This window comes from Bradyrhizobium sp. UBA2491 (genome assembly GCF_002341725.1).
Classification (GTDB): domain Bacteria; phylum Pseudomonadota; class Alphaproteobacteria; order Rhizobiales; family Xanthobacteraceae; genus Bradyrhizobium.
Map to the genome: position 1 here is coordinate 111,960 of NZ_DDOP01000066.1, position 54,977 is coordinate 166,936.

55 protein-coding genes, 3 tRNA genes and 1 pseudogene (2 of these 59 cut by a window edge) are annotated in these 54,977 nt (G+C 64.3%); 20 read left to right on the plus strand and 39 right to left on the minus strand.

The window, feature by feature from the left end; all coding sequences use genetic code 11:
• A protein-coding gene (locus B2W55_RS22280) for a DUF2946 domain-containing protein (RefSeq protein WP_244442289.1) crosses the window boundary here: on the minus strand, nt 1-29 show its 5' end (the start). 475 nt of this gene lie to the left of the window's left edge; only the first 29 of its 504 coding nucleotides appear in the window; the start codon lies at nt 27-29; its stop codon lies off the left edge, out of view.
• A gap of 333 nt (nt 30-362) precedes the next feature.
• Between B2W55_RS22280 and B2W55_RS22285 the strand changes: the two genes are divergently transcribed.
• From B2W55_RS22285 to B2W55_RS22300, 4 genes are all read left to right on the plus strand, one after another.
• Nucleotides 363-788, plus strand: coding sequence for a globin (locus B2W55_RS22285; protein ID WP_024583495.1), 426 nt, complete (start codon nt 363-365; stop codon nt 786-788).
• An 88-nt stretch (nt 789-876) separates the two neighbouring features.
• Nucleotides 877-1,914: a sugar ABC transporter substrate-binding protein gene (locus B2W55_RS22290; RefSeq protein ID WP_024583494.1), complete on the plus strand. Its 1,038-nt coding sequence runs from the start codon at nt 877-879 to the stop codon at nt 1,912-1,914.
• A gap of 9 nt (nt 1,915-1,923) precedes the next feature.
• Complete coding sequence (locus B2W55_RS22295; protein ID WP_024583493.1) at nt 1,924-3,426, plus strand: sugar ABC transporter ATP-binding protein; 1,503 nt, start codon at nt 1,924-1,926, stop codon at nt 3,424-3,426.
• Between the two features lie 12 nt (nt 3,427-3,438).
• Nucleotides 3,439-4,473 (plus strand): ABC transporter permease, encoded by a 1,035-nt coding sequence (locus B2W55_RS22300; RefSeq protein WP_024583492.1) that lies wholly within the window; start codon nt 3,439-3,441, stop codon nt 4,471-4,473.
• A gap of 249 nt (nt 4,474-4,722) precedes the next feature.
• Here B2W55_RS22300 and mtnK read toward each other — a convergent pair whose 3' ends face one another.
• The 22 genes from mtnK to B2W55_RS22410 form a co-directional block, all read right to left on the minus strand.
• On the minus strand, nt 4,723-6,027 hold the full coding sequence (mtnK, locus tag B2W55_RS22305; protein WP_024583491.1) for an S-methyl-5-thioribose kinase: 1,305 nt from the start codon (nt 6,025-6,027) through the stop codon (nt 4,723-4,725).
• A gap of 76 nt (nt 6,028-6,103) precedes the next feature.
• Nucleotides 6,104-6,403 carry a DUF1467 family protein gene (locus tag B2W55_RS22310; RefSeq protein WP_024583490.1) on the minus strand — a complete coding sequence of 100 codons (300 nt, stop codon included), beginning with the start codon at nt 6,401-6,403 and terminating at the stop codon, nt 6,104-6,106.
• A 4-nt stretch (nt 6,404-6,407) separates the two neighbouring features.
• A complete protein-coding gene (gene mce, locus B2W55_RS22315) occupies nt 6,408-6,812 on the minus strand; it encodes a methylmalonyl-CoA epimerase (protein WP_024583489.1) in 405 nt (134 codons plus the stop codon).
• Between the two features lie 77 nt (nt 6,813-6,889).
• Entirely contained in the window at nt 6,890-8,560 is a 1,671-nt protein-coding gene (locus B2W55_RS22320; RefSeq protein WP_024583488.1) for a ribonuclease J, read from the minus strand.
• Nucleotides 8,560-9,366 (minus strand): biotin--[acetyl-CoA-carboxylase] ligase, encoded by an 807-nt coding sequence (locus B2W55_RS22325; protein ID WP_024583487.1) that lies wholly within the window; start codon nt 9,364-9,366, stop codon nt 8,560-8,562. The genes B2W55_RS22320 and B2W55_RS22325 overlap by 1 nt, the downstream gene beginning before the upstream one ends.
• A 61-nt stretch (nt 9,367-9,427) precedes the next feature.
• Nucleotides 9,428-10,864, minus strand: a complete 1,437-nt coding sequence (gene nuoN / locus B2W55_RS22330) for an NADH-quinone oxidoreductase subunit NuoN (protein WP_024583486.1) — start codon at nt 10,862-10,864, stop codon at nt 9,428-9,430.
• Nucleotides 10,865-10,874: 10 nt separating this feature from the next.
• On the minus strand, nt 10,875-12,389 hold the full coding sequence (locus B2W55_RS22335) for an NADH-quinone oxidoreductase subunit M (RefSeq protein ID WP_024583485.1): 1,515 nt from the start codon (nt 12,387-12,389) through the stop codon (nt 10,875-10,877).
• Nucleotides 12,390-14,477, minus strand: coding sequence for an NADH-quinone oxidoreductase subunit L (gene nuoL, locus B2W55_RS22340; RefSeq protein ID WP_024583484.1), 2,088 nt, complete (start codon nt 14,475-14,477; stop codon nt 12,390-12,392). It lies immediately after the preceding gene.
• A 65-nt stretch (nt 14,478-14,542) separates the two neighbouring features.
• The gene (gene nuoK / locus B2W55_RS22345; RefSeq protein ID WP_016841823.1) at nt 14,543-14,851 is read right to left on the minus strand and encodes an NADH-quinone oxidoreductase subunit NuoK; all 309 of its coding nucleotides are present in this window, start codon (nt 14,849-14,851) and stop codon (nt 14,543-14,545) included.
• Nucleotides 14,848-15,486 (minus strand): NADH-quinone oxidoreductase subunit J, encoded by a 639-nt coding sequence (locus tag B2W55_RS22350; protein ID WP_024583483.1) that lies wholly within the window; start codon nt 15,484-15,486, stop codon nt 14,848-14,850. Before B2W55_RS22350 ends, nuoK begins: the two co-directional genes overlap by 4 nt.
• Nucleotides 15,487-15,495: 9 nt before the next feature.
• Nucleotides 15,496-15,990, minus strand: coding sequence for an NADH-quinone oxidoreductase subunit NuoI (gene nuoI, locus B2W55_RS22355; RefSeq protein WP_018271854.1), 495 nt, complete (start codon nt 15,988-15,990; stop codon nt 15,496-15,498).
• Between the two features lie 7 nt (nt 15,991-15,997).
• The gene (gene nuoH / locus B2W55_RS22360; protein ID WP_024583482.1) at nt 15,998-17,068 is read right to left on the minus strand and encodes an NADH-quinone oxidoreductase subunit NuoH; all 1,071 of its coding nucleotides are present in this window, start codon (nt 17,066-17,068) and stop codon (nt 15,998-16,000) included.
• 10 nt (nt 17,069-17,078) lie between these two features.
• Entirely contained in the window at nt 17,079-19,154 is a 2,076-nt protein-coding gene (nuoG, locus tag B2W55_RS22365) for an NADH-quinone oxidoreductase subunit NuoG (protein ID WP_024583481.1), read from the minus strand.
• A 4-nt stretch (nt 19,155-19,158) separates the two neighbouring features.
• Nucleotides 19,159-19,647 carry a hypothetical protein gene (locus B2W55_RS22370; protein WP_145987166.1) on the minus strand — a complete coding sequence of 163 codons (489 nt, stop codon included), beginning with the start codon at nt 19,645-19,647 and terminating at the stop codon, nt 19,159-19,161.
• Nucleotides 19,648-19,655: 8 nt separating this feature from the next.
• Nucleotides 19,656-20,981 carry an NADH-quinone oxidoreductase subunit NuoF gene (gene nuoF, locus B2W55_RS22375; protein WP_024583479.1) on the minus strand — a complete coding sequence of 442 codons (1,326 nt, stop codon included), beginning with the start codon at nt 20,979-20,981 and terminating at the stop codon, nt 19,656-19,658.
• Nucleotides 20,982-21,000: 19 nt separating this feature from the next.
• Complete coding sequence (locus tag B2W55_RS22380; RefSeq protein WP_371412441.1) at nt 21,001-21,189, minus strand: hypothetical protein; 189 nt, start codon at nt 21,187-21,189, stop codon at nt 21,001-21,003.
• A gap of 23 nt (nt 21,190-21,212) precedes the next feature.
• A complete protein-coding gene (gene nuoE / locus B2W55_RS22385; RefSeq protein WP_016847752.1) occupies nt 21,213-21,824 on the minus strand; it encodes an NADH-quinone oxidoreductase subunit NuoE in 612 nt (203 codons plus the stop codon).
• Between the two features lie 43 nt (nt 21,825-21,867).
• Nucleotides 21,868-23,064, minus strand: a complete 1,197-nt coding sequence (locus B2W55_RS22390; RefSeq protein ID WP_024583477.1) for an NADH-quinone oxidoreductase subunit D — start codon at nt 23,062-23,064, stop codon at nt 21,868-21,870.
• On the minus strand, nt 23,061-23,678 hold the full coding sequence (locus B2W55_RS22395) for an NADH-quinone oxidoreductase subunit C (protein WP_024583476.1): 618 nt from the start codon (nt 23,676-23,678) through the stop codon (nt 23,061-23,063). Before B2W55_RS22395 ends, B2W55_RS22390 begins: the two co-directional genes overlap by 4 nt.
• Before the next feature lie 10 nt (nt 23,679-23,688).
• Nucleotides 23,689-24,294, minus strand: a complete 606-nt coding sequence (locus tag B2W55_RS22400; RefSeq protein WP_024583475.1) for a NuoB/complex I 20 kDa subunit family protein — start codon at nt 24,292-24,294, stop codon at nt 23,689-23,691.
• Complete coding sequence (locus B2W55_RS22405; RefSeq protein ID WP_018271860.1) at nt 24,285-24,650, minus strand: NADH-quinone oxidoreductase subunit A; 366 nt, start codon at nt 24,648-24,650, stop codon at nt 24,285-24,287. The genes B2W55_RS22400 and B2W55_RS22405 overlap by 10 nt, the downstream gene beginning before the upstream one ends.
• A gap of 214 nt (nt 24,651-24,864) precedes the next feature.
• A complete protein-coding gene (locus B2W55_RS22410; protein WP_024583474.1) occupies nt 24,865-25,380 on the minus strand; it encodes a MarR family winged helix-turn-helix transcriptional regulator in 516 nt (171 codons plus the stop codon).
• Nucleotides 25,381-25,510: 130 nt separating this feature from the next.
• On the opposite strand from B2W55_RS22410, the gene B2W55_RS22415 reads away from it, so the two are divergent.
• Nucleotides 25,511-26,701 carry an aromatic ring-hydroxylating dioxygenase subunit alpha gene (locus B2W55_RS22415; RefSeq protein WP_024583473.1) on the plus strand — a complete coding sequence of 397 codons (1,191 nt, stop codon included), beginning with the start codon at nt 25,511-25,513 and terminating at the stop codon, nt 26,699-26,701.
• Between the two features lie 50 nt (nt 26,702-26,751).
• Complete coding sequence (locus B2W55_RS22420) at nt 26,752-28,044, plus strand: spinster family MFS transporter (protein WP_024583472.1); 1,293 nt, start codon at nt 26,752-26,754, stop codon at nt 28,042-28,044.
• Between the two features lie 64 nt (nt 28,045-28,108).
• Here B2W55_RS22420 and B2W55_RS22425 read toward each other — a convergent pair whose 3' ends face one another.
• Nucleotides 28,109-28,927 (minus strand): alpha/beta fold hydrolase, encoded by an 819-nt coding sequence (locus tag B2W55_RS22425; RefSeq protein ID WP_024583471.1) that lies wholly within the window; start codon nt 28,925-28,927, stop codon nt 28,109-28,111.
• Nucleotides 28,928-29,033: 106 nt separating this feature from the next.
• Nucleotides 29,034-29,257 (minus strand): annotated as a pseudogene (locus B2W55_RS22430) (autotransporter outer membrane beta-barrel domain-containing protein); the annotation flags it as partial.
• A gap of 254 nt (nt 29,258-29,511) precedes the next feature.
• Between B2W55_RS22430 and B2W55_RS22435 the strand changes: the two are divergent.
• On the plus strand, nt 29,512-31,143 hold the full coding sequence (locus tag B2W55_RS22435) for an FAD-binding oxidoreductase (RefSeq protein ID WP_204368038.1): 1,632 nt from the start codon (nt 29,512-29,514) through the stop codon (nt 31,141-31,143).
• Nucleotides 31,144-31,245: 102 nt separating this feature from the next.
• Here the strand turns inward: B2W55_RS22435 and B2W55_RS22440 are convergent, their stop codons facing one another.
• Complete coding sequence (locus B2W55_RS22440; RefSeq protein ID WP_024583469.1) at nt 31,246-31,623, minus strand: YybH family protein; 378 nt, start codon at nt 31,621-31,623, stop codon at nt 31,246-31,248.
• Nucleotides 31,624-31,746: 123 nt separating this feature from the next.
• Here B2W55_RS22440 and B2W55_RS22445 point away from each other — a divergent pair, with 123 nt between their 5' ends.
• Nucleotides 31,747-32,691, plus strand: coding sequence for a LysR family transcriptional regulator (locus tag B2W55_RS22445; RefSeq protein WP_024583468.1), 945 nt, complete (start codon nt 31,747-31,749; stop codon nt 32,689-32,691).
• A 24-nt stretch (nt 32,692-32,715) separates the two neighbouring features.
• On the opposite strand, the gene B2W55_RS22450 is transcribed toward B2W55_RS22445, so the two are convergent.
• Nucleotides 32,716-33,672 (minus strand): TRAP transporter substrate-binding protein, encoded by a 957-nt coding sequence (locus tag B2W55_RS22450; RefSeq protein WP_024583467.1) that lies wholly within the window; start codon nt 33,670-33,672, stop codon nt 32,716-32,718.
• 257 nt (nt 33,673-33,929) lie between these two features.
• On the opposite strand from B2W55_RS22450, the gene B2W55_RS22455 reads away from it, so the two are divergent.
• From B2W55_RS22455 to pepT, 7 genes are all read left to right on the plus strand, one after another.
• On the plus strand, nt 33,930-34,133 hold the full coding sequence (locus B2W55_RS22455) for a hypothetical protein (RefSeq protein WP_024583466.1): 204 nt from the start codon (nt 33,930-33,932) through the stop codon (nt 34,131-34,133).
• 215 nt (nt 34,134-34,348) lie between these two features.
• The gene (locus B2W55_RS22460) at nt 34,349-34,549 is read left to right on the plus strand and encodes a hypothetical protein (RefSeq protein WP_024583465.1); all 201 of its coding nucleotides are present in this window, start codon (nt 34,349-34,351) and stop codon (nt 34,547-34,549) included.
• A 56-nt stretch (nt 34,550-34,605) separates the two neighbouring features.
• Nucleotides 34,606-34,755, plus strand: a complete 150-nt coding sequence (locus tag B2W55_RS22465) for a hypothetical protein (protein ID WP_244442288.1) — start codon at nt 34,606-34,608, stop codon at nt 34,753-34,755.
• Between the two features lie 165 nt (nt 34,756-34,920).
• Nucleotides 34,921-36,222, plus strand: a complete 1,302-nt coding sequence (locus B2W55_RS22470) for a hypothetical protein (RefSeq protein ID WP_024583463.1) — start codon at nt 34,921-34,923, stop codon at nt 36,220-36,222.
• Nucleotides 36,223-36,439: 217 nt separating this feature from the next.
• Nucleotides 36,440-36,516 (plus strand) — tRNA-Asp (locus B2W55_RS22475).
• Between the two features lie 279 nt (nt 36,517-36,795).
• A complete protein-coding gene (locus B2W55_RS22480) occupies nt 36,796-37,119 on the plus strand; it encodes an HU family DNA-binding protein (protein ID WP_256372051.1) in 324 nt (107 codons plus the stop codon).
• A 162-nt stretch (nt 37,120-37,281) separates the two neighbouring features.
• Nucleotides 37,282-38,538 carry a peptidase T gene (pepT, locus tag B2W55_RS22485; protein ID WP_024583461.1) on the plus strand — a complete coding sequence of 419 codons (1,257 nt, stop codon included), beginning with the start codon at nt 37,282-37,284 and terminating at the stop codon, nt 38,536-38,538.
• A 455-nt stretch (nt 38,539-38,993) separates the two neighbouring features.
• Here the strand turns inward: pepT and B2W55_RS22490 are convergent, their stop codons facing one another.
• Nucleotides 38,994-39,848 carry a class I SAM-dependent methyltransferase gene (locus B2W55_RS22490; RefSeq protein WP_024583460.1) on the minus strand — a complete coding sequence of 285 codons (855 nt, stop codon included), beginning with the start codon at nt 39,846-39,848 and terminating at the stop codon, nt 38,994-38,996.
• A gap of 142 nt (nt 39,849-39,990) precedes the next feature.
• Nucleotides 39,991-40,278 (minus strand): hypothetical protein, encoded by a 288-nt coding sequence (locus B2W55_RS22495; RefSeq protein ID WP_024583459.1) that lies wholly within the window; start codon nt 40,276-40,278, stop codon nt 39,991-39,993.
• A gap of 325 nt (nt 40,279-40,603) precedes the next feature.
• Here B2W55_RS22495 and B2W55_RS22500 point away from each other — a divergent pair, with 325 nt between their 5' ends.
• A complete protein-coding gene (locus tag B2W55_RS22500; protein ID WP_145987165.1) occupies nt 40,604-40,816 on the plus strand; it encodes a hypothetical protein in 213 nt (70 codons plus the stop codon).
• 296 nt (nt 40,817-41,112) lie between these two features.
• On the opposite strand, the gene B2W55_RS22505 is transcribed toward B2W55_RS22500, so the two are convergent.
• The 3 genes from B2W55_RS22505 to B2W55_RS22515 form a co-directional block, all read right to left on the minus strand.
• Complete coding sequence (locus B2W55_RS22505) at nt 41,113-41,532, minus strand: hypothetical protein (protein ID WP_145987164.1); 420 nt, start codon at nt 41,530-41,532, stop codon at nt 41,113-41,115.
• Between the two features lie 162 nt (nt 41,533-41,694).
• Nucleotides 41,695-41,771, minus strand: a tRNA-Val gene (locus tag B2W55_RS22510).
• 69 nt (nt 41,772-41,840) lie between these two features.
• Entirely contained in the window at nt 41,841-42,245 is a 405-nt protein-coding gene (locus B2W55_RS22515; protein ID WP_024583456.1) for a GFA family protein, read from the minus strand.
• A 206-nt stretch (nt 42,246-42,451) separates the two neighbouring features.
• Here B2W55_RS22515 and B2W55_RS22520 point away from each other — a divergent pair, with 206 nt between their 5' ends.
• A complete protein-coding gene (locus B2W55_RS22520) occupies nt 42,452-43,120 on the plus strand; it encodes a GntR family transcriptional regulator (protein WP_024583455.1) in 669 nt (222 codons plus the stop codon).
• A 1-nt stretch (nt 43,121) separates the two neighbouring features.
• Nucleotides 43,122-44,333, plus strand: coding sequence for an MFS transporter (locus B2W55_RS22525; RefSeq protein WP_024583454.1), 1,212 nt, complete (start codon nt 43,122-43,124; stop codon nt 44,331-44,333).
• Here the strand turns inward: B2W55_RS22525 and B2W55_RS22530 are convergent.
• Nucleotides 44,330-45,007 carry an L-2-amino-thiazoline-4-carboxylic acid hydrolase gene (locus B2W55_RS22530; RefSeq protein ID WP_043855722.1) on the minus strand — a complete coding sequence of 226 codons (678 nt, stop codon included), beginning with the start codon at nt 45,005-45,007 and terminating at the stop codon, nt 44,330-44,332. The genes B2W55_RS22525 and B2W55_RS22530 overlap by 4 nt on opposite strands.
• 149 nt (nt 45,008-45,156) lie before the next feature.
• Here B2W55_RS22530 and B2W55_RS22535 point away from each other — a divergent pair, with 149 nt between their 5' ends.
• Entirely contained in the window at nt 45,157-45,747 is a 591-nt protein-coding gene (locus B2W55_RS22535) for a LysR family transcriptional regulator (protein WP_024583452.1), read from the plus strand.
• 135 nt (nt 45,748-45,882) lie between these two features.
• On the opposite strand, the gene B2W55_RS22540 is transcribed toward B2W55_RS22535, so the two are convergent.
• From B2W55_RS22540 to B2W55_RS22565, 6 genes are all read right to left on the minus strand, one after another.
• Entirely contained in the window at nt 45,883-46,407 is a 525-nt protein-coding gene (locus tag B2W55_RS22540) for a cupin domain-containing protein (RefSeq protein ID WP_029879733.1), read from the minus strand.
• 175 nt (nt 46,408-46,582) lie between these two features.
• A complete protein-coding gene (gene lon, locus B2W55_RS22545; RefSeq protein WP_024583450.1) occupies nt 46,583-49,012 on the minus strand; it encodes an endopeptidase La in 2,430 nt (809 codons plus the stop codon).
• Between the two features lie 321 nt (nt 49,013-49,333).
• Nucleotides 49,334-50,608, minus strand: a complete 1,275-nt coding sequence (gene clpX / locus B2W55_RS22550) for an ATP-dependent Clp protease ATP-binding subunit ClpX (RefSeq protein ID WP_024583449.1) — start codon at nt 50,606-50,608, stop codon at nt 49,334-49,336.
• A 454-nt stretch (nt 50,609-51,062) separates the two neighbouring features.
• A complete protein-coding gene (locus tag B2W55_RS22555) occupies nt 51,063-51,698 on the minus strand; it encodes an ATP-dependent Clp protease proteolytic subunit (protein WP_024583448.1) in 636 nt (211 codons plus the stop codon).
• A gap of 246 nt (nt 51,699-51,944) precedes the next feature.
• Nucleotides 51,945-53,306, minus strand: a complete 1,362-nt coding sequence (tig, locus tag B2W55_RS22560; protein WP_024583447.1) for a trigger factor — start codon at nt 53,304-53,306, stop codon at nt 51,945-51,947.
• A gap of 165 nt (nt 53,307-53,471) precedes the next feature.
• Nucleotides 53,472-53,556: transfer RNA gene (locus B2W55_RS22565), tRNA-Leu, on the minus strand.
• A gap of 135 nt (nt 53,557-53,691) precedes the next feature.
• On the opposite strand from B2W55_RS22565, the gene B2W55_RS22570 reads away from it, so the two are divergent.
• Nucleotides 53,692-54,977 carry the 5' portion of a multicopper oxidase family protein gene (locus B2W55_RS22570; protein ID WP_043855723.1) on the plus strand. The gene runs 52 nt beyond the window's last position, so the window shows 1,286 of its 1,338 coding nt (coding positions 1-1,286); the start codon lies at nt 53,692-53,694; its stop codon lies off the right edge, out of view.

Below are 54,977 nucleotides of genomic sequence, written 5' to 3' on the forward strand. Positions count from 1 at the left end.
ACGGCGCTTTGCCAATGGCCGTATCCCATTACTCTGCCACGTGTTTTGAAGCAGACGTCGCAACCGACGGTGGCGCCATCCCAATCATTTCGCAAACTGCTCGAAATTTGAACATTCGTTGCCGAAAATGATGACAAGCTTGGAAAGATGGTCTACCAATTCGGGCTCAGGCCAGCCGCGAGGTGTGTCCTGGTGGTCCAAGTCTCGGGAGGAGCCCGACGCGCACAAGCAGCGTCACCCCATCAATCAAGATCAAATCTAATTCTTGGGGCAAATAGGGTCGACACAATTTTTGGAGCAGGGCTTGGCGCCCTGCTCTTTTTTTTATGTGATGATCTTTTATGTGATGATCGCATCGCGCAATGACCTCATCATCGAATCCTATCGAGCACAGTTTCGAACTCGCAGCCGCGCGTTGTGATGATCTGACGCCGATCGTCTATCGGCGCCTGTTTCGCGAACATCCCGAAGCGCAGGCGATGTTTCGCACCGACGGCAGTGAGCCGGTGAAGGGCGCGATGCTCGCGCTGACCATCGAGGCAATCCTCGATTTCGTCGGCGAACGCAGCGGACGTTTCCGCCTGATCGAGTGCGAAGTGTCGTCGCACGATGCCTACGGCACGTCGCGCGAACTCTTTCTCGCCTTCTTCGCCGTAATCGCGGACAGCTTGCGCGAAATTCTCGGCGAGCAATGGTCCGCGGAGATCGATGCTGCGTGGCACAAGGCGCTCGCCGACATCGACGCCGTCGTGCTGCAGCAGACACATCTCGTGGACAAGAGAGCGTAGCGCCCCCGTTCCGATTGTGACACACTCGCTTTATCCGCGGCGCGTGCAACTGACGCCGACGGTCAGAAAAAACATGAGGGAGCAAGCAATGCCAAGGACCGACAAGGGGATGGACAAGGCGTCGACGACGCGGCGCGACCTTCTGCAATTGGCAGCGGCAGGTGGAGCAGCAGCCGGCCTGCTCGGCGGAATGGGCCTGACCACGTCCGCGCTCGCAGCCGAGATGGGACGCTCGGAAAAGCCGCTGAAAGCCGCATTCTCCAACGCCGGATTGCAGGCGACGTGGTGCGCGCAGGGCAAGCAGGCCGCCGAGTTCTGGGGCAAGCTGTTCAACGTCGAGGTCACCTGGTTCGACGGCCAGCTCGATGCGGTGAAGCAGCGCGCCGCGATCGACAACATGGCCTCGCAGAAATGGGACTTCGTCGCGATCCAGGCGTTCGGCATCGGTACGCTGACCCAGCCGGTGCAGAAGATGATCGACGCCGGCACGCCCGTCATCGACATGGACACGCTGATCGCGCCGCTCGATCAGATCAACGTCCATTCGTTCCTCGCGCCCGACAACGAGTTCATGGGCGCATCGGTGACGCAGGCGCTGTGCAACGCGATCGGTGGCAAGGGCAAGGTCATCATGACCCAGGGCGCGCTCGGCCACACCGGCGCGCAGGGCCGCGCCAAGGGTTTCAACTCGGTGGTGAAGCAGTTCCCGAACATCGAGGTGCTGGACACCCAGCCCGCCGACTGGGACGTCTCCAAGACCGCCCGGCTCTGGGAAACCTACCTGACGAAATATCAGCAGATCGACGCCGCGTTCTTCCACAATGACGACATGGCGCTCGCGGCCTACAACATCATGAAGGCGCGTAACCGCACCAACATCCTGATCGGCGGCGTCGACGCCATGCCGCCGGCGATCCAGGCAGTCAGCGAAGGCCGCATGTTCGCAACCGTCCGCAACCCGTCCTGCCGCATCCATGGCGGCGCGATCGTCGCGGGCGTCGCTGCCGTGGTCGGCGGCGAGAAGAGCGGCCAGGGCATTCCGAAGAACGTCGTGACCGACGGTCCCGTCGTGACCAAGACCAACGCCCCCGGCATGCAGTGGATGGAGGATCACTTCCTGATCTGAGCGGGCCGCATGTCGCAGGGACGCTCCCCGATCCTCGAGTTGAACCAGATCACGAAGGCCTTCGGCGGTGTCGAAGCCCTTCGTGGGGTCGACTTCGCGCTTCACGCCGGCGAGATCCATGGTCTCGTCGGCGAGAACGGCGCCGGCAAGAGCACGCTGATGAAGATCATCGCCGGCGTGCATCCAGAGTTCTCCGGCCGCTTCATGCTCGACGGCAAGGAGACCCGCTTCCGCTCCACCCGCGACGCCCATGCCGCCGGTATCGGCATGGTGCATCAGGAGCTCAGCGTCGCGCCCGACCTCACGGTCGCGGAGAACGTCTTCCTCGGCAACCAGCCGACCAACCGGCTCGGCTTCGTGCAGTGGCGACGGATGGCGCGCGAGGCCGGCGAGCAGCTATCGCGATTTGGCATCGACGTCGATCCGATGACCCGGCTCGGCGACCTGCCGATCGGCTTGCAGCAATTGATCGAGATCGCCCGCGTGCTGTTCTCGGGCGCACGCATCATCATCCTCGACGAGCCGACCTCCGCGCTCTCCCCACCCGAGGTCGAACGCCTGTTCGCAACGCTGCACAAGCTGCGCGACCAAGGCACCAGCATCGTCTTCATCTCGCATTTCATCGAAGACATCCTGCGGGTCTCCGACGTGGTGACCGTGTTCCGCAACGGGCGGAAGATCGCCGAGACGGCGTCCGCGGACACCACCAAGGGCGCGCTGATCGAGGCCATGATCGGCCGCGGCGGCGCGGCGCTGGAGCACAGCTACACCGACGACCTGATGCTGCCGCGATCGGGCGGCGGCGCGGCAGTGCTGAAGGTCGATCAGCTCTCGCTCCGCCGCAGCCTGCAAGACGTCTCGTTCGAAGCCCGTTCCGGCGAAGTGCTCGGCATCTACGGCTTCATGGGCTGCGGGCAATTGGAGCTGTCGCGGATCCTGTTCGGCAAGCTCAAGCCGGATGGCGGCACGCTCGCGGTCGACGGCGCCGTCAAGACATTCCGCAGCACCGCGGCGGCGCGGCGGGCCGGGGTTGCGCTGGTACCCGAGAGCCGCCGCGCCATGCTGTTCCACCAGGAGCCGGTGTTCAAGAACATCTCGATCAGCATCCTCGATCGCATTTCGTCCCTGCTGCTCAAGCCGGTGCGCGAGCGCGCCATCGCCCAGCATCAGGTCGAGCAATTGCAGATCAGGCCGCCGGTGGTCGGCCTCGATCTCGGCATGCTTTCCGGCGGCAACCAGCAGAAGGTGGCGCTGGCGAAATGGCTGACCTACCCGCCGCGCCTGCTGGTGCTGTGCGAGCCGACCCGCGGCATGGATGTCGGCGCCAAGAACGACGTGATCAACATCGTGCGCGACCTGCGCGCCAAGGGACTGGCGATCATCGTGTTGTCGACCGAGCCGGAGACGGTGCTGTCGCTGGCCGACCGGATCCTGGTGCTCAAGCGCGGCGCGGTGGTGCGCGAATTCGCCGGCGAAGCGGTCAGCAAGGATCGCTTGCTGGAGGCCGCGTAATGGAGATCTATAATGACGAGCAGTGACGGCGCGACGGCACGAGCGGATCACCAGCGGCCGCGTGGGCTGGCGCCGTTCCTGCGCTCGCAGATGCGCAACATCGCGCCGTTCCTGACGCTGATCTTCCTCAGCGCCTTCTTCGCGATCGCAAGCCCGTCGTTTGCGACCATCGACAATCTCGGCAATATCCTCACGCAAGTGTCGGTCACCGGCATCATCGCGGTCGGCCTGACCTTCGTGATCCTGTGCGCCGAGATCGACCTGTCGATCGCCAGTATCGCCAACGTCACCGGCATCGCGGTGGCGTATTTCACGTTGCAGGAATCCTACGTCAACATCGCCAACGTCCCGATGCCGGGTTTTGCCGCGATCCTGCTGGCGCTAGCGCTGTGCGCGCTGCTCGGCCTCGTCAACGCGCTGGGGCTGACCGTGATCGGCATCCCCTCCTTCATCATGACGCTCGCCATGATGCAGATCGCGGCCGGCGTCTCGGCGCTGCTGGTGCGCGGCCAGATCGCCTACAAGGTGCCGCCGCTGATCACGACGCTCGGCTCGGGCTCGATCGGCGGCATCCCCTGGATCGTGATCGTGGCCGCGGTGATGCTGCTCGGCGGCCATCTGGTGCTGACCTACACGCGGTTCGGCCGCTACGTCTACATGGTCGGCGGCAATCGCGAGGCCGCGGAATTTGCCGGCCTCAACGTCAAGCTGATCCTCGGCAGCGTGATGGTGATCTCGGCGGTGTGCTCGGGGATCGGCGGCATGCTCGGCGTCGCCCATTTCGGCAGCGCACAGCAGAACGAGTTCGACACCTATCTGTTGGATTCGATCGCAGCCGTGGTGGTCGGCGGCACCAGCCTGTTCGGCGGCCGCGGCGGCATCGGCAACACCATCGTCGGCCTGTTCGTGCTCGGCGTGCTCAACAACGGCCTCGACCACGTCAACATCGACAGCTTCCTGAAAATCCTGATCCGCGGCCTGATCCTGCTCGCCGCGCTGATCATCAACGTCTATGCGCAGCGGCTGCGGGAGCAAGCGGCGGAGTAGGTTGAGTGAGATGAGCGCGCTGCTTCTCATTCGTCGTCCCGGCGAAGGCCGGGACCCATAACCACAGAGTCGAGTTGAAGGGCAGGCTGTGGCACCAGCGTCGCACGACAATTCGCTTTGGTGGCAATGGGTCCCGGCCTTCGCCGGGACGACACTGAAATTGTTGGACGGCCTGTGGGCCACACGTCCGCATTCCCGCGGCATGATCTGTCCGGGCTTTACCTTTCGTTCCGCGCTCTCAAGGCAGATTCACCTCGCGAAATCCGGCTGCCAATGGCGCAGCTCGCGTGCGGCATAGGTCACCGTGCCGATCGTGGTGAACGCCCCGGTCTCCAGCATCATCCTGCGTGCGAGCTTGAGGCTCCTCGCCTCGCAGACAGCGCGCTGCTTCTCGTCGGCGATCCACTCGAAATCGATATTGTGTGCGAGGCCGAGGATGCGGCGGATGGTCTTGGCTGCGGCGAAGCCGACCGTGTCCTGGAACAGCCGCGCCATGTAGGCCTGCCGCTCCGCTTCCAGCCGGGCAGCACCCGCCTCGCCGGCGAACAGCGACACCGGATAGCCGTCGCCCTTGGCTTCGCTGCGCCACAGTGCGAGAAACTTTCGCGAGAACTCGCTCCAGACCCCCTCGATCGTCTCCAGCAGCCAGGCCTCGAACGACGCTCGCTCGCCCGGCGTCCGTTCGTGCCCGGCCGAGGCCAGATAGGCCATCAGGAGATTGCCGATCACGGCGCCGATGTCGAAGCCCATCGGGCCATAGAAGGCGAATTCGGGATCGATCACCCTGGTCTCGGTTTCGGTGACCATGATCGAGCCGGTATGCAGATCGCCATGCAGCAGCGCCTCGGGGCTCGCCATGAATTTCAGCTTGAGCCTGGAGACCGCGACATGCAGGTCGAGGTCGTCGCGGAACGCGGCCGCGGTCGCATCGAGATACGGCGCGGTCCAGCGGTTCTGCTCGGCGACGCGGTAGGGATCGGTGAAGATCAGGTCTTCGGTGATCTTGCAGAGCGCATGGTTGCCGGCGAAGGCCGCGATGCCGTCCTTCTTCTGCGCGGCCGACAGCGCAAGATCGGACGAGAAGAACAGCGTCTGCGCCAGGAAGGTCGAGATATCGTCGACGAAGCGCGGATACCGCGTCGCCCCGATCAGCCCCTTGCGCATGATAATGTGCGGCTCGAGCAGTTGCATCGCGGTGAGCGCGAGCGGCTCGTCATGGTGCAGCACCGCCGGCACGAGCTCGGGCACCAGCCGCGCCTGCCGCACCAGCGCCAGATGCTCGTAATGCGCGCGCGACAGCGGCAGCGGCCAGCTCTCGCCGACCAGCCGCACATAGGGCAGCGCCTGCTTGACGGCGATGCCGCCGGTGCTGCCCTTGACGATGAAGACGAGGTTGAGGTTGCCGTCGCCGACCTCGCTGATCGACCAGTCGGCAGGCCGGCCGCCAAGCGCGGCGACGATGGCTGGAAGGCCCGCGAGATAGTCCCGCAGATCGGCCTCGCGCAGGATTCGATAGTCGCTCTGCCCGGAGCCTGGTTGGGCCTGCAGGTTCATCGTCGTCTCCTCCGGCGGTTGGCGAGACGAGGTTGATCCCCGCTCCCGCTATCGGGCCTTTGCGGCCTCTTCTGCGTCAGTTGTGAAACTCCGGCATCCCCATCAGCCGCGAGAGCCGGTCGACCGAGAGATAGCCGGCATAATAGGCCCACATCCCGATCGTGAAGAATACGGCCGACAGCACCGTGGTCCACAGCAGCTTGCGGCCCATCCGCGCCAGGATCGGCGCACCGGGGTCGGTGCCGGGCGCGCCGACATTGTCCTCGTGCTGGCTGCGAATGCCGAACGGCAGCGTCAGGAACAGCACGAGCCACCACAGGACGAAGTAGATCGCGAACCCGGTGGAGATCTGGTACGCCGAGATCTGAAAGCCCATGACCTCAAGCCTGTTCGATCTCGACCAAGGCGCCGGAAAAATCCTTGGGGTGGAAGAACAGCACCGGCTTGCCATGCGCGCCGATCTTCGGCTGGCCGTCGCCGAGCACTCGTGCCCCCTCTGCGATCATCCGGTCGCGCGCCGCGATGATGTCGGGCACGTCGTAGCAGACATGGTGGATGCCGCCATCGGCATTGCGCTCGACGAATTTGGCGATCGGCGACGCATCGCCGAGCGGCTCGATGAATTCGATCTTGGTGTTCGGCAGCGTCACGAACACCGTGATCACGCCGTGTTCCGGCAGCGGCACGGCATCGGAGATCTCGGCATTGAAGGCGGTGCCGTAGATCTTCGCGGCCTGCTTTGCGTCCTTGACCGCGATCGCGACGTGATTGAGCCGGCCCAGCATGCTTCTCTCCCTCTAGTTGGGCATGACCTTTTCGGAAGACCGCTTCGCACGTCTCCGGATCATGCCTCAGCTCCGCGTCAGACCGTCAGGACGTGCACGACGCAGATCGGCTTCTTGCCCCACTGTTCGCTCAGCGCGGAACGGACCGCGCGGCGCACCGATTCGCCCAGCGCATCGGGATCGCGCCGCCGCGGCTTCGGCAGGCCCTCGATCGTCGATACCACCACGTCGAAGACGATGTCGTCGAGCAGCTCGCCCGCGGCATTGTTCTCCGGCATGCCGACGAGATCAACCTCGGGATCGTCGGCCATCTCGCCCTGCGCGGTCATCGCGATGGCAACGAAGGCGCAGCCGGCAAAGCCCATCCGCCGCCGCTCGACCACGGCACGCGACTTGGCATCCTCCAGGATGGTTCCATCCTTGTAGAGGCGGCCCGCGGGCACTTCGCCGATGATGCCGGGGTCGCCCGGCCCGAGCTTGATCAGGTCGCCGTTGCGGCAGGTCAAGACCTTGGGGACGCCCGCGGCGCGTGCCAGCTTGGCGTGTTCGGCAAGGTGCAGCGCCTCGCCATGCACGGGGATCAGGAGCTGCGGCCGGACCCAGGAGATCATGTCGCGCAATTCGTCGCGGCGCGGATGGCCGGAGACATGCACCAGATGCTCGCGATCGGTGATGATTTCGACGCCCTGCGTCACCAGCCCATTGATGATGCCGCCGACCGCCTTCTCGTTGCCCGGAATGGTGCGCGAGGAGAAGATCACGGTGTCGCCCTTGTTCAGCGTCACCTGCGGATGATCGTTGTTGGCGATCCGCGCCAGCGCGGCGCGCGGTTCGCCCTGGCTGCCGGTGCACAGCGCCAGCACCTTGTCGGCCGGGAAGTGACCGTAATAGTCGGGGCTGCGGAACTTGTGCGAGGCATCGAGATAGCCGCATTCGCGCGCCACCTGCACCACGCGCTCCATCGCGCGGCCGACCACCACGACCTCGCGATCGGCGGCGTTCGCGGCGTCGACCACCGCCCGCACGCGGGCGACGTTGGAGGCAAAGGTGGTGACCGCGACCCGGCCCTTGGCCGCCTTGACCAGCTTCTTGATGGTGGCCGCGACCTCGGTCTCCGACGGCGAGCGCCCGTCGCGCACCGCGTTGGTGGAATCGCCGACCAGCGCCAGCACCCCCTCGTCGCCGAGCTCGCGCAGCCGCCGCTCGTCGGTCGGCAGGCCGATCACCGGGGTCGGATCGATCTTCCAGTCGCCGGTGTGCAGCACGGTGCCGACGTCGGTCTTGATCGCGAGCGCATGCGATTCCGGAATCGAATGCGCGACTGGAATGAACTCGACATTGAACGGGCCGATATCGACCCGGCCGCCCGACGGGATCACGGTGATCGGGATCTTCGGCGGATTGCGCTCGGCGGCGCATTTGGCCTCGAACAGCGCCGCAGAGAACTGCGTCGCGTAGATCTTGCAGCCGAGCCTCGGCCAGAGATCGATGATGGCGCCAAAATGATCCTCATGGGCGTGCGTCAGCACGAGGCCCATCAGATTGTGGCGCTCCTTCTCCAGGAAACGCACGTCCGGCATGATCAGGTCGATGCCCGGCAGATGCTCTTCGTCGCCGAAGGAGACGCCGAGATCGACCGCGAGGAACGAGCGCTGGTGGCGGTTGCCGAGGCCGTAGATCGACAGGTTCATGCCGATCTCGCCGACACCGCCGAGCGGGGCAAAGGTGAGTTCGTCCGGGCGCGCCATCAGTTAGCCCTCTTCGAGGCAGCGCTGCCGAAATAGACCTCGCCCGCCGCGACTGGAATACGCCTGCCTTCGGCCGTGCCCACGATCAGACAGCCGGTCTCGTCGATAGTTTCGAAGATGCCCTCGATCGTGGCCGTTCCCGTGTTGATCGCGACCTCGCCGCCAAGCCCGGCCGCGCGCTCGAGCCAGAGCCTGCGGATCTCGGCGAAACCGCGGCCATTGTCCCAGATGCCGCGGAACTCGACCCAGGCATCGGACAGCGCCATGAACAGCTCTTCCGCGCTGATCTGGACGCCGAGGTCGGCTAGCGATACAGCCGGTGTCGGTGTGCCCTCCGGCGCCGCGACGACATTGGTGCCGATGCCGACAACGACCGCGAGACGATCGCCGATGGTTTCGGCCTCCATATTGATGCCGACGAGCTTCGCGCCCCCTGCGAGTACGTCGTTCGGCCATTTCAGCGCGTATGTCGGGCGCTCGGAACCGAGGCGAAGCGCCGCCTCGACGCTGACGGCTGCGAGGGCGGCCTCCTCCGACAGCCCGGCGACGAAGCCGAGCGTCGCGGCAACCGCCGGCTGAACGTCCATCAATTCGAGAATGCTGCTGGCAAGGTTGCCACGCGGCGCGATCCAGACCCGCTGCCGCCGCCCGCGCCCCGCCGTCTGCTCCGACGTCACGAACCACATCGGCCCACGCTCGCCGGCGCGCGCGCGCAGCATCGCCTCGGCATTGGTCGAGCCGATCTGGTCGAAGGCGGCGAGCCTGTAGCCCGCCGTGATGGCTCGGGGTCCGAGCGTGAAGGTCATGTCGAACTTATGCGCATGATCGGTTCCGAAAGCCAGCGTCCTGTTTTCGGAATCATACGCTTTAGAACAATGACTTGGCCGCCGCCGAGGCCGCGCTGACCAGTGGGCCGGGATAGGCCCAGAAGAAGATCACGAACAGGCCGGCGACTGCGAGCACGGTGCGCAGCTCGAACCGCATTGGATCGAGCTTGCCGATCGGCTGGTCGAAATACATCACCTTGACGATCGACAGGTAGTAGAACGCGCCCACCACCGAGGTCAGCACGCCGATCACGGCGAGCGTGAACAGGTTGGCCTTGATTGCGGCGACGAACACGTACCATTTAGCGAAGAAGCCCGCGAGCGGCGGCACGCCGGCCAGCGAGAACAGCAGCATCGCGAAGATGAAGGCGAGCAGCGGGTTGGTGCGCGACAGGCCGGCGAAATCGCTGATCTTTTCCACCGCCTGGCCGTTGCGTTTCATCGCCAGGATGATCGAGAAGGTGCCGAGCGTCATCGCGACATAGATCGCGGCATAGATCAGCACGCCCTGGGCACCCTCGACCGTACCGGAAGCAAGCCCGACCAGCGCGAAGCCCATATGGCCGATCGAGGAATAGGCCATCAGCCGCTTGATATTGGTCTGGCCGATCGCCGCGAACGAGCCCAGCGCCATCGAGGCGATCGCCACGAACACCAGAATCTGCTGCCACTGGGTGACGATGCCCGGGAATGCGGTCAGCGTCGCGCGGGTGAACACCGCGAGCGCGGCGACCTTCGGGGCGGAGGCGAAGAACGCCGTCACCGGCGTCGGCGCGCCCTCATAGACGTCGGGCGTCCACATGTGGAACGGCACCGCCGAGACCTTGAAGCACAGGCCGGCGAGCAGGAACACCAGGCCGAACACGATGCCGATGCTGCCCGTCGTGGCGGCAGCCGCGATGCCGGCGAACGAGACCGTGCCGGTGAAGCCGTAGATCAGCGAGGCGCCGTAGAGCAGCATGCCCGAGGACAGCGCGCCGAGCACGAAATACTTCAGGCCGGCTTCGCTCGACTTGGCATTGTCGCGCGCGCTGGCGGCGACGACATAGAGCGCAAGGCTCATCAGCTCGAGGCCGAGATAGAGCGCGATCAGGTCGCCGGCCGAGATCAGCACCATCATGCCGAGCGTCGACAGCAGCACCAGGATCGAGAATTCGAAGGTGCGGGTCGACGGCTGGGACAGATACTCAGTCGACAGGATCAGCGTCGCCGCGGAGGCGATCAGCGCGAGGATCTTCAGGAAGCGGGCGAAGTCGTCGACGATGAAGCTGCCGCCGAAGGTCACGAGCTTGCCGGCCGGCAGCCAGAGCTCCAGCGCGCCGGTCACGACCAGCAGCACCACCGCGAGGGCGGTGATCAGCCGCGTCGTCCCCTGCCCGCGATAGGCCCCGATCATCAACAGCACCATCGCGCCGACCGCGAGCACCAGCTCCGGCAGCACCGGCTGCAACTGATAACCTGCACTGGAAAAGCTCATGACGAGGGCCTTACTGGACGGTCAGCGCGGCTGCCTTCACGGCAGTCACGGCGGTTTGGTAATTGTTGACGAGCTGCTGTACCGAGGCCGCCGACATGTCGAGCACCGGCTTGGGATAGACGCCGAACAGGATGGTCAGCGCGATCAGCGGGAACAGCGTCACGCATTCGCGGAAGGTGAGATCCTTGATCGACATCAAGGACGGCTTGACCAGCGCGCCGAACACCACCTTGCGATAGAGCCAGAGCGCGTAGCAGGCCGACAGGATGACGCCGGTGGTGGCGAAGAACGCCGTCGGCAGCGAGATCTTGAAGGTGCCGAGCAAGGTCATGAACTCGCCGACGAAGCCCGAGGTGCCGGGCAGACCGACATTGGCCATGGTGAACACCATGAAGGTCAGCGCGTAGAGCGGCATCCGGTTGACGAGGCCGCCATAGGCCGCGATTTCGCGGGTGTGCATGCGGTCGTAGACCACGCCGACGCAGAGGAACAGCGCGCCCGAGACGATGCCGTGCGAGATCATCTGGAACATGCCGCCGGCGACGCCCTGCGTGGTCACCGCGAAGATGCCCATGGTGACGAAGCCCATATGCGCGACCGAGGAGTAGGCGATCAGCTTCTTCATGTCCTCCTGCATCATCGCCACCAGCGAGGTGTAGATGATGGCGATGACCGACAGCACGAACACGAACGGCGCGAAGTCGTGGCTGGCCAACGGGAACATCGGCAGCGAGAAGCGCAGGAAGCCGTAGCCGCCCATCTTCAAGAGGATCGCGGCCAGGATCACCGAGCCTGCCGTGGGCGCCTCGACGTGCGCGTCCGGCAACCAGGTGTGCACCGGCCACATCGGCATCTTCACCGCGAACGAGGCGAAGAAGGCGAGCCACGCCCAGGTCTGCATCGAACGCGGCACCGCGGTGTGCATCAGGGTCGGGATGTCGGTGGTGCCGGCGTTCCAGTACAGCGCCATGATGGCGAGCAGCATCAGCACCGAGCCGAGGAACGTGTAGAGGAAGAACTTGAACGACGCATAGACCCGGCGCGGGCCGCCCCAGACGCCGATGATCAGGAACATCGGGATCAGGCCGCCCTCGAAGAACAAATAGAACAGCACGAGATCGAGCGCCGAGAAGGTGCCGATCATCAGCGTTTCCAGGATCAAGAACGCCATCATGTATTCGCCGACGCGCTGCGTCACCGACTTCCAGCTCGCGATGATGCAGAGCGGCATGATCGCGGTGGTCAGGATGATCAGCGGCAGCGAGATGCCGTCGACACCCATGTGGTAGGTGATGCCGGTGGCGAGCCAGGAGGCCTTCTCGACGAACTGGAAGTCGGTCTGCGCGGGATCGAAGCGCGACACCAGGATCAGCGACACCGCGAAGGTGATCAGCGTGGTCCACAGTGAAATCCAGCGCGCCGTGCGGCTGGCGGTCTCGTCACCGCCCCGCGCCAGCAGATAGACCAGGATCGCACCGACCGCCGGCAGGAAGGTCGTGACCGAAAGGATGGGCCAGGTTGTCATTTACTGGCCTCCCAAGCCGAACATGAACCAGGTGATCAATCCGGCCGCCCCGATCAGCATCGCGAACGCGTAGTGATAGAGGTAGCCGGTCTGCAATTTCACGACATTGCGGGTGACGTCGAGCACGCGGGCCGAGACGCCGTCCGGACCGAAGCCGTCGATGATGAAGCCGTCGCCCTTCTTCCAGAGCGTATAGCCGAGCCACTTCGCCGGACGCACGAAGATCCAGTCGTACAGCTCGTCGAAGTACCATTTGTTGAGCAGGAACTGGTACAGCATCGGCTGCTGCTCGGCGAGTTCGACCGGCAGATACGGCCGGCGGATGTAGAACATGTAGGAGAGGAACAGGCCGAGCACCATCATCACGGTGGGTAGCGGCGCGAGCCAGCTCGGGATATGCTCCATGTCCTCGAGGATATGCGGGTTCATCTTGACGGATTCGCGGAAGAACTCCTCCACGCCGTGCGGGCTGGCGAACAGCTCCTTGAACGGCAGACCCGCGAGGATCGAGCCGGCGGCAAGTATGCCGATCGGCACCAGCATCCAGACCGGGCTCTCATGCGCGGCCTCGTAATGCTTCTGGTCGTGCGGCTCGCCGAAGAAGGTCTTGAAGATCAGACGCCAGGAGTAGAACGAGGTCAGGCCGGCGGCCACGATCGTCAACAGATAGGCGTAGACCGCGAACGGGTTATGCGACGCATAGGCCGCCTCGATGATCGCGTCCTTGGAGAAGTAGCCGGCGAACAGCGGGAAGCCGGTCAGCGCCAGGGTGCCGATGCACATCACCGCGAAGGTGTACGGGATCTTGCGCCACAGGCCGCCCATGTTGCGGATGTCCTGCTCGTGGTGCATCGCGTAGATCACCGAGCCGGAGCCCAGGAACAGCAGCGCCTTGAAGAAGGCGTGCGTGAACAGATGGAACATGCCGACCGAATAGGCCCCTGCTCCCATCGCCACGAACATGTAGCCGAGCTGCGAACAGGTCGAATAGGCGACGATGCGCTTGATGTCGTTCTGCACCAGGCCGATCGTGGCGGCGAAGAACGCCGTGGTCGCGCCGAAGAACATCACCACCGCCTGCGCGGTCGGCGACAGTTCGAACAGCGGCGACAGCCGGGCCACCATGAAGACGCCCGCGGTCACCATGGTCGCGGCATGGATCAGCGCCGACACCGGGGTCGGGCCTTCCATCGCGTCCGGCAACCAGGTGTGCAGCAGGAACTGGGCCGACTTGCCCATCGCGCCCATGAACAGGAACAGGCAGGTCAGGGTCAGCGCGTCGACCTGATGGCCGAAGAAGTTGATGGTCTTGCCGGTCAGGCCCGGCGCAGCGTGGAAGATGGTCTCGAAATCGGTCGAGCCGACCAGCGCGAAGATCGCGAAGATGCCGAGCGCGAAGCCGAAGTCGCCGACGCGGTTGACCACGAAGGCCTTGATGGCGGCGGCATTGGCCGACGGCTTCTGGTACCAGAACCCGATCAAGAGATAGCTCGCGAGGCCGACGCCCTCCCAGCCGAAGAACAGCTGCACCAGGTTGTCGGAGGTCACCAGCATCAGCATCGCGAAGGTGAACAGCGAGAGATAGCCGAAGAAGCGCGGCCGGTTCGGATCCTCGTCCATGTAGCCGATGGAGTAGAGGTGGACGAGCGCGGACACGGTGTTGACCACGACCAGCATCACGGCGGTCAGGGTGTCGACCCGCAGCGTCCAGGCCACCTGAAGGTCGCCGGAGGTGATCCAGGGCAGCAGCACGACGCGGGCGTCATGGTGCATGAAGCCGACATCGACCAGCGTCATCCAGGACAACGCCGCCGAGACGAACAACAGGCCGGTGGTGATCAGCTCGGCGAGCCGCGATCCCGCCGCCGGCGGCTCGGAGACGTGGTGGTCGTCGTGGCCATGGTCGTCATGGCCGTGATCATCGTGGGCCGCCGAGGCGTGAGCGTCGGCAGCATGGGCGTCGCCATGCGCGTCGTCATGATGATCGACGGTGTCGCCGCTCGGACAGCGCGCGTGCGCTCCCGTCAGCGCAATGATGCCTGCGAGAATGGCTCCCAGCAGAGGCAGGAAGACGATTGCCTGTATCATCGCACGATTCCCTTGCGCATGATCTCGCCGGAAAACCGGCTCCCACTTTTCCGGATCATGCGCGCCTAGCCCTTCATCAGATTGACGTCTTCAACCGCGATCGAACCGCGGTTGCGGAAATACACCACCAGCACGGCGAGGCCGATCGCGGCCTCGGCGGCCGCCACCGTCAGCACCAGCAGCGCGAACACCTGGCCGACGATGTCGCCGAGGAAGGTCGAGAACGCCACCAGGTTGATGTTGACCGAGAGCAGGATCAGCTCGATCGACATCAGGATCACGATGATGTTCTTGCGGTTGAGGAAGATGCCGAGGATCCCGAGCGTGAACAGGATCGCGGCGACCGCGAGGTAGTGTCCGAGCCCGATGGTCATTTCACCCACTCCGCCGCGTCGGCATCCTGCAGGCCCTGCCCCGACGCCACCTTGCGCATCGCCATCGCCATTTCGGGCGTGCGCGCGTTCTGCACGTTGATGTTCTGTCGCTTGACGTTGGCCTTGTGGCGCAGCGTCAGTACGATGGCGCCGATCATCGCGACCAGCAGCACCATGCCGGCGAGCTGGAAGTAATGGATGTACTTCGTGTAGAGCACGAGGCCGAGCGCCTCGGTATTGGTGACGTTGGTCGGGATCGCCGCGGTGATGGTCTTGGTGACCGTCGGATTGATCACCCAGGCGCCGACCACCAGCAGCAGCTCGAACAGGAAGATGCCGCCGATCACGATGCCGATCGGCAGATACTGGATGAAGCCCTCGCGCAGCTCGACGAAATCGACGTCGAGCATCATGATCACGAACAGGAACAGCACCGCGACCGCGCCGACATAGACCACGATCAGCATCATCCCGAGGAACTCGGCGCCCATCAGGATGAACAGCCCGGCCGCGTTGACGAAGGCCAGGATCAGGAACAGCACGGAGTGCACGGGATTGCGCGAGACAATCACCATGACCGCCGAGGCCACGCAAACCGCGGCAAACAGATAGAAGAACAGCGCCGGAAGGATCATGCCCTCACCTCACCGGTACGGCGCGTCGAGCGCGATCGACTTCGCAATCTCGCGCTCCCAGCGGTCGCCATTGGCGAGCAGCTTGGCCTTGTCATAGTACAGTTCCTCGCGGGTCTCGGTCGCGAACTCGAAATTCGGTCCCTCGACGATGGCGTCGACCGGGCATGCCTCCTGGCAGAGGCCGCAATAGATGCACTTCACCATGTCGATGTCGTAGCGCACCGTGCGGCGGGTGCCGTCGTTGCGGCGCGGGCCGGCCTCGATGGTGATCGCCTGTGCCGGGCAGATCGCCTCGCACAGCTTGCAGGCGATGCAGCGCTCTTCGCCGTTCGGATAGCGGCGCAGCGCGTGCTCGCCGCGGAAGCGCGGCGAGATCGGCCCCTTCTCGAACGGATAGTTCAGCGTCGGCTTCGGCTGGAAGAAATAGCGCATCGCCAGGAAGAACGCCGAGACGAATTCCGAGAGCAGGAGCGAGCGGGCTGTTGCGTTGACATTGACACTCATGACGGCCTCACTTCGGCGCGATGCCGGCGAATTGCAGCACGCCGGCCACGATCACCACCATCGCCAGCGACAGCGGCAGGAACACCTTCCAGCCGAGCCGCATCAGTTGATCGTAGCGGTAGCGTGGCACGATCGCCTTCGCCATCGCGAACATGAAGAACATGAAGAACACCTTGAGCGCGAACCAGACGATGCCCGGAATCCAGGTGAACGGCGGCAGGTTGACCGGCGGCAGCCAGCCGCCCAGGAACAGGATCGACGCCAGCGCGCACATCGTGGTGATCGCGACATACTCGCCGAGCATGAACAGCAGATACGGGGTCGAGCCGTATTCGGTCATGAAGCCGGCGACCAGCTCGGATTCGGCTTCCACCAGGTCGAACGGCGGACGGTTGGTTTCCGCCAGCGCCGAGACGTAGAACACCACGAACATCGGGAACAGCGGCCACACATACCAGTTCAGGATGGTGAGCTGCGGCAGGCCGATCAAATGCGCCAGACCGCGGGTGTTCTGCGCCTCGACCACCGCCGACAGGTTCAGCGAACCGACGCAGAGCAGCACCGTGATGATCACGAAGCCGATCGAGACTTCATAGGACACCATCTGCGCCGCCGAGCGCAGCGCGGCCAGGAACGGGTACTTCGAGTTCGACGACCAGCCGGCCATGATGATGCCGTAGATCGACAGCGACGAGATTGCGAAGATGTAGAGAATGCCAACATTGATGTCGGAGATCACCCAGCCGAGATCGAACGGGATCACGGCCCAGGCGGCCAGCGCCAGGATACACGACACCAAGGGCGCCAACAGGAACACGCCCTTGTTGGAGCCCGCCGGGATCACCGGCTCCTTCAACACGAATTTCAGCAGGTCGGCGAAGGATTGCAGCAATCCGAACGGGCCGACCACGTTGGGACCGCGGCGGATCTGCACTGCGGCCCAGATCTTGCGGTCGGCGAGCAGGATGTAGGCGATCGCGATCAGCAGCACGACGAGCAGCAACAGGCTTTCCGCGACCATGATGATCAGCGGCCAGAGGAAGCCGGTCCAGAACGAGCTTGCGAAGAATTCAGCCATCAGGTCACGCTCACTCCGCTGCCGTCAGCATTCGGCCCGACGCCAGCCGCGAGCATTCCGCCATCACGGCAGAGGCCCGCGCGATCGGGTTGGTCAGATAGAAGTCCTCGACGGTCGGCTTGAACGCCGCCTTGTCGACGCTGCCGCCCTTGCCGGCCAGCGCCTTGACCTGGTCCGCCGTGCCGGCCTCGATCTGATCGAGCCGCATCAGATGCGGATAGGTCTTGAACATCGCCTGCCGCAGCGCCTGCAACGAGTCGAACGGCAGCTTCTTGCCGAGCACGTCGGACAGCGCGCGGATGATCGCCCAGTCCTCGCGGGCCTCGCCCGGCGGGAACGCGGCACGGTTGGCGATCTGCGCCCGGCCCTCGGTGTTGACGTAGATGCCGGACTTCTCGGTGTAGGCCGCGCCCGGCAGGATGACGTCGGCGCGGTGCGCACCCTGGTCGCCATGGGTGCCGACGTAGACGACGAAGGTACCGTCCGGCACCTTGATCTCGTCGGCGCCGAGCAGGAACAGCACGTCGAGCGTGCCGAAGGTGGTCATCTGCGCGGTGGTCAGGCCGCCGGCCGAAGGCGAGAAGCCGATATCGAGCGCGCCGGCACGGGAGGCGGTGTCCTGCAAGACGGCAAAGCCGTTCCAGCCGTCCTTCAGCGCGCCGACATCGACCGCGAGCTTGGCGGCCTGCGCCAGCACCGCCGCGCCGTCATGCCTGGTGTAGGCACCGGGGCCGACCAGGATGATCGGGTGCTGCGCGTTCTTCAGCACGTCGGCAAACGAGTGCTTGCCGGCCGCAAGATCAGCCAGCGTGTCGGTGCCTGCGCCGAGATAGTCGTGGTCGTAGGTGAAATCGGACTTCGCGCCGATCATGCCGACCTTGAGGCCGCCGGCGCGCCAGCGCTTGCGTATCCGCGCGTTCAGCACCGCGGCTTCCTTGCGCGGATGCGAGCCGATGATCAGGATGGCGTCGGCCTGGTCGATGCCGGCGATGGTCGGGTTGAAGATGTAGGAGCCGCGGCCAGCCTTGGCGTCGAATGCGTCGCCGCCCTGCACCGCCAGATTGACCGAGCCGAACGCAGCCAGCAGCTCCTTCAGCGCGTACATTTCATCGACCGCGGCGAGATCGCCGGCGATCGCGCCGATCCGCTTGCCGTCGGTGCGGCCGGCCTTGGCGGCGATGGCGGCGAACGCCTCCTGCCAGGTCGCCGACCGGAGCTGGCCGTTCTCGCGCACATAGGGACGATCGAGCCGTTGGGTACGCAGGCCATCGACGATGTGGCGGGTCTTGTCGGAGATCCACTCCTCGTTCACGGCTTCGTTGATGCGCGGCAGGATGCGCATCACCTCGCGGCCGCGGGTGTCGACGCGGATCGCGGAGCCGACGCCGTCCATGACGTCGACCGACTGGGTCTTGCCGAGCTCCCAGGGCCGCGCCGCGAACGCATAGGGCTTCGAGGTCAGCGCGCCCACCGGGCAGATGTCGACCAGGTTGCCCTGCAACTCCGAGCTCAGCGCATGCTCGAGATAGGTGGTGATCTCCATGTCCTCGCCGCGGCCGGTCGCACCCATTTCCGGGGCGCCGCAGACTTCGGCGGAGAAGCGGACGCAGCGCGTGCACTGGATGCAGCGATTCATCGAGGTCTTGACCAGCGCGCCGAGATACTTGTCCTCGACCGCGCGCTTGTTCTCGGCGAACCGGCTGGTGTCGACGCCGTAGCCCATCGCCTGGTCCTGCAAATCGCACTCGCCGCCCTGGTCGCAGATCGGGCAGTCCAGCGGATGGTTGATCAGCAGGAACTCCATCACGCCTTCGCGCGCCTTCTTGACCATCGGCGAACGGGTCGAGATCTCCGGCGGCTCGCCCTTCGGTCCGGGACGGCAGTCGCGCACGGCCCAGGCGCAGCTCGCGACCGGCTTCGGGCCGCCCTTCACCTCGACCAGGCACATCCGGCAATTGCCGGCGATCGACAACCGCTCATGATAGCAGAAGCGTGGAATCTCGGCGCCGGCCGCCTCGCACGCCTGCAACAGCGTGTACTCCGGCGGCACATCGATCTCTTTGCCATCGACGATGATCTTGCTCATGTCTTCAAGTCTTTCCCAGCTTGCAGTCGGGCGGCGCGACGCTGGCGGTTTTCATTGATGTCTTCACCCATTGCTGGGTGTCGGTGCTGTAGGTCGAGAGATAGCCCGGTTCGGCCCGGCTCTTGGCGCACAGGAACGGCAGATGCGGCTTCAGGTCGTAGTCGCACGAGGCCTGCCATTCCTGCTTGTTCTCGAAGGCGGAGATCGCCTCCTCGCAAGCATAGAGGAAATAGGCCACGAAACTCTCATACTGCACCCGCTCCTCGCGGCTGCCGGCCTGGATCGCATCATAGTCCGGCTGCGCGAATTTCGGATTGTTGAATGCGAGCTCGGTGTAACCCAGAAACGCGGTGCGCGCCGCGGAGGCGCGGTTCGTCGAGCGGATTTCGTTGATCTGCACCAGGATGGCAACAAAGCCGAGCAGCGCCACGAGCGCCTGCGCCATCTGCGCAAGCGTCCCGAACTTCTGCCACCATGCGGCTTGTTGCATCATCGCAGTCATTACTCCGCGGCCACCATGTGCACGGGATCACGAACGCCCTGATCGTCGAGGTCCGCCTTGTGCGAATACTGATCGATGCGCTCTTCGATCTCGTGACGGAAATGCGCGATCAGACCCTGGATCGGCCACGCCGCGGCGTCGCCGAGCGCGCAGATGGTGTGGCCTTCGACCTGCTTGGTGACCTCGAGCAGCATGTCGATCTCGCGTTTGTGGGCGCGGCCGTCGGCCATGCGGGTCAAGACGCGCCACATCCAGCCGGTGCCCTCGCGGCACGGCGTGCACTGGCCGCAGCTCTCATGCTTGTAGAAGTAGGAGATGCGCGCGATCGCCCGGATCAGGTCGGTCGACTTGTCCATCACGATCACGGCCGCGGTGCCGAGGCCCGAGCGTAGCTTGCTCAGTGAGTCGAAATCCATCGGCGTGTCGATGATCTGCTCGGCCGGCACCATGCGCACCGACGAGCCGCCGGGGATCACGGCCTTCAGATTGTCCCAGCCGCCGCGGATGCCGCCGCAATGGTTCTCGATCAGCTCGCGGAACGGAATGCCCATCGCCTCTTCGACGTTGCAGGGCCGCTCGACGTGACCGGAGATGCAGAACAGCTTGGTGCCGACATTGTTCGGCCGGCCGATGCCGGCGAACCAGGCGGCGCCGCGGCGCAGGATGTCGGGCGCGACCGCGATCGACTCGACGTTGTTGACGGTGGTCGGGCAGCCATAGAGGCCGACATTGGCCGGGAACGGCGGCTTCAGCCGCGGCTGGCCCTTCTTGCCCTCGAGGCTCTCGAGCAGCGCGGTTTCCTCGCCGCAGATATAGGCGCCGGCGCCGTGGGCGACATAGATGTCGAACGGCCAGCCGTTGATGTTGTCCTTGCCGACCAGCTTGGCCTCATAGGCCTGGTCGATCGCCGCCTGCAACCGCTCGCGCTCGCGGATGAACTCGCCGCGGATATAGACGTAGCAGGCATGCGCGCCCATCGCGAAGCTCGCGAGCAGGCAGCCCTCGACCAGGAGATGCGGGTCGTGCCGCATGATCTCGCGGTCCTTGCAGGTGCCGGGCTCGGACTCGTCGGCGTTGACGACGAGATAGCTCGGACGGCCGTCCTTGGATTCCTTCGGCATGAAGGACCACTTCATGCCGGTCGGGAAACCCGCGCCGCCGCGGCCGCGCAGGCCCGACGCCTTCATCTCGTTGATGATCCAGTCGCGGCCCTTGTCGATGATCCCCTTGGTGCCGTCCCAGGCGCCGCGGCGGCGCGCGCCCTCGAGGCCCCAATCATGCAGGCCGTAGAGGTTCTTGAAGATGCGGTCCTTGTCGTCGAGCATAACAAAAACTTTCCGAACATCACCGATTGGCTTGTGAGTAAGCGAGCCCGGCGGCGCAGCCGCCGAACACGATGGCCCACAACAGGCTGGATTCCAGCGTGGCGCTGAGGCCGTAACGTTGCAGCAGGAACATGAAGCCGGCCGCGACAGCGGTATGCAGCGCGATCTTGCGCCAGGCCATCATCGAAGCCGCCCTCCCGATCCCCATTGCCTGCACCTGAAAGCCCCCCATCAGGTGGTTTCCTTCAGCGTCGTCGGCCCGCCCGCGGGCGCCGAGAACTGACGGTCGATCTGCGGACCCGGCTTCGGCGGATTGCCGGCGGCAAAGCCGTCGAGCACCTTGCCGAAGCTTTCCTTGGTCAGGTCCTCATAGGTGTCCTTCCAGATCAGCACCATCGGCGCATTCACGCAGGCGCCGAGACACTCGACCTCTTCCCAGGAGAAGTTGCCGTCCTTCGACAACTGGAAAGGATCGTGATGGATGCGATGCTGGCAGACCTCGATCAGGTCGGCGGCGCCGCGCAGCCGGCACGGCGTGGTGCCGCAAACCTGGACGTGGGCCTTCTTGCCGACCGGCGAGAGCTGGAACATGGTGTAGAAGGTCGCGATCTCCAGCATCCGGATATGCGGCATCTCGAGCAGGTCGGCGACGGCGCGGATCGCGGCTTCCGACACCCAGCCGTCATGTTGCTCCTGCACGCGCCACAGGATCGCGATCGCCGCCGAAGCCTGGCGGCCCGGCGGGTATTTCTCGATCTGCTTCTTGGCCCAGGCCAGGTTCTCGTCCGTGAACGTGAAGCTCGCGGGCTGCAATTCCTTCGGGGCAAGGCGGCGGACGGACATCGTTCAAACTCTCAATTAGCGCGCGGTGCGGATGCGGACATCATCACCGGTCGACCTCGCCGAACACGATGTCCAGCGAGCCAAGGATGGCGGAAACGTCGGCCAAGAGATGGCCCTTGCAGATGTGATCCATCGCCTGGAGATGGGCGAAGCCCGGCGCGCGGATCTTGCACTTGTAGGGCTTGTTGGTGCCGTCGGCGACCAGATAGACGCCGAACTCGCCCTTCGGCGCCTCGACCGCGGCATAGACCTCGCCGGCCGGCACGTGGACGCCTTCGGTGTAGAGCTTGAAGTGATGGATCAGCGCTTCCATCGAGCGCTTCATCTCGCCGCGGCGCGGCGGCGCGATCTTGTTGTCCTCGACCACGACCGGGCCCTGCCCGTCGGCTGCTTTGAGTTTCTGCACGCACTGCTTCATGATGCGCACCGACTGGCGCATCTCTTCCATGCGGATCAGATAGCGGTCGTAACAGTCGCCGTTCTTGCCGATCGGAATGTCGAAATCCATCTCGGCGTAGCACTCATAGGGCTGCGACTTGCGCAGGTCCCAGGCCGCGCCGGAGCCGCGCACCATCACGCCGGAGAAGCCCCATTCCCAGGCCTCCTTCAACGGCACGATGCCGATATCGACGTTGCGCTGCTTGAAGATGCGGTTGCCGGTCAGCAGCCGATCGAGGTCGTCGACCACCTTGAGGAACGGATCGCACCACGCCTCGATGTCGTCGATCAGCTTCGGCGGCAGGTCCTGGTGCACGCCGCCGACGCGGAAGAACGCCGCGTGCATGCGCGAGCCCGAGGCGCGCTCGTAGAACACCATCAGCTTCTCGCGCTCTTCGAAGCCCCACAGCGGCGGGGTCAGCGCGCCGACGTCCATCGCCTGCGTGGTGACGTTGAGCAGATGGGAGAGGATGCGGCCGATCTCGCAATACAGTACGCGGATCAACTGGCCGCGGCGCGGCACCGTGATGCCGAGCAGCTTTTCCGCCGCGAGGCAGAATGCATGCTCCTGGTTCATCGGCGCGACGTAGTCGAGCCGGTCGAAATAGGGAATCGCCTGGAGATAGGTCTTGTGCTCGATCAGCTTCTCGGTGCCGCGGTGAAGCAGGCCGATATGCGGATCGACGCGCTCGACGACTTCGCCGTCCAATTCGAGCACCAAACGCAGCACGCCGTGCGCGGCCGGATGCTGCGGACCGAAATTGATCGTGAAGTTGCGCAGATTTTGCGGCTGTTCATTCATGGCTTCGGCTCCGCCTTGGCCTTCTCGTCACCGGGAAGCGGATAGTCCGCGCCTTCCCAGGGCGAAAGGAAATCGAACTTGCGGAATTCCTGGTTGAGCCGGACCGGCTCGTACAGCACCCGCTTCTCCTGGTCGTCGTAGCGAACCTCGACGAAGCCGGTCAGCGGGAAATCCTTGCGCAGCGGATGGCCGTCGAAGCCGTAATCCGTCAGCAGGCGGCGCATGTCGGGATGGCCGGTGAAGATCACGCCGTAGAGATCGTAGGTCTCGCGTTCGAACCAGTCGGCGCCCGGGAACACGCCGATGATCGACGGCACCTGCGTGGTCTCGTCGGCCTGTCCGCGCAGCCGGATGCGCGCGTTCAGTGTCGGCGACAGCAGGTGGTAGACGACGTCGAAGCGCTTCTCGCGGCTCGGGTGATCGACCGCGGTCGCATCGGTGAAGTTGACGAAGCGGCAATTGGGATCGTCACGCAAAAACGTCACGACGTCCACGATTCTGCCAATCTCGACATCGATAGTGAGTTGATTGAACGCGACCGAGTGCGAAGTGGCCGCGCCCGGAAGCGCGCTCACGATCGTCTGCCCAAGGGCGTCGAGCTTGCCGTCGTCCATGCCTGAAACCTTAGCGTTCGATGGTGCCGATACGGCGGATCTTCTTCTGCAACAGCAGCACGCCGTAAAGCAGCGCTTCCGCCGTGGGCGGGCAGCCCGGCACGTAGATGTCGATCGGCACGATGCGGTCGCAGCCACGCACCACCGAGTAGGAGTAGTGGTAGTAGCCGCCGCCATTGGCGCAGGAGCCCATCGAGATGACGTAGCGCGGCTCCGGCATCTGGTCGTAGACCTTGCGCAGCGCCGGCGCCATCTTGTTGGTCAGCGTGCCCGCGACGATCATCACGTCGGACTGCCGCGGCGAGGCACGTGGCGCGAAGCCGAAGCGCTCGACGTCGTAGCGCGGCATCGAGACCTGCATCATCTCGACCGCGCAGCAGGCGAGACCGAAGGTCATCCACATCAGCGAGCCGGTGCGCGCCCAGGTGATCAGGTCATCGGCCGCGGCGACGAAGAAGCCCTTGTCGGACAGCTCGTGATTGACCTCGAGGAAAAACGGATCATTGGCGCCGACCGGCCTGCCGGTCGACGGATCGAGAATGCCCTTCGGAGCCATCGCGATATCAGGTTTGGCGATCGCCGGCTGCGAGGTTGCGGCGGTGGGGCTCAATCCCATTCGAGCGCGCCTTTCTTCCATTCATATGCGAACCCGACCGTCAGCACGGCCAGGAAAACCATCATCGACCAGAAGCCGGTGGCGCCGAGCTTGCCGAACGCCACGGCCCACGGGAACAGGAACGCCACTTCGAGATCGAAGATGATGAAGAGGATCGCCACCAGATAGAAGCGGACGTCGAACTTCATGCGGGCGTCGTCAAAAGCGTTGAATCCGCATTCATAGGCGGACAGCTTTTCCGGGTCCGGCGATTGGAACGCGACCAGGAACGGCGCGATCAGGAGCGCCAGCCCGATCAGGCTCGCAACTCCGATAAAGACCACAAGTGGGAGGTAATTCTGCAGGATGCCGGTCATCGGCGAGGCCTTCTTGCTGCGGTTTCGGACGTGCCGCAGATTCGTTGATTGGAATTGTTCTTGAGGCTTTAGCGCAGCGCAACAGGGGGCGCAAGACAAGCTATTTTGACGCTTTTACGGTCCCTTCCCGCGGCTCTTGGCCTCGTCGGGCGGATGCGCGTGCCTCAATGGCCAACGCAGCGGCGGCCATCCGGTGCCCTGCGCTCTCCCCATATCAGCCCAGCTCCCGCTCGGCAGCGAGCATCTCGGCCGCGGTCAGCGTGAGGCGGTCAATATGTCCAAGCAGTAGTTCGAGATCCTGTGGACCGAGCTGTTCCAGCAGACGCCGGTTTCGCTCCTGTGCACCGGCCACAATGGCGTCATGGGCGGCGAGCCCGGCCTTGGTGAGGGAGACAAGTGTTTCCCGATTGTCACGCGGATTGGCCGCCTTCGCCACAAGCTTGCGCGCCACCAGCTCGGCGAGCGCCCGGCTGATCTGCCCCTTGTCCATGCCGACGGCTTCGGCCAGCCGCACCACGCTCATCGGCGGCCGGCGGCCGAGCGAGGCGACCAGGCCGAACTCGACGGAAGACAGGCCGGTCAGCCGCTTGTAGCGCAGCAGCGCCCCTCGCCTGAGCAGATTCGCCAGCACCATCAGCCGCGAGGACATCATCGCGGTGATCGGCGCGAGTTCGGCATCGACCACCGCCTCCGGCGGCAACACCTTCTCGGTCCTGAGCTTCTCGGTCATTGCCAACCTCTGCCAACAAAGCCTGCCGCTGCCAAGCTAATCGAGATCGTTGACATTGTCATCGATCTATCGTTGACTTGGTCAACGACAACGCAGCCGCGGGCGACTGACCGGCGGCCGGAGGAGATACATGACGATCACCCAACGGGACCGCGATCTCGGCACGGCCTATGCGATGAAGCCGTCCACCACCCGGACCGAGCTCACCTCGGTGGTCCGCGGCACGCCGATGGGCGAGCTGTTGCGGCGCTATTGGCACCCGATCGGGCTCGCCGGCGACGCCACCGATATCCCCAGAAAAGTCCGCGCGCTCGGCGAAGACCTGATTCTCTTTCGCGACCGGCACGGCCGGATCGGCCTGCTGCACGCCCGGTGCTGCCATCGCGGCACTACACTCTATTACGGCAAGGTCGAGGAGGACGGCATCCGCTGCTGCTACCACGGCTGGAAGTTCGACACCGAAGGCCGCTGCCTCGAGCAGCCCTGCGAGCCCGAAGGCGGACTGTTCAAGGACAAGGTGCGCCAGCCCTGGTATCCGGTGCAGGAACGCTACGGCCTGATCTTCGCCTATATGGGTCCGGCCGACAGAAAGCCGGTGCTCCCCCGCTACGAGTGCCTGGAGACGATGGACGACGGCGAGTTTGTCGAGGCCGACGATTCCTCGATCGGCGGCGGCGGTCCGGCCGTGATCCCCTGCAACTGGCTACAGCATTTCGAGAACGTCGCCGACCCCTATCACGTGCCGGTGCTGCACGGCTCGTTCTCCGGCCCGCAATTCACCAACATGATGGCCTCGATGCCCGAGGTGAAGTTCGAGATGACGCCGCGCGGCGTCGCGGTGCGCTCGATCCGCCGGCAGGACGACGGCAAGGTGTTCTACCGCGTCACCGAGGCCGCCCTGCCCACACTCCGCGTCGTGCCCAATCCGCGGGTCGCGCAGTTCGCCCGGGTCGAATCGATCGGTTGGACCCTCCCGATCGACGACACCTCGTTCCGCATCTATGTCGCTGGCCGGGTCAAGAACGCTGGCGACATCGGCCGCATGCGCTCGAAGTTCAACGGCAAGTTCTGGTGGGACATGACCGAGCAAGAGCACCAGCAATTCCCCGGCGACTATGAGGCCCAGGTCGGCCAGGGTCCGGTGACTGTTCATTCCGAGGAGCATTTCGGCCAGAGCGACCGCGGCATCCTGATGATCCGCCGGATGCTCGCCGACCAGCTCGAGGCCATGGCTGCCGGCCGCGACCCGATCGGCGTGTCGTTCGATGCCGATGCCGGCCAGGTCGAATTCGAAGCGGGGAATTACATCCGCGAGGCGTAAGGCGCTCGCACGCGAGCCGGCAAGAAAAGACAAATCCGGGGGAGGAAGTCATGGTCGATGTCGCACCGCAGGCGGCGGCACCAACGCAAGCCGCGGCAACGCCTTCCACGCGCCGCTACTACGTGCTCGCGCTGCTCACCATCATCTACGCCCTCAATTTCCTCGACCGCACCATCTTCAACGTGCTGATCGAGCCGATCAAGAAGGAGTTCGCACTCAGCGACACCACGATGGGCCTGCTCGCCGGGTTCGGCTTCGTGCTGTTCTATTCGCTGCTCGGCATTCCCATCGCGCGGATGGCCGACCGCCTCAACCGCCGCAACATCGTGGCCCTCGCCTTCGCGTTCTGGAGCGCGATGACCTATCTCTGCGGCCTCGCCTCCAGCGTCACGGCGCTTGCGCTGGCGCGGATCGGCGTCGGCATCGGGGAATCCGCGGGCACGCCGGCGTCGCAATCGATGATCGCCGATCTGTTCGACAAGAACGAGCGGCCGCGCGCGCTCGGCATCTACGCGATCGGCACCTATCTCGGCGTCTTCCTCGGCTATTTCATCGGCGGCTACGTCAACCAGCACTATGGCTGGCGGATGGCCTTCTTCACCGCCGGCCTGCCCGGCATCGCGCTAGCCGCCGTGCTGTGGCTGACGATATCGGAACCGAAACGCGGCGCGATGGCCGAGACCTTCAAGGCTGAGCCGATCGGGCCGACATTACGCTTCCTGATCTCGCAGCCGAGCTTCGTGATCGTGCTGATCGGGTTTTGCCTGACGACCTACACCAACTACGCCACGGCGGTGTGGATCCCGCCGTTCCTGGCGCGCATCCATCATCTCACCAGCGCCGAGATCGGCACCTATGCCGGCACCTTCAAAGGGCTCGCCGGCATGGCGGGCACGCTGATCGGCGGCCTCGTGGTGGCGCAGATCGGCCGTCGCGACGATCGCTGGAAGCTGTGGGCGCCGGCGATCATGTCCGGCCTCGCCGGCCCGGTGTTCGCGCTGTGCATGCTGACGCCAAGCTTCACGCTGATGGTCGCAACGCTGGCGCTGACCTCGTTCATGGTCGGCTTCCATCTCGGCCCGATCTTTGCGATCGCTCAGACGGTGGCTAAACCCAGCATGCGCGCGCTGGCCTCCGCGCTCGTGCTGCTCACCGCCACCTGCTTCGGCCAGGGTGTCGGCCCGCTCGCCGTCGGCATGATCAACGACGCCCTGAAGGGGATCTATGGCGTCGATGCAGTCCGCTACTCGCTGCTGTCGGCGGCGGTGACGACGACGCTCGGCGCGCTGCTGTTCGTCTGGGCAGCGCGCTGGATCCGTGCCGATATCGCGCGCGCCAGTTAGAGCATGATCCGGAAAAGTGGGAGCCGGTTTTCCGAAGAGATCATGATGCGCATCGCATCATGATCTAACTATCCATGAAGGCCAGCAGGTCGGCCATCAAGCGCGCGTTGTGCGTCAGCGGCAGTGCGTGAGGCGCGCCTTGATAGACGGCGAGCCTGCTGCCCTTGATCAGCCTTGCTGTCTTGGCGCCGGTCAGTTCCAGCGGCGCGCTGGCATCCTTGTCGCCGTGCACGATCAGGGTCGGACGATCGATCGCCCTCGCCGCGGCGCGCAGGTCGGCCGACGAGATGGTCTTGCGGCAGGCCAGCGCCACCGGCAGCGGCACACTCAGCATCATCTCCCTGATCCAGGCCCGCGTCGCCTCCGGCGTGTCGGACATGAAGAACGGCGCCTCGTTCTCGCCCATCCATTTCGGGAAGTCCTGCGCGATCGCAGCGTTCTGCGCGTCGACCATCGCGCGCGGCACCGCGTCCGGATTGTCCTCGGACTGGACAATGAACGGCGTGGTCGGCGCCACCAGCACCAGCCGTGCGACGCGCTCGGAGCCATGACGCGCCAGATAGTTCACAGCCTCGATCGATCCCATCGAATGCGCGACGACGGTGAGGTCGCGCAGATCCCGCTGCTCGATCACGGCGGCGACGTCGTCGGTCAGCGTGTCGAGATCATATCCGGTCGCCGGCAGGTCGGAGCGGCCGTGGCCGCGCCGGTCCGGCGCGACGCAGCGATAGCCCTTCGCATTCAACGCCACGATCTGGCTGCCCCAGACGCTGGAATTGAAGGTCCAGGCGGCGAGCAGGAGCACCGGTTTGCCCGTGCCCCAATCCTGCACGAACAGCGATGTGCCATCCCTGGCGGTCGCGAAAAGCGGTCGGCTAGCCATGATAGAACTCCCTTGCGGATCGTGTGGCGACTTTGTCGCCAGCCATCAACCGATCATCGCAAGGAGACGTCGCGCGCGCGATTACGCCTGAGGTAATCGGCGTGCCTCACCAGTGATACCGCACCACGCCCTTGCCGGCGTAGCTCGAGGTGACGTTGGAGAACTCGCCCTCGAACGTCGCCGATGCCGACCAGCCATTGCGCCAGTTCATCGCGAGCGATGCCGTGGTCAGCGCGGAGTCGCTGGCCTGCGCGGCGCCGTTGGCGATGAAGCTGGTGCCGGCAGCGCTTGGAAGGTCGCGGCGATCGCGCGGTTGGGATTGTAGTCATGCATGGCGCTGCTATTCTGCCGCGCGTTCTCGTCCACGGACAGGCGATCAGCCCATGAATCGTCGCGACCTGCTGACTTGCGCCGCCCTCGCCCCGCTGGCGCGATGGATCGGACCGAGGCCCGCGCCGGCTGCGGAAAGCGCAGGCGGGTCCGCCTCGCGCCCGCTCCGGCGAGCACGTCCTTCGGATCCCGAATGGCCGTCGGCCGCCAGCTGGAGCAGACTCAACGAGCAGACGAAGGGGCGCCTCATCGCCGTGAGATCGCCGCTGGAGGCATGTCGCGACAATCCTTCCGGTGCTGCCTGCCGCGACGTATTCAGGGAGCTGAAGAATCCCTACTCCATCGGCGACGACCCGGCCCTGACCCAGACCACGGGCTATCTCGACGCCTGGACGTCGGAGCCGAGCGTCTATGCTGTCGCGGCGCGAGACACCGCCGACATCGTCGCTGCCGTCAATTTTGCCCGTGACAACAATCTCCGGCTGGTCGTCAGGGGCGGCGGCCACAGCTATCTCGGCACATCGAGCGCACCGGACTCGCTGATGATCTGGACGCGCGCGATGAACGACATCACGCTGCATGACGGCTTCGTCGCGCGGGGCTGCGAGGATCCGCCACAGCCGGCCGTCACCGTGGGCGCCGGCGCGATCTGGATGCATGTCTACAACGAGGTGACCACCAAAGGTGGCCGCTACGTGCAAGGCGGTGGCTGCGGCACGGTCGGCGTCGCGGGTCTGGTGCAGGGCGGCGGGTTCGGCAGCTACTCGAAGAACTACGGCATCGCCGCAGCGAGCCTGCTGGAAGCCGAAATCGTGACAGCGGACGGCGTCGCGCGGATCGCAAATGCCCGCAACAATGCCGATTTGTTCTGGGCCTTGCGTGGCGGCGGCGGAGGCACTTTTGGTGTCGTCGCCCGCATGACTTTGCGGACCCATCCACTTCCCGACCTCTTCGGCTTCGCCAACATGACGGTCCGCGCCGCGTCAAGCGCGTCATTCCGCAAGCTGATCGGGGCGTTCATCGATCTCTACGCTGCGCGCCTGCACAATCCGCATTGGGGCGAGATCGTCAACGTCAAGCCGGGCAACGTGCTCGACATCCAGCTCTCGTTTCAGGGCCTTGCCAAGCCGCAGGCCGACGAGCTGTGGCAGCCCTTCATTGGTTTCGTCACCGAGGCGCGCGACGAATTCACCTTCGTTCGCGCGCCGTCGATCCGCACCGGTCCGGCGGCGCGGCGCTGGGACCTCGACTATATCAGGCAACGTGCGCCGCAGGCGATCCAGTTCGACGATCGTCCCGGCGCTCCGGCGGACAACGCGTTCTGGACCGCAAATCTGAGCGAGGCTGGACATTTCATTCACGGCTTCGAATCGCTGTGGCTGGCAGCTTCGCTGCTGGACGGCGCTGATCGCGAGCGGCTCGTCGATGCCCTGCTCGCGGCGGCGCAGCACTCAACGGTCGAATTGCATTTCCAGAAAGGGCTGGCCGGCGGATCGGAGACCGCGATCGCCACCGCGAAGCAGACTGCGACGAACCCGGCCGTGATCGATGCCTTCGCGCTCGCCATCATCGCGAGCGAGGGCCCGCCGGCCTATCCGGCCTTGAGAGGTCACGAGCCGGACCTGGCTGACGCGCGCAAGCATGCCGCAGCCATTGCCAACGCGGTGGGCGAACTCAGAAAGGTCGCGCCGGATGGCGGCGCCTATCTCGCGGAAAGCAGTTTCTTCGAGCGGGACTGGCAGCGAGCCTATTGGGGCGCGAACTATCCGCGGCTCCTGCAGATCAAGCAGAAGTACGATCCGGCGGGCGTGTTCTTCGTGCGGCACGGCGTGGGCAGCCACGACTGGAGCGACGACGGATTTACGCGGCTCACGACACATCAGTGAAGGTGGCGCTGCAACCGGAGACCCCTTCGCTGCGCCTTCACCAATGCGGTCGCTCGGGCGACGCTTCCGCAAGAAGCGCCGCCGCCGATCTGAGCCGCCAAGTTAAGCCCGTGGCTGCGTGGTTGCAAAGAGATAACGATGGATCTTCCACACGCTGTCCTCACGTCGGAAGATGAACAGTTCGTTGTTGCCCTCGTCGATCTCGAGCCCCGCCGCCAGAATCCTGGTACGGCCGGTCGAGCTCGTGCGCACCCATTGCCAATCCCCGAACGTCTCGACTTCGTGGATCTGGAATTTGACGTCGAGTTTGATCGTCCTGAACACCTGCTCGTAGCCAGCCCGGACAGCTTCTCGCCCCATCAGCGCAGGAGAATGCTGCGGCATGAAAGCGGGCTCCCGCCCATAGAGCTTCATAATTGCGTCGACATCACCTGCGTTGAGAGCGGTTTCGTAGGTCTTGAGGAGGTTTTCGATTGGCATCGCACAGATTCCTTGGGTTCGATGTGGCATCGCAAGCGCGACGGTCGATACCTAGGCTACTCAAAATCGATCCGGTACTGATTGATCTGGCAACTAGCCTCTCATTTATGATAGGCTTTCCGAATGGATCTCAACGCCGTCAAGATGTTCGTCAGCGTCGTCCAGGCGGGGAGCCTGTCGGCCGCCGCGCTGCGGATGGGGATCCCGCTGCCGACATTGAGCCGGCGAATCCGCGAGCTTGAGAAGGAGCTCAAGGTCGCCCTGCTGGAGCGATCGGCGCGCGGCACGAAGCTGACCGACATCGGCACCCGGCTCTACGACCGCGCTACCCTCGGAATTGACGCGCTGGCCGAAGCGGAAGAGGCCGCGAAGAGCGATCAGGCGCGTTTGCGGGGGCGTCTGCGGATTTCACTGCCGACGGAATTTGAGCCGTGGTGGGAGCTCATCGGCGCATTCCAGCGACGCTATCCCGACGTCCAGGTCAGTGCCTACACCACCGATCGCCGAGTTGATCTTGTGGAAGAGGGAATTGACGTTGCACTCCGCGTCGGCGTTCTCGTCCACGAAGCCATGGTGGCGCGAAGGCTCCTGGTTTATCGACACGTCCTCGTTGCCAGCCCGCAATTCATGAAGCGGTTTGGCACCCCGGACACACCGGATCAGATAACCCACCGCCCCTGCGCGGTCTGGTGTCGAGACACCAACAGTGGCGCTTCCTGGCGCCTCGGCGAGCACGTCGTCCGGCCGCAAGCGATTCTGTCCACGAACTCCTACCTGCATCTACGCAACCGGGCTCTGGCAGGCGAGGTATTGACCGAACTGCCCCCCTTTCTCGCGACCGCGCACCTCCAAAGCGGCAAGCTTTGCGCGGTGCTCGCAGATCACCCGATGCCGGAGCAGGAAGTCAGCCTGCTCTATCCGTCGCATCGCCACCCCTCCAGCATCGTCCGGGCCTATCTCGATTTCTGCCAGGCCAGCGTCGGAGAATTTCTGTCGTTACCGGCGGCACGGCCCGCGAAAAGCGACCGAAAGGCCTCGTCACGCCGGGGCACCCGGATCCGCGGGTGATTGGTTCGGGTCGCGTCGATCTCGTCACGTCAGCTTGCCGGTGTATTTCTCCAGCGCCGCCCACGCATCCGCGCCATAGGTCTTCTGCCACTGCGTGTAGAACCCCGCCTTCACCAGCGCGGCCCTGAACTGAACATGATCTGGCTTGTTGAAGGTCATGCCCTTCCCAGTCAGTTCAGCCTGCAACGAGCGGTCCATCTCGACCAGGTCGGTGCGCTCCTTCACTGCTGCCGCATCGAACGCGGCATTGATGACCTCGACGAGATCAGGCGGCAGGCCCGCCATCGCGCGGCGGTTGCCGATGATCCAGTAGCCGCTCCAGCAATGGTTCGACAGCGCGCAGTACTTCTGCACCTCGTAGAGCTTGCCGGTCGAGACCTGCGCCAGCGGGTTTTCCTGCCCTTCGACGATATGGGTTTGCAGCGCCGAATAGAGCTCGCTGTAGGAGATGCTCGACGGCAACGCGCCGAGACCGGAGAACAGCGAGGTCAGAAGCGCGGTCACCGGCACGCGGATCTTGAAACCCTTGAGATCGTCGACGCCATTGAGTTGCCGGCTCGACGACGAGGTGATCTGGCGGAAGCCATTGTCCCAGACCTTCCGGAGCGGCACCACGCCGCTCCTGGTGATCGCTTCGCGCACGAGATCGCCGACGCCGCCGTCCATCGCGGCCCAGACCTGGTCGTAGGACTGGAAGGCAAAGCCGATGCTGGGCAGGCCCGACAAGGGCACCAGGATCGACAGGGTCAGGCTCGGCGCGGCCATCAGCTCGATCCCGCCGGCCCGGACCTGCGACAGCATCTCGGGATCGCCGCCGAGTTGGCTGTTCGGAAACACCGTGATGTTGAGCCGGCCGGACGAACGCTCCGCGACCGCCTTGGCCGCTTCGACGAGACGGATCGTCAGCGGATGGGTTTCCGGGGTGTCAACGCCAAGCTTAAAGTCGAACTCGGCCGCGGCAATAGCTCGTTTGCCAAACATCGTGGCGGCGACCGCGCCGGAGCCAGCCCCGAGCACGCTTCTGCGGGTCATGATCTTTGTTTTCATTATTGTTTTTCTCCCAGGCGCATTCACGCGCCTGGCGCCAGTTTCAGCTCTCCGCCTGTGTGACGCAAGACACGGTGAAACCAATCGCTTCGTGGCACGAAACCATTTCGCGGAACTCACGAAACGATCCGGAAACAGATCGGGCTTACCAGTAGCTGCCATAGACGGCGCATAGACGCCCGGAGGCGACCATGAACCACTCGATCCATTCAGCTGACCGCGCGACCCACCTCAAGATTGTGGTGGTTGCCCTTGTTGCGGCCATCGGGGTTGCGGCGTTCGGCATTTCGGCGCGGCACAACGCGGATTTCACCCAGACCGCCCAGACCAATCAGGTGATCAAGGCCGGCAAGCCCGTCGCGATCACGTCGTCGGAGACGTCGACCGTTCGCTGAGACCATCGAGCGCTTCACCGGGAGAACGGCCGCCGCCCGGCGGCCTTTTTATTGCTTCCGCCAATTATTGCTTCCGCCAAGCATCAGCCGGGCAGCGTGGCGGCGGCGAAACCTTAAGCTGCTCCTAACACGATCGTTCGATTGCGATCTGCTCCGCGACCCCAGTTTTAAAAATTGTTCCGTACGGTAGGTGTCAACAGAGGCGCAGGCCCACAATGCATTTACAACAGCAAGTCATTACAACCGGCTTCAAGATCATCTGCACGGATTGCGGAAGCCTCGCAATCAAGGTCGCCGATCCGGCGCACGCGTCCGGCGACACCGTCATCGAATGCCGGCGCTGCAACGCCGTGCGCGGCACCGTGGCGGAGCTACACATCCTGGCGCGGCGCGGCCGCGACCTGTTCGAATTCTAGCCCGGCCCCACCCGATGCTATCAGACCCGAAAACCACCGCGCAAAGCGACGTTCCGATGGATACGGTCTGGTCGATCCTCGAGGCCGCCAATGAATTGGGCGATACCCATACCGTCGAGGCTTGCCGCCGCGTCATCGACGCCAATCTGCGCGGCGAGGCGCCAGGACAAGCCGATCTGGTCGCGGTCGCCGCATTCTTCGCGTGATCGCGTCGGCGTCTTGCCGCGGCCGATTCAATATGGCGTCACTGTGACAAGTCGCAGAGTGGAAACATGACGACGTGGATCGCCCGCCCCGGTTAACTTAGCTTGACTTGCGCTGTCCGAGGCCGACCGGCTAGCTGTCAAGCAGCTTCAGATTCGGGCCGGCCGATGAAATTGACGCGCGATGACCTGTTTGTCGGGGTCTCGATCTTCGGATTCTTCATCCTCAGCATCGGCTCGATGATCGCCTGCGGGCATGCATTCCCCGCCATGCATTTCTGGCGATCGGACGTCAGCGCGCACGCGATCCTCGGCACCGCCATCATGGCGGTCTTCATCCCGGCGTTCATCGTGAGCCGATTCAGCTTCGGCTATCTGGTCGGCTTCTCGCTGCTGTCAGCCGTGTTCGGCTTCGTCTGGCTGAGCTTCTTCAGCGCGTTCGATTATCCGCACACCATCGCCCGCTGGGCCATGATCGCCGCGCTGGCCGCGGCGATCATCCCGCTAATGTTCCAGAATATCCCGCTTTGGCGACCCAGCCTGTCGGAGACAGCCATCAAGCGCGTCGCGTTCCTGCTGCTCGGGGCGTCGTTCGCCGTGCTGATTGCCGACGTGTATTTCGGCGCCAGCCTTGGCAACCCCTATGGCACGGCCCGCAACGCCGTCGCGCGACCGGCGCTGCTGAACTATCTCACCGGAATCATCATCGGTGCTATTCTGCCCTATCTGTTCGCGCATTTCGCATCGCGCCGGGAATGGATGCCGGCCGCCGGCACGTTGCTGTTCGCACTCTGCTTCTACCCGGTCGTCAACAACAAGACGATTCTGCTGCTGCCGCTCTGGCTGCCATTTCTGTTCTTCCTGTTCGGCCGGTTCGACCCGCGGCTCGCCACGGTGCTGGCCTACGTCGTCCCGATGATCGTCGGTCTGGCCGCGTTCTTCGTCCTCGTCGCGGACACGGACTACGTGATCTTCAGCGCCATCAATCTGCGCTTCGTCGCGATCCCCTCCCTCGCGCTCGATCACTACGCCGACTTCTTTGCACATCGTGAACTGACCCGCTTCTGCCAGGTATCGGTCCTGCGCCAGCTGATTGCCTGCCCCTACGGCGAACTCGGCCCGGCGCTCGGAGCCATCTATCGCGACGGCAATTTCAACGCCTCCTTCCTCGCCACCGAGGGGATTGCATCGGTCGGCCTTGCGCTCACCCCGGTTTCGGCGTTCGCCTGCGGCCTGATCCTGTCACTGGGATCGATGGTCTCGCGCCATCTCTCGCCGCGCTTCATCGCAGTCTCATCCGGCATCGCCGTTCAAGCGATCATGAACGTGCCGTTGACGACAGCCCTGGTGTCGAACGGCATCGCGCTGCTGTTCCTGCTGTGGTGGCTGACCCCCGAGCAGCGGGAGGAAACCTCACGCAGTTCCCAGCCATCAGGGCAGCCCATCAATGCTGTCGGTGCCGCGGCCTGACATTTACCGGCCACGATGCGACATGGCCGGTTCGTGAGCGAGGTCGGCAGGCGCCCGCATTGAACCGAGTGCGATCGATCAGCGGCAAAGCACCTCGCGCCGGCTGAAAATGCGGCCGGGCACATCGCTTGTGCAGGGGTCCGTAACGTCCTTGACTAACGGGATGCGGGCCTTTATGCCCTCGGTCCTGCGCGGATCAATTTGATGATCAGCATCCGCGGGAGTAGCTCAGTTGGTTAGAGCGCCGCCCTGTCACGGCGGAGGCCGCGGGTTCGAGTCCCGTCTCTCGCGCCAGTCTTATCAAGCACTTACCACCTGTTCCGAATTTCGAGGGTGTTGCGAGCGTCAGCCGCAACGCAGGTTGTCCGCTGCGCCGTGGACGCGGGTTGCCGGCTGTTTTCAGGGGAAACGGCGTAGTCAGCAAAGCCCCGAATCAAATAAGGCCTGATAGGTCTGGGTTCCTGTGGCCGGCCCGGCGCTGCCCGTTTCCCAGACCGGCCGTTTCAGGACCTTTCCGGACACTTTTCCCGACGCGAACGGCTTTACCATTCGCGTGAAAGCAGCAATCCAGCCATTCAGCAACGAGGAGGGCCACACATGGCGAAGAAAGCAGCGACCCCGGCGACAATCACGCTGAAGCACCTGGCAGCGGCCATTGCCGAAGAGCAGGAGCTGTCCAAGAAGCAGGCCGAGACGATCCTGACCGACATGGTTAGCCGGATCACCAAGCACCTCAAGAAGGGCGAGCGCGTCCGCATCGTCGGCCTCGGCATCCTCCAGGTTCGCAAGCGCGCCGCCCGCATGGGCCGCAACCCGGCGACCGGCGAGCAGATCCAGATCAAGGCAAGCAAGAAGGTCGCCTTCCGCGCCGCCAAGGAGCTCAAGGAAGCCGTCTAGTGCTTCCAACTCTCCCGGTCGATATCAGGCGCCATTCCGGCACGTGACGCGGCCCCGGAATGGCGCTTTTCTGTTGTAGAGCTGGCGCCTGATGCGCTTTGCTTGCGCGAACCAATTTCGCCTGAGCGCCTTATCCCTGTCCCGTACCTCTGCGTGGTCTTCATGCTGGCACCGGCCCTCGACTTCAAGCACACCGTCACCGAGCGTTTCCTGCGCTATGCCGTGATCGACACCCAGTCCGATCCGGATTCACCCACCACGCCCTCCACCGAGAAGCAGAAGAATCTCGGCCGCCTCCTGGTCGCCGAACTGCAGGCGATGGGCATCTCAGACGCGCATCTCGATTCCTGCGGCTATGTCTACGCGACGATCCCGGCCAACACCGACAAGACGGTGCCGGTGATCTGCTTCTGCTCGCACATGGACACCTCGCCCGACTGCACCGGCAGGAACGTCAGGCCGCAGATCGTGAAGAATTATCGCGGCGGCGACATCGTGCTCCCGGCCGACGCCTCGCAGGTGATCCGCGCCGCCGAGCACGAGGCACTCGCCGACCAGATCGGCAACGACATCATCACCACCGACGGCACCACCCTGCTCGGCGCCGACAACAAGGCCGGGCTCGCCGAGATCATGGATGCGGCGCATTTCCTGGTCAGCAATCCACAGGTCAAGCACGGCACGATCAAGATCCTGTTCACGCCGGACGAGGAGATCGGCCGCGGCGTCGACAAGGTCGACATCAAGAAGCTCGGCGCCGATTTCGGCTACACCATGGACGGCGAGACCGCAGGTCACATCGAGGACGAGACCTTCTCGGCCGACGGCGCCAGCGTCATCATCGAAGGCGTCGCGACCCATCCGGGCTTCGCCATGGGCAAGATGGAGCACGCGATCAAGATCGCCGCCGCGATCGTCGACCGGCTGCCCAAGGACACCTGCTCGCCCGAGACCACTGAAGGCAAGGAAGGCTTCCTGCACCCGGTGGCGATCTCCGGCGCGCTGGAGAATGCGCGGATCGACTTCATCGTGCGCGACTTCACCGAGCCGGGTCTGAAGCAGAAGGAAGCGCTGCTGGAAGGGATCGTGAAAGACGTCATGACCGGCTATCCACGCTCGACCTACCGCATCGAGGTCAAGCAGCAGTACCGCAACATGAAAGAGGTGATCGATCGCCACCCCCAGATCGTCGCCTACGCGATCGAGGCGATCGAGCGCGCTGGACTGACGCCGGTGAGGACCTCGATCCGCGGCGGCACCGACGGCTCGCGGCTGTCCTTCATGGGGCTGCCCTGCCCGAACATTTTCGCCGGCGAGCACGCTTTCCATTCGCGACTCGAATGGGTCAGCCGGCAGGACATGGAAAAGGCCGTGCAGACCATCGTGCATCTGGCCATGATCTGGGAAGAGCGGGCGTAGATCCTGCGGCCCCCGGCACGGCGCATCAAGCGCGATCAAGAACCTTCGGCGAGGCGACAACAGAGGATACGACAGTCATGCAACCTGCCTGCGAGACGAACCAAGCAATCCGTCGGCCCAGAGGCGCCGCGATCACGCTGCTCGCAACGCTCGCCTTTGCGGCTGTCGCTGGCGGAGCGCATGCGAATTCAGGCACTGCGGAACAACGCAGGGCCTGCCGGGCGGACGCCATGAAGCTCTGCCGTGAATTCGTGCCGAACGTCAAGAATATCACGGCGTGCATGGAGCGGAACAAGCGCCACCTCAGCCCGGCGTGCCGCGCTCAATTCAACTAGCCGACCCAGCCTTCCCTTGCTCAAGCGCGATGAAATTGGATTGAATCATCATCGCGCTTTGGCTTGTTGTCCAAGCATGATCTTTTCGGAAAGCCGCTTGGCACTTTTCCGGATCATGCTTTAGGAAGCCCGCGCGGTCACGATCCAGATCGCGCCAGGCAGCGGCACGGAATCCCCCTTCGCGAACGGCGCCAGCGCCTCGCGCATCGACGCGATGGCGGCGGCGCGCACCTGATCCGGATGGCCTTCCAGCGCGCGGCTGGCGGGCCCGATCTCGAGCGCGCTCTGGATCGCCGCATCGATGCCGCGCCCGGTCGCGATATCGAGCTCGACCTTGCACGGCTCCATGGCAATGCCGGAGAAGCCGGCCTCGCCCAGAATCCGCTTCACCCGCGCTTCGGAGGCGAACGCGAACGGGCCGGGATCCTCGGGGCCGAGCGGCGGCAGCTTCGGCACGTGCTTGTAGACGGCCTGCAGCGGCGCCATGAAGAACGGATTTTCGCGCGGCTCCTGCCAGCAGGCGAAGGCCAGCCGTCCGCTGTTGCGCATCGCCTTGCGCAGATTGGCGAACGACAGCGCGGGATCGGCGAAGAACATCACGCCGAAGCGCGAGGCCAGCAGGTCGAAGCTCTCGGGGGCGAACGGATAGACGGTTGCGTCGGCAAGTGCGAACTCGACCGGCAGGCCCTGCGGGGAGCTCTGCCGCGCCTGTGTCAGCATCGGTTCTGAGACGTCGACGCCGAGCACCCGGCCATCAGGCGCGACTTTCGCCGCCAGCGCAAACGTCGCGGCGCCGCTGCCACAGCCGACATCGACAACGCGCTCGCCGGCCTTCGGCGCGGCGCGATCGATCAGGAGGTCGAGCACCGGCCGCAGCACGACGTCCTGCGCGGCCTGCCGTGTGGCCCAGCGCTGGCCGCCCGGCCCGTTCCAGTAGGCAATCTGATCGGCGTTTTGCGGGTGACCTGCGTCCATGTGATCAAAACCTTTCGCCGCAATAGGCGACGTGCGCCTGCATGATCGCGGCTTCCTGCGGCGTCGTGTCTTGCGGAAGAGTCGGGCGTGGACCGGTCAGCTTGCAGAGGTAGTACGTCATCGACCTGGTCCGCGCCCGGGATTATTTGGCGGCCGCGCTCGTCGGCTTGGCCGGCTTCGTCTTCGCGACATTCGCCTTCGGTGTGCCCTGCCCGTCATTGGGGCGTGCCATGCCCCATGGGTCGACCGGCTTCTGGTTCGGCACGGCGTTGAGCGCACGCTGATAGGCGCGCTGCTGCCTCTGCTCGTTGGCTTCATCCGCCGGCGACTTCTCGACCTCCTCACGGTATTTCGGAACGTGGTCGGCCTGCGCGAATGCAGGTCCGGCAATGAAGGCCGTCAGAAGAAGAGCGGCAGCGATGATGCGCATGAATCGAGTTCCCGGTTATGCGGTGAACAATACCATCTGATTGCGGCGATGTCGGCGCCAATTGAGCGCAGGCAACAGCCATCACCGAGACGAGATAATCTAGCGTCTGATCGTCTCGGTGCAAAACGACAAGATCAAGACCCTAACATCTGAAATTGCTCAGGTTTTGGTAATCGCGCATGCTTTGGCTTCGCCATGCGCCATGACCAGCCTTTCGCTGGCTCGCGGACACCAAACAGCGATATTTGTTTTGCCCCACGGTGGCCTTGGCAGGCGAAACTGATCCGTCTAATCCGCTGTCCTGCGCAGTGTGGAGGCGTTACCGATGAGATTGGTGATCTTGGCTGGACTTGCCGTGGTGTTGTCGGCCGGCATCGCAGCGGCCCAAACCAGTGTGGGTGGCCCTGGCAAGCGAACGGAGCAGATCGGCGGCCCCAACGCGATGACCAACCCGGTCATGGCGCCGCCGCGCACGCCGCGTCCGTCACTGCCGCCCAAGGCTGGAGCTCCGGCTGCCCCGCGTCATTTCGCGCGTTGAACGGGAACGAGAACTGGAGGCTAGCTCTCCAAGATCTCTCCCGTTCGCACGGTCTGACGATGGACGACACGGATACCCGAACCATTGGCTATCGAATGAAGCCGTGGACCGCCGACGAGGAGCGAAAAATCCTCCTCCTGAGGGACACGGGAAAGACCCCGCGCGAGATTTCACTGCTGCTGGGGCGGAGCCAGGCTGCGATCGAAGCGAGATTCCGAAAAGTACGCCTGGAGCAATCCCGGTCGACAAGCTAGCCCCGGTCGGGTGGCGTCCAATGCTTCAGCGAGCATCGGGTCTCAGAGCGCGCTTCCCTTCTTCCTGATGAAGTGCTCGAACATTTCCTCGCCAAGCAGCGAGCGGCAGCTTTCGTCCTTGCCGTTGCGCCGTGACAGATCATCGAGGTTGTCGAAGACTTTCCGGATCAGCCGCGTAACTTTCGGATTGATGTCCTTGCGATCGTACGGCCTGCCGACAAAGGCGCTGGCGCCGGCGACGAACTTCGGCAGGAGGTAGACGGCATCGACGCCCCGCCCGTCAGCCCATTCGACCAGACCATTGCTGTCCATCTCATAGGTGTCACCGCAATAGATCGTCGCGTAGAGCCCTCCGGCCAATTTGGCCACGAACGCCGCATTGTCACCAGTCAGCCGTGCAGCGTGCGCCGATCCGGCGAGCAAGGTGGCGGTCACCGCTATGGCGTTCAAAACCCGGCGCATCGATGGTCCCGTTGCCGCGCGCATCTCGGGCGCGCAACCGTCGATCGATGCTAGTCAGGGAGCCTGACACCGGACTGAATTTGGCAGCAATTTCGCGGTTCGCGCTGCCGCTATCGGTACGCAGCGAGAACCACTGCGTCCGTAGCCGTGAACCGCGAAGGCTGGTAGGCGGCGAGAGATTCGAACTCCCGACCCTCTCGGTGTAAACGAGATGCTCTAACCAGCTGAGCTAGCCGCCCTTACCTGCGCGCCTCTTTAGCCTCGCCTGCCCCCGAGGCGCAAGGTCGCAAACCCTCAATCGATCGTCTTCACTCCATGGGCCGCGCCGGCAATGCCGCGAGATCATTGATCCACGGCGCGGCCGAGCGACACCAGACCTGACGCCGCGGGGTCAATTGGCCGCGCTGGCGGATGCTGCCCCAGCGGATGCCCCAGTCGTCGGGGCCGCCGTCCTCGCCGGCCGTGAACAAGGGGGAACCGCAGTCGCCGCAAAAATGCTGGAAGCGGATCCGGCCGTTGTCGCCCCTCTTGCCGTAAACCCTCGGCGCGCCTCCGGTCAGCTGGACCTGCTCGGCGGTGCAGATCACCGTAACTCGGTAGGGCGAGCCCGTGAGCGCCTGACAGTCGGTGCAGTGACAGATCGATACCCTCTCGGGATCGATCTCGGCCTGGTACGTCACCGCCCCGCAATGGCACTGCCCGTCGATCCGCATCCTGGGTTCTCCCGTCGAACAGAGCGACACCCGCCCACGCCGCTCGAGCACGCCGCTCGGAGCCATTGTAACGCGCTCGTGTGCGCGGCGCTGCAACGGCGCAACTCCGGTATCCCGAAATCGCCTTGTTTGGGATACCAAATCGGGATACGGCGTCGATCCAAGCCCAAACTTTCTCCCCGCCGGGACGCAGCCCAGAGACAGCCATGTCGCAGATGCTTCAGATCCATGACCAACTCAGGGAAATGATCCTGTCGCTCGATCTCGGGCCGGGCGAGCGGCTGACCGAGCGCTGGCTGGAGAGCCGGTTCGAGGGGTCGCGCACGCCGATCCGCGCCGCGCTGGTGCGGCTCGAAGGCGAAGAGCTGGTGCGCCGCGACGGCCGCAACTGGGTCGTCGCGCCGATCGACCTCGGCGAACTGGAGGCGCTGGCCGAGTTCCGGATTCCGCTGGAGACGACCGCCGTCCGCCTCGCCTGTGCGCGGGCGAACGAAGCCGACGTCGCCGGCGTCGAGGAGATGCTGGATGCCTGCCAGTCCGGCGCGCCGCGCGAGGAATGGCACCGCGTCGGCACCGATTTCCATGTCGAGATCGCGCGCCTCTCCGGCAACCCGTTCGTCGTCAAGGCAATCAAGGGCGCCATGACCCGGCTGTCGCGGGCGCGCTGGCTTGAAGTGTGGACCGAACCCTCGCGCGAGCAGGCCTGGCGCGAGCATCGCCGCATCCTCGGCTTCATCAAGGCCAACGATCCGGAGGCGGCCGCGCGCGAGGCCGCCGACCACATCACCGACACCCGCGACCGCCTGCTGCGCTCGCTCAACGAGGACCGCCGTGGCCTGCGGGCGCGCGGCTTCGCCGTGATCGGGTTGCGCTGACATGAACGTGGACGTCGATCGCGAAGCAGTCCTGGACGCCGGCCCCTGGAAGCGCAACCTCATCGTCTGCGTGTTCGGCTCCTTCACGACCATCGTGGGGATGACGCTGCTGCTGCCGTTCCTGCCGCTCTATGTCGAGCAGCTCGGCGTGAGCGATCATGCCGCCATCGTGCAATGGTCGGGCGTGGCCTATGGCGCCGCCTTCCTGAGCGCGGCGCTGACGGCGCCGCTGTGGGGACGGCTGGCGGACCGTTATGGCCGCAAACTGATGCTGATCCGCGCCAGCCTCGGCATGGCGGTCGCGATGTCGCTGATCGGCATGGCGCACAACGTCTATGAGCTGGTCGGCCTGCGGCTGTTGACCGGCTTGCTCGGCGGTTACGCGTCGGGTTCGACCGTGCTGGTCGCAGCGCAGACGCCGAAAGCGCGCTCCGGTTGGGCGATCGGCGTGCTGTCCGCCGGCATCATGGCCGGCAGCCTGGTCGGTCCCTTGATCGGTGGCGTGCTGCCGGGCCTGATCGGCATCCGCAAGACCTTCTTCCTGATCGGCGGCGTCATCTTCATCACCTTCCTCGGCACCACCTTCCTGATCCGCGAGGACGCGCGTCCGAAGACCGTGGCAGGCGGCAAGTCGCGTGGCGGCTGGTCGCTGGTTCCGGACAAGCGGCCGGTCATCGCGATGTGGGGCACCGGCCTGCTGCTGATGATCGCCAACATGTCGATCGAGCCGATCATCACGGTCTACGTCGCGCAATTGGTCGAGGCGCCGCAGGTGACGTTCGTGGCCGGCCTCGTGATGTCGGCGGCGGCCTTCGGCAGCCTGCTGTCGTCGTCGCATCTCGGCAAGCTCGCCGATCGCGTCGGCCACTGGCGGATCATCATCGTCTGCCTTGCGGCCTCGGCGGTGCTGCTGATTCCGCAGGCCTTCGTGGTCAGCGGCTGGCAGCTGATCCTGCTGCGTTTCCTGATGGGGCTCGCGCTCGGCGGCCTGCTGCCCTGCATCGCGAGCGTGATTCGGCACAACGTGCCCGACGCGGTCACCGGCAGCATGCTGGGCTACTCGATCTCGGCGCAATATGCCGGCCAGGTGATCGGCCCGCTCGCCGGCGGATTCATCGGCGGCCATATCGGCATGCGCGCGGTGTTCCTCGGCACCAGCGTGCTGATGGCGCTCGGCGCGCTCGGCAATTTCATGGTCGAGAAGAAGAACTAGTCCGGCGGCAATCGCGAGAAACGGAAGTTGCAGTGGCTCGCGCCACCGGCCAATGTTTGCGTCCTCTCCAGGTGGATGCCGCGCGTTGCATAGGCGTCGAAATCAAGCCCGCAGATGTTCGGCAGGATTTCCTTGTCGCCATGGCGAGCCGCGAATTTGCAGAATCCGCAAGCCTTGTAGTCGATGCCGAATTCAAAGCTATCACCCGGGCCCGGCTCGACGAAATCGTAGACGAAATCCTCGGGGTACTCGTTCTGAAGGCTTCTGGCAGCCTGCTCGCGCAGCAAGGCCTGGTTCTCCGACGACATGAACTGACGCCCCGCGGCGAGCCGTTCGGCTGCGGGCTCGGTGAGCAATTGCGCCTTGTAGGTTTCCCGTTCGATCTCGCCGATCACGGACAGCGAGACGCCGTGCCGCCGCAGCACACGGCTTATCGCCATGAAGCCGATCAGACGCATGAAGAAATCGCTCATGCGACTTGCCGCGCCGCCGACATAGGGCATTTGGGTCAGCACGATCTCGAATTCATCCATCACCTGCTGCCTGATCGCGTCGAGATCGGACAGATGCGTGCGTTCGCGTAACATCGTTTCGGCAAGGTCGAGGCGATGGCGCATGGCGGCCTCCATCGCACCTCGATGCTTCTCGTAGAAGGGATGGATGATCTCGGCCATGTTACCCTGCGGCACGACGATCTTGCCGAAGGCGCGATCGGTGCACGTCTTGTCCCGCGTGCACGCGCTCCGCTCAACCGATTGTTTCTGACTGCCTGGAAGAGTTTTTCTATTCTGAAGCCGTCACCTTCACACCTGGACCCGCGCCCATGAGCTATCGTTTGCCTCCCCTGAACGGACTACGCGCCTTCGAGGCCGCCGGCCGCCACCTCAGCTTCAAGACGGCCGCGACCGAACTCGCGGTTACGCCCGGTGCCGTCAGCCAGCAGGTGAAGCACCTGGAACAGGCACTCGGCGTGCCGCTGTTCCAGCGGCTGCATCGCAGCCTGATCCTTACCGCGCAGGGCGAGGCCTTGCTGCCGCAAGTGGCGGACGCCTTCAAACGCCTGTCGGAAGCCAGCGATACGGTCGCGAAGGCGCTGAAGACGAAGCCGCTTCGCCTTGGCATCTCGCCGGCCCTGAGCGACAGGCCCGACCGACTGCTCGCCCATCTCGCCGGCATGAAGCGGCCGCCCGATTATGTGCGGGCGGTGGCGACCGACGACGTCGCCGATCTTCTCGCCGGCCGCCTCGATGCGCTGCTCCGCCCGGGGCCCGGCCCCTATCCCGGCCTGCATGCCGAAGTGCTGGCGCTGGCGCCCGGCTTCGGAGCCCACAAGAAGGCCTCGCTGGTGGTCTGGCCCGGCCTCGCCCGCTGTCGCGAATTCACCCGGACACGGGCGCTCCTGGTGAATGACTGAGGCACGACCGGGTCGGTCCGCCCCGTCGCCAAAGCACACGCCAACCGGATCGCGCTCCGTCGGGGCGGGGCACCTCGTTGGCTTGATCTTCGTTGGCCTGGTCGCATGGCCGGCAGCAGGGAGACCAAGCGCTCTTCACGCCAATAGTTCGGTCCGGTATTTGGCGGACAGCGCCTTTGCTCTTGCCATGCGCTCGGCCTGCTCGGCCTGACTTAGGCTGGGCGGCGGCGCGGTACGACTTGCGACGAGATCGCCGACCGCCAAAAACAATTCTTCCTGGCCTGCCGGCGTGCACATGCAGAGCATACGCGCCGGCCTGTTGGAGTCGTTCCTGAACGCGTGCGGCGCGTTCGCAGGTATGTTCACCGTCGAGCCCGCGGCAGCCCGATATGGTTGCCCACGGAACATCAACTCGATTTCGCCGTCGATGACGGTGAACATCTCCTCGAAGTCGTGACGGTGCGGCGGCGGTCCGCCTCCGGGCGGGATCAGCATGTCGATGAGGCAGTAGCGCCCACCGGTCTGCTCGCCGGATACGAGGACGGTGTAGGTGCCGCCGACGATCGAGACATGGCGGAGCATCGGATCGTCCGAGTGGGATAGCGTAAGTTTCCGACTGATATCGTCAGGGGGCAGCGGCACTCCGGATTGGGTGGTCATCTGATCGCTTCCTTCTGATCTGGGATCGGCTTCAGAAACGCTCGGTGTCGAAGTCCTCAATGAAGCAAGCGAATTCGTCCGCGCCATGGCGATTCTGACCAGCCAGGCAGCTTCGTTTGCCAAAACAAAAACGGCGCCCGAAGGCGCCGTTTGATTTTTCAGATCGGAGGTTGGCTCAGTGCGCCGTCAGGCCGCCGGAGGCTTCATCCGAAGCGTCGGGCTTGACGTCGACCTTGCTGGCCTCCTCTTCCCAGGCGATCGGCGCCGGCACGCGGACCAGCGCCTTGGCGATGACCTCATCCAGCCGCGAGACCGGGATGATGTCCATGCCGCCCTTGATCGCATCGGAAATCTCCGTGAGATCCTTGGCGTTGTCCTCCGGGATCAGCACCGTCTTGATGCCACCGCGCGCGGCAGCCAGGAGCTTCTCCTTCAGACCGCCGATCGGCAGCACACGGCCGCGCAGCGTGATCTCGCCGGTCATCGCGACATCGTGGCGGACCGGGATGCCGGTCATGACCGAGATGATCGCGGTGGCCATCGCGACACCGGCGGACGGACCGTCCTTCGGGGTCGCACCCTCCGGCACGTGAACGTGGATGTCGCGGCGGTCGAACAACGGCGGCTCGATTCCGTAGTTGATCGCCCGCGAGCGCACGTAGGACGCCGCAGCCGAGATCGACTCCTTCATCACGTCGCGCAGGTTGCCCGTCACCGTCATCTTGCCCTTGCCGGGCATCATGACGCCTTCGATGGTGAGCAACTCGCCGCCGACATCGGTCCAGGCCAGACCGGTGACGATACCGACCTGATCCTCGCTGTCGATCTCTCCGAAGCGATACTTCGGCACGCCGAGGAACTCCTCGATGTTCGCCTCGGTGACCTTCACCGATTTCTTCTTGGAGATCATCAGCTCCTTCACCGCCTTGCGAGCCAGTGTGGAGAGCTCACGCTCCAGGTTACGCACGCCCGCTTCGCGGGTGTAGCGGCGGATCATCAGCAGCAGGGCCGCGTCGTCGATCGACCATTCCTTGGAGTCCAGACCGTGCTTGGAGAGCGCGCTCGGGATCAGATGCTTGCGCGCGATCTCGACCTTCTCGTTCTCGGTGTAGCCGGCGATCCGGATGATCTCCATGCGGTCCATCAGCGGGCCCGGAATATTCAGCGTATTCGCGGTCGTGATGAACATCACGTTGGACAGGTCGTAGTCGACCTCAAGATAGTGGTCGTTGAAGGTCGAGTTCTGCTCAGGGTCAAGCACCTCGAGCAGCGCCGACGATGGATCGCCGCGGAAATCGGCGCCCATCTTGTCGATCTCGTCCAGCAGGAACAGCGGATTCGAGGTCTTCGCCTTCCGCATCGACTGGATGATCTTGCCGGGCATCGAGCCGATATAGGTGCGGCGATGACCGCGGATCTCGGCCTCGTCACGCACGCCGCCGAGCGACACGCGCACGAACTCACGGCCGGTCGCTTTCGCGATCGACTTGCCGAGCGAAGTCTTGCCGACGCCGGGAGGCCCGACCAGGCACAGGATCGGTCCGGTCAGCTTGTTGGCGCGCGACTGCACTGCGAGATACTCGACGATGCGGTCCTTGACCTTCTCGAGCCCGTAGTGATCGGAGTCCAGCACCGCCTGCGCGGCCTCGAGGTCCTTCTTGACCTTGGACTTCTTGCCCCACGGAATCGACAGCAGCCAATCCAGATAGTTGCGCACGACGGTCGCTTCCGCGGACATCGGCGACATCTGGCGCAGCTTCTTCAGCTCGTGCTGCGCCTTCTCGCGGGCTTCCTTGGAGAGCTTGGTCTTGGAGATCTTCTCCTCCAGATCGGCCAACTCGTCGCGACCTTCGTCGTCGCCGAGCTCCTTCTGGATCGCCTTCATCTGCTCGTTCAGGTAATACTCGCGCTGGGTCTTCTCCATCTGGCGCTTGACGCGCGAACGGATGCGCTTCTCGACCTGCAACACCGAGATCTCGCTCTCCATCAGGCCGAGCACCTTCTCCAGGCGCTGCGTGACGGACAACGTCTCCAGGATCGCCTGCCGATCGGCAATCTTGACCGCGAGATGCGACGCAACGGTATCGCCGAGCTTGGCGAAATCGGTGATCGCCTGGACCACGCCGACGACTTCGGCGGAGATCTTCTTGTTCAGCTTCACATAGCTTTCGAAGTCGGACACGACCGACCGCGCCAGCGCCTCGGCTTCAACCGAGTTGGCGTCAGTGTCCGCGAGCGCGACCGCGGTCGCCTCGTAATACTCGCTGCGGTCGGAATACTTCTCGACGCGCGCGCGCTCGAGGCCCTCGACCAGCACCTTCACGGTGCCGTCGGGCAGTTTCAGCAGTTGCAGGACGCTGGCGAGCGTACCGGTCTCGTAAATTGAATCGGGTGCCGGATCGTCATCGGACGCGTTCTTCTGCGTCGCGAGCATGATCAGCGCGTCGTTCTTCATCACCTCTTCGAGCGCGCGGATCGATTTCTCGCGGCCGACAAAGAGAGGCACGATCATGTGCGGGAACACGACGATGTCGCGGAGCGGCAGCACCGGATAGGAATGGCTTTCGCCGTGGACGATCGTTGGCCGGGGTTTTGAGGTCGTCATGGCCTTATCCTTTTGTTTTGCCCCCTTGCTCGCAGTCCGCCTGCTTGCGCGACCGCCACAAGGTGCCTTGGTGATCCGGAAAAAGATTGCCGTCAGCAGCCGCTTATTCCGCATCGTAAAGCGACGAATCTCAACGCATGAGATCCCTCGCCGATAGCATTAGGTGGCTATCAGGCCGGGGGGTGTCAAGTCTGAGAAGTGCCCGGAAATGCAGGCTAAACAGGCATTTACTGCAACGCCAAAATGGCCGCGATTGCTGCGCCATTGCGGCCGCCGGATCGTCCGGCAGCCGTGCAATTTTGGTGGTCGTGACGCGCGCGTTTACGCGCTTGCGCTGCTCTCGACCGCGCGGTCGGAACGATCCGCATAGATGTAGAGCGGACGCGCCGTTCCCTCGACGACCTCGCGCGAGATCACGACTTCCTCGACGCCTTCCAGGCCCGGGAGGTCGAACATGGTTTCGAGCAGGATGCTCTCCAGGATCGACCGCAGGCCGCGGGCACCGGTCTTGCGCTCGATCGCCTTGCGGGCGACCGCGCCAAGCGCCTCGTCGGCGAAAGTCAGCTCGATGTTCTCCATCTCGAACAGCCGCTGGTACTGCTTCACCAGTGCGTTCTTCGGATCGGTCAGGATCTTCTTCAGCGAGGCCTCGTCGAGGTCTTCCAGCGTCGCGACGACAGGCAGACGGCCGACGAATTCCGGGATCAGGCCATACTTGAGCAGGTCTTCCGGCTCGACGTGACGGAAGATCTCACCGGTACGGCGGTCCTCCGGCGCGAGCACCTGCGCCGCGAAGCCGATCGAGGTCGAGCGGCCGCGCGCCGAGATGATCTTCTCGAGGCCCGAGAACGCACCACCGCAGATGAACAGGATGTTGGTGGTATCCACTTGCAGGAACTCCTGCTGCGGATGCTTGCGGCCGCCCTGCGGCGGGACCGAGGCCACCGTGCCTTCCATGATCTTCAGCAGCGCCTGCTGGACGCCCTCGCCCGACACGTCGCGGGTGATCGAGGGATTGTCCGACTTGCGGCTGATCTTGTCGATTTCGTCGATGTAGACGATGCCGCGCTGCGCGCGCTCGACATTGTAGTCGGCCGCCTGCAACAGCTTCAGGATGATGTTCTCGACGTCCTCGCCGACATAGCCGGCTTCGGTGAGCGTCGTCGCATCGGCCATGGTGAACGGAACGTCAAGGATGCGGGCCAGCGTCTGCGCGAGCAGCGTCTTGCCCGAACCGGTCGGACCGATCAGCAGGATGTTCGACTTCGCCAGCTCGACGTCGTTGTGCTTGGTCTGATGGTTGAGCCGCTTGTAGTGATTGTGGACGGCGACCGACAGCACCTTCTTGGCATGGCTCTGGCCGATCACGTAGTCGTCCAGGACCTTGCAGATTTCCTTCGGCGTCGGGATGCCGTCGCGCGACTTCACCAGCGAGGACTTGTTCTCCTCACGGATGATGTCCATGCAGAGTTCGACACACTCGTCGCAAATGAAGACAGTCGGTCCGGCAATCAGCTTGCGAACTTCATGCTGGCTCTTGCCGCAGAACGAGCAATATAGCGTGTTCTTGGCGTCGCTCGTGCCGACCTTACTCATTCATTATCTCCGTCCGCCGTTCGATCTCGTTTGCCAGATCGACCCAATCCGGCACACAACCGGCGTCTTGGGTAGATAGAGCAAATTCCGTACCAAAAAAGACCCTACGCAATACTGACCGTGCGAATCACGGTTTATTCGAATCTCCGCGATCTTAGCCGATGCATCACAGCCAACCATGCTGGCACCCGACTATCAAGAATTCGCTAATCGGGGGGCCGGCTCAAGACCGTGACAATACCGTGATTTTCCACGATCGCACGCGGAATGCGCGTCGAAATCCACGGAACGTTGCGGGATTACCACGGCGGCCGATGAGCACGAAAGCGGAACTTTCTGTCGTGCGCACGCAGTTACCGGCGGGGGCCGCCGCCCTGCATTGCCGGGTATGTGAGGCGTCAATGTGGAGATCACACCGACGCCTCCAGATGTCGTGTCCGATCAGGCGGCCGTCTCAGGCGGCCTTGGCGCTCGCCGGATCCTCTGGGCGCTTGTCGATGACCTTGTCGACGAGGCCGAACGCCTTGGCATCCTCGGCGGTGAGGAACTTGTCGCGCTCCAGCGCGTCCTCGATCGCCTTGTAGGTCTGGCCGGTGTGCTTCACATAGATCTCGTTGAGGCGCTTCTTGAGATTCAGGATCTCCTGCGCGTGCAGCATGATGTCGGTGGCCTGGCCCTGGAAGCCGCCGGAGGGCTGGTGCACCATGATGCGGGAATTCGGCAGCGTGAAGCGCATGTCCTTCTCGCCGGCTGCCAGCAGCAGCGAACCCATCGAGGCCGCCTGCCCCGTGCACAGCGTCGACACCGGCGGACGGATGAACTGCATCGTGTCGTAGATCGCAAGGCCCGACGTCACCACGCCGCCCGGCGAGTTGATGTACATCGAGATTTCCTTCTTCGGATTCTCGGCCTCGAGGAACAGCAATTGCGCGACGATCAGCGTCGACATGCCGTCTTCCACACCACCGGTGACGAAGATGATACGCTCTTTCAGCAAGCGCGAGAAAATGTCGTAGGCGCGTTCGCCGCGATTGGTCTGCTCGACGACCATCGGCACGAGGTTCATGTAGGTTTCAACGGGATCGCGCATGAAAGAACCCAAGGGTTAGGGGTGATGCAGAACTTGGCTCAGGGCAACTCGGCTCAAAGGCTACTTGGCTAAGGCCTGTCGGCTCAAGGCTTAACCCAGATATGGGCCAATTTCCGGCCGACAAGACCGACACTAGCCAACTGGGCAGGGTCGCAGACGTTGAAGCCGATTCGCCGCGACGCGCCTAGCGAGGGGACCCTCGCCAAGCGCGCTTTCGCGGTTCATCATTAACGCGAGGTGCCGGAATTAGGCGGCAGTCTTCTCGGCGTCTTCATCCTTGAACAGCTCGTCCTTGGTGACCTTCTTCTCGGTCACATTGGCGAGCTCGAGCACGAAGTCGACGACCTTGTCCTCGTAGATCGGGGCGCGGAGCTGGGCCAGCGCCTGGGCGTTGCTGCGGTAGTAGTCCCAGACTTCCTTCTCGCGGCCAGGCGCCTGGCGCGCGCGCTCGATGACCGCGCGCGACACTTCGTCGTCGGTCACGGTGATCTTGTTCTTCTCGCCGATCTCCGACAGCACGAGGCCGAGGCGGACGCGACGGTCGGCGATCTTCTGGTACTCTTCCTTGGCCGCATCCTCGGTGGTGTTCTCGTCGGCAAAGGTCTTGCCGGACGAATCCATCTCGGCCTTGATCGAGTTCCACATCAGGTTGAACTCTTCGGCGACAAGCGACGGCGGTGCCTCGAATTTGTGGCTCTCGTCGAGGCGGTCGAGCAGCGCGCGCTTGACCTTCTGGCGGGTCGCGCCGGCGAATTCGGCGGTCAGGCGCTCGCGCATCAGTTCCTTGAGCTTGTCGAGCGACTCAAGGCCGAGGGTCTTTGCGAACTCGTCGTCGACCGTGATCTCGCCGGGCGCCTCGATCAGCGTCGCGGTGGTCTCGAACTCGGCCGGCTGACCCGCGAGCTTCTCATTGAGGTAGTTCTTCGGGAACGGAACCTTCAGCGTTCGGGTCTCGCCAGAGCCGATGCCGGTCAGCTGCTCCTCGAAGCCCGGGATGAACTGGCCGGCGCCGATCACGACCTGGATGCCCTCGCCGGTGCCGCCCTCGAAGGCCTCACCGTTGATGGTGCCCTTGAAGCTGATGGTGACGCGATCGCCCTTCTCCGCCTTGGCGCCTTCGGCCTTGGCAATGTAGGGACGGCTGCCTTCGGCAACTCGCTTGATGGCATCGTCGACGTCGGCGTCGGCGACATCGACCACCGGCTTCTCGACCGAGAACGACTTGAAATCGGCGAGTTGGATCGGCGGCACCACTTCGATGGCGACGGTGTAGGTCAGGTCGGTCTTGCCCGACAGCAGCTCCTCGACCTGGTCCTTCTCGGTCGGCATCGTGATCTTCGGCTCGCCGGCAAGGCGGAAGCCGCGGTCTTCGAACAACTGCCGGTTGGTGTCGCTGATGGTCTGGTCGATGGTCTCGGCCATGACCGAGCGGCCATAGATCTTCTTCAGATGAGCCACCGGCACCTTGCCGGGACGGAAGCCGTTGAGACGGACCTTGTCCTTGAGGTCGACCAGCTTGGCGCCCGCCTTGGCATCGAGATCGGATGCCGGAACGCTGATCTTGAATTCGTGCTTCAGTCCCTCGTTGAGGGTCTCGGTGACCTGCATGGTATCAATCTTCTTCCGCTTTTGCCGCGGCCCGAGCGGCCGTGGCAGTGTTCAATCTGTGCGACGCTTGAGCCTTGCGGCCTGACGTCTGTGGGTTCGGCGAACCGTCATCCCCTGCGGGGCAAAGGCTCTCCAAGAATTCGTCATGCAAACGCTGTAAGCGCTTGGTGCGGGCGGAGGGACTCGAACCCCCACAACTTTCGTCACTGGAACCTAAATCCAGCGCGTCTACCAGTTCCGCCACGCCCGCGCGAAAAGCATCCAGTCCGGCCGCGATGCCGCGGGCGGCCGGGCTTATAACATGCGCCCACCGGTTCGCAGCAAAAAAATGGCCGCTGGCGACCTCATCCCGCGACCGATCGCGACTGGACAGGTGCACTCGAAAATGGTCCGCATCGGCCCGATGACAAGCCCCGTAGCACGTCCCGAATTTTCCCTCACCCGGCGCGATCTGATGGCCGCCTTCGGCGCCGCGGCGCTTTGCCCCGCCTGGCCCGCCACGGCCCTGGCGCAGGGCCGGACCGCGGTCGCGCTCAAGGCCAGGACCGATGGCATCTCGCTTCGCCCTGGCAGCGGACCGGAAACCCCGGTCTGGTCGCTCGGAAATGGCGAGCTCCGCTTCAAGCGCGGCGAGGTTCTGGACGTGACCTTTGGCAACGAATTGCCGGTCGCGGCCACGCTGGATTGCCGTGGGCTCGATGGCGTCCCCGCCGCCGAGCCGCTGACGTCCCGGGCGCCGCTCGCGACCGGGGCAACGGACAGCTTCCAGCTCCCGCTCCGGCATGCCGGTACCTTCCTGTGCGCACCGCTGGTCAGCGACGATGCTTCGGCGCCAACCCGCCCGCGGCCGCTGATCGTTACCGGTACGTCGCCGGTCGCGATCGACCGGGACGAGGTCCTGCTGATCGAGGAGTGGCGCCTGCGGTCGGACGTAACCGCGATCCCGCCCGGAAACGATCCGAAAGATTCGACGCCGATTCATACAATTAACGGCAAAACCTCATACGATATCTCGGCACCGGGCAACGCCCGCCTCAGACTCCGCTTTATCAATGGCAGCCAACGCAGCGTGCTGGCGGTCAAACTGGAGAATCTCGAGGTCCGCGTGATGGCCATCGACGGCCAGCCGGCCGAACCGTTCCCCGCCCGCAATGGTGCGCTGATACTGGCGCCGGGAAGCCGCACCGACGTCTTTGTCGACGCCGTGGGGCCGGCGGGAACGACCTTTGCGATCCTGTTGCACGACGGCAAGCAGGCCCACCCGGTCGGCAAACTCGTCGTCTCGAACGAGCCGCCGCTCCGGGCGGCGGCGTTCCCGCCGGCGCCGCCGCTTCCGGGCAACGACATGCCCGCCCAGATCGATCTGAAAAATGCCACGCGATTCGATCTGGCACTCGGCGCACCGGCCGAATGGTTCCGCACAGCCGATTTCAAGCCATCCGTCGCCCCGGCGTTTCAGGCCAAGGCCGGCCGGGCGGTGGTGCTGGCCCTGACCAACCGCGGCGCAATGGCCAGCGTGTTTCACCTGCATGGCCATCACTTCCGCCTGCTCGACCGGCTCGACGACGGCTGGAAACCATACTGGCTCGACACACTCGCGGTCGAACCGGGCCAGACCCAGCGGATCGCCTTCCTCGCCGAATATCCTGGCCGCTATCTGATCGAGCAGGT

Excerpts from the sequence above, each read along its gene's own strand:
- B2W55_RS22285 (WP_024583495.1), top strand. The coding sequence starts at position 363 with ATGACCTCATCATCGAATCCTATCGAGCACAGTTTCGAACTCGCAGCC.
- B2W55_RS22290 (WP_024583494.1), top strand. The coding sequence starts at position 877 with ATGCCAAGGACCGACAAGGGGATGGACAAGGCGTCGACGACGCGGCGC.
- B2W55_RS22295 (WP_024583493.1), top strand. The coding sequence starts at position 1,924 with ATGTCGCAGGGACGCTCCCCGATCCTCGAGTTGAACCAGATCACGAAG.
- B2W55_RS22300 (WP_024583492.1), top strand. The coding sequence starts at position 3,439 with ATGACGAGCAGTGACGGCGCGACGGCACGAGCGGATCACCAGCGGCCG.
- mtnK (WP_024583491.1), bottom strand. The coding sequence starts at position 6,027 with ATGAACCTGCAGGCCCAACCAGGCTCCGGGCAGAGCGACTATCGAATC.
- B2W55_RS22310 (WP_024583490.1), bottom strand. The coding sequence starts at position 6,403 with ATGGGCTTTCAGATCTCGGCGTACCAGATCTCCACCGGGTTCGCGATC.
- mce (WP_024583489.1), bottom strand. The coding sequence starts at position 6,812 with ATGCTGGGCCGGCTCAATCACGTCGCGATCGCGGTCAAGGACGCAAAG.
- B2W55_RS22320 (WP_024583488.1), bottom strand. The coding sequence starts at position 8,560 with ATGGCGCGCCCGGACGAACTCACCTTTGCCCCGCTCGGCGGTGTCGGC.
- B2W55_RS22325 (WP_024583487.1), bottom strand. The coding sequence starts at position 9,366 with ATGACCTTCACGCTCGGACCCCGAGCCATCACGGCGGGCTACAGGCTC.
- nuoN (WP_024583486.1), bottom strand. The coding sequence starts at position 10,864 with ATGAGCTTTTCCAGTGCAGGTTATCAGTTGCAGCCGGTGCTGCCGGAG.
- B2W55_RS22335 (WP_024583485.1), bottom strand. The coding sequence starts at position 12,389 with ATGACAACCTGGCCCATCCTTTCGGTCACGACCTTCCTGCCGGCGGTC.
- nuoL (WP_024583484.1), bottom strand. The coding sequence starts at position 14,477 with ATGATACAGGCAATCGTCTTCCTGCCTCTGCTGGGAGCCATTCTCGCA.
- nuoK (WP_016841823.1), bottom strand. The coding sequence starts at position 14,851 with ATGACCATCGGGCTCGGACACTACCTCGCGGTCGCCGCGATCCTGTTC.
- B2W55_RS22350 (WP_024583483.1), bottom strand. The coding sequence starts at position 15,486 with ATGATCCTTCCGGCGCTGTTCTTCTATCTGTTTGCCGCGGTTTGCGTG.
- nuoI (WP_018271854.1), bottom strand. The coding sequence starts at position 15,990 with ATGAGTGTCAATGTCAACGCAACAGCCCGCTCGCTCCTGCTCTCGGAA.
- nuoH (WP_024583482.1), bottom strand. The coding sequence starts at position 17,068 with ATGGCTGAATTCTTCGCAAGCTCGTTCTGGACCGGCTTCCTCTGGCCG.
- nuoG (WP_024583481.1), bottom strand. The coding sequence starts at position 19,154 with ATGAGCAAGATCATCGTCGATGGCAAAGAGATCGATGTGCCGCCGGAG.
- B2W55_RS22370 (WP_145987166.1), bottom strand. The coding sequence starts at position 19,647 with ATGATGCAACAAGCCGCATGGTGGCAGAAGTTCGGGACGCTTGCGCAG.
- nuoF (WP_024583479.1), bottom strand. The coding sequence starts at position 20,981 with ATGCTCGACGACAAGGACCGCATCTTCAAGAACCTCTACGGCCTGCAT.
- B2W55_RS22380 (WP_371412441.1), bottom strand. The coding sequence starts at position 21,189 with ATGGGGATCGGGAGGGCGGCTTCGATGATGGCCTGGCGCAAGATCGCG.
- nuoE (WP_016847752.1), bottom strand. The coding sequence starts at position 21,824 with ATGTCCGTCCGCCGCCTTGCCCCGAAGGAATTGCAGCCCGCGAGCTTC.
- B2W55_RS22390 (WP_024583477.1), bottom strand. The coding sequence starts at position 23,064 with ATGAATGAACAGCCGCAAAATCTGCGCAACTTCACGATCAATTTCGGT.
- B2W55_RS22395 (WP_024583476.1), bottom strand. The coding sequence starts at position 23,678 with ATGGACGACGGCAAGCTCGACGCCCTTGGGCAGACGATCGTGAGCGCG.
- B2W55_RS22400 (WP_024583475.1), bottom strand. The coding sequence starts at position 24,294 with ATGGGATTGAGCCCCACCGCCGCAACCTCGCAGCCGGCGATCGCCAAA.
- B2W55_RS22405 (WP_018271860.1), bottom strand. The coding sequence starts at position 24,650 with ATGACCGGCATCCTGCAGAATTACCTCCCACTTGTGGTCTTTATCGGA.
- B2W55_RS22410 (WP_024583474.1), bottom strand. The coding sequence starts at position 25,380 with ATGACCGAGAAGCTCAGGACCGAGAAGGTGTTGCCGCCGGAGGCGGTG.
- B2W55_RS22415 (WP_024583473.1), top strand. The coding sequence starts at position 25,511 with ATGACGATCACCCAACGGGACCGCGATCTCGGCACGGCCTATGCGATG.
- B2W55_RS22420 (WP_024583472.1), top strand. The coding sequence starts at position 26,752 with ATGGTCGATGTCGCACCGCAGGCGGCGGCACCAACGCAAGCCGCGGCA.
- B2W55_RS22425 (WP_024583471.1), bottom strand. The coding sequence starts at position 28,927 with ATGGCTAGCCGACCGCTTTTCGCGACCGCCAGGGATGGCACATCGCTG.
- B2W55_RS22440 (WP_024583469.1), bottom strand. The coding sequence starts at position 31,623 with ATGCCAATCGAAAACCTCCTCAAGACCTACGAAACCGCTCTCAACGCA.
- B2W55_RS22445 (WP_024583468.1), top strand. The coding sequence starts at position 31,747 with ATGGATCTCAACGCCGTCAAGATGTTCGTCAGCGTCGTCCAGGCGGGG.
- B2W55_RS22450 (WP_024583467.1), bottom strand. The coding sequence starts at position 33,672 with ATGTTTGGCAAACGAGCTATTGCCGCGGCCGAGTTCGACTTTAAGCTT.
- B2W55_RS22455 (WP_024583466.1), top strand. The coding sequence starts at position 33,930 with ATGAACCACTCGATCCATTCAGCTGACCGCGCGACCCACCTCAAGATT.
- B2W55_RS22460 (WP_024583465.1), top strand. The coding sequence starts at position 34,349 with ATGCATTTACAACAGCAAGTCATTACAACCGGCTTCAAGATCATCTGC.
- B2W55_RS22465 (WP_244442288.1), top strand. The coding sequence starts at position 34,606 with ATGGATACGGTCTGGTCGATCCTCGAGGCCGCCAATGAATTGGGCGAT.
- B2W55_RS22470 (WP_024583463.1), top strand. The coding sequence starts at position 34,921 with ATGAAATTGACGCGCGATGACCTGTTTGTCGGGGTCTCGATCTTCGGA.
- pepT (WP_024583461.1), top strand. The coding sequence starts at position 37,282 with ATGCTGGCACCGGCCCTCGACTTCAAGCACACCGTCACCGAGCGTTTC.
- B2W55_RS22490 (WP_024583460.1), bottom strand. The coding sequence starts at position 39,848 with ATGGACGCAGGTCACCCGCAAAACGCCGATCAGATTGCCTACTGGAAC.
- B2W55_RS22495 (WP_024583459.1), bottom strand. The coding sequence starts at position 40,278 with ATGCGCATCATCGCTGCCGCTCTTCTTCTGACGGCCTTCATTGCCGGA.
- B2W55_RS22500 (WP_145987165.1), top strand. The coding sequence starts at position 40,604 with ATGAGATTGGTGATCTTGGCTGGACTTGCCGTGGTGTTGTCGGCCGGC.
- B2W55_RS22505 (WP_145987164.1), bottom strand. The coding sequence starts at position 41,532 with ATGCGCCGGGTTTTGAACGCCATAGCGGTGACCGCCACCTTGCTCGCC.
- B2W55_RS22515 (WP_024583456.1), bottom strand. The coding sequence starts at position 42,245 with ATGCGGATCGACGGGCAGTGCCATTGCGGGGCGGTGACGTACCAGGCC.
- B2W55_RS22520 (WP_024583455.1), top strand. The coding sequence starts at position 42,452 with ATGTCGCAGATGCTTCAGATCCATGACCAACTCAGGGAAATGATCCTG.
- B2W55_RS22525 (WP_024583454.1), top strand. The coding sequence starts at position 43,122 with ATGAACGTGGACGTCGATCGCGAAGCAGTCCTGGACGCCGGCCCCTGG.
- B2W55_RS22530 (WP_043855722.1), bottom strand. The coding sequence starts at position 45,007 with ATGGCCGAGATCATCCATCCCTTCTACGAGAAGCATCGAGGTGCGATG.
- B2W55_RS22535 (WP_024583452.1), top strand. The coding sequence starts at position 45,157 with ATGAGCTATCGTTTGCCTCCCCTGAACGGACTACGCGCCTTCGAGGCC.
- B2W55_RS22540 (WP_029879733.1), bottom strand. The coding sequence starts at position 46,407 with ATGACCACCCAATCCGGAGTGCCGCTGCCCCCTGACGATATCAGTCGG.
- lon (WP_024583450.1), bottom strand. The coding sequence starts at position 49,012 with ATGACGACCTCAAAACCCCGGCCAACGATCGTCCACGGCGAAAGCCAT.
- clpX (WP_024583449.1), bottom strand. The coding sequence starts at position 50,608 with ATGAGTAAGGTCGGCACGAGCGACGCCAAGAACACGCTATATTGCTCG.
- B2W55_RS22555 (WP_024583448.1), bottom strand. The coding sequence starts at position 51,698 with ATGCGCGATCCCGTTGAAACCTACATGAACCTCGTGCCGATGGTCGTC.
- tig (WP_024583447.1), bottom strand. The coding sequence starts at position 53,306 with ATGCAGGTCACCGAGACCCTCAACGAGGGACTGAAGCACGAATTCAAG.